Genomic DNA, 57,671 nt, shown 5'->3' with positions numbered 1-57,671 from the left:
GTCATGCCAATCATCCCATGCATAGGAGTGCGTATTTCGTGACTCATTGTGGCAAGGAAGTCGGATTTGGCTCTGTTGGCGGATTCAGCGGCTGAGCGTGCCTCTTGGAGGTCTGCGGTTCTTTCTTGTACCTTTCTTTCTAATTCACGTTGCCTCTCAGTGGAGGCAAGTTTCTGGAGCTGTTGTCTTCGCACAAGCAGGCCAAACGCTGAAACTAGGATTCCCGCATAAGAAATGTACGCAGGGGCACTGAGCCACGGTGGTGGGTGAACGATTATCGGAAGCGCGATAGCATCCCAGTTCCACTCACCTCCGGGGTTTGCTGCCGCAAACCTAAGCGTATACTTACCTGGTGGTAATGTTGTGAAAGATGCTATGTGAGAGTCCTCTGAAATTATCCAATCTTTATGGAGTCCTTCTAGCTTGTATGCGTACTGTACTAGTTCTGGATTGCTGTAGTCTGAGGCATAAGTTTCTATCGTTAAAATTCGGTCCTGATAGGTAAGATCCAGTTCGTCTAACCTGTAGTAAGGATTTTCAAAGGTGACTAGTTCGTTCATGATTTTTATTGATGAAATAGCCACTTTGGGTTTTACGCTTTCCCGCTTTGAGAAATTGGCGTCAATAACATTGAACCCTTGTGGTCCTCCAAAATATATCGATCCGTCGTTCGCTTTGTATGAAGCACCCATATTAAATTCAGCACTCTGCAATCCATCTCTTACGCCATATTGGTGTGCCTGCATTAGATTGGGGTTAAGTCTCGTGATGCCTCGGTTGTGTGATAGCCATAGGTGACCCGTGCCGTCTGACTGAATGCCGTAGATGTCCGAGCTTGGAATATTGATATCTGAAATGTGGACTTCAAATATCGGATTCAGATTGTATCGATTCTCTCCACTCCAAGAGACCAGTCCACCACCAGATGACCCTAGCCAGAGTCTACTATCCGCATCTTCATAGAATGCCCACACCATGTCGCTAGTCAGGCTTCTAGGATTGTTCTGTTGTTTCTGGAACCGCTGGAAGGTTCTTGTTGCAAGGTCAAATTTGTTTAGGCCATCTTCAGTTCCAACCCATATATATCCGAATGAGTCTTCAAATATAGCGATAACCATGTCGTTACTTATTGATTCCGAGTCCTCGGAAGAGTGGCGAAAGCTTACAAATTTTTGCTCATCTTCTAAGTAGACAGACAAGCCTCCTCCGTAAGTGCCTATCAAATAGACTCCATTTGATGTTTTTAGAATGGATGTAATTCCGTTAGCGCCAATAGAAGTTTCGTCAAATTTACTGTGACGGAAAACTTGTACTGAATTATCTGAGAGGTCGAGAATATTTAGCCCGCCATCATAGGTGCCAACCCAGAGCTTATTATTGTCTCCGAGAAGGCTCATTACTATTGGGCTTGAAATGCTTGGTGCTGAGTACTCATTTATCCAAACAAAAGAATCTGCACCGGGTGGAAGTCTATTGAGGCCATTGTCCGTTCCCACCCACAAGCTACCATCCGCTGTTTCGGCAAATGCATTCACCCCGTTACTAGATAAGTGGCCTTTGGATTGATCATACTTTGGAAAATGGCTTTCAGTTCCCGTCGCTAATCCATAAAGTGTGCCAACCCAGAATTGCCCCTCACGAGTTTGATAGATGCTGGATATCACACTCTCAGGAAGGTTGGAGTTGCTATTGGTAAACCTTTCAAAAGATCTAGATTTTGGTAGATAGAGATTCAGGCCCTCGTAGGTGGCAACCCATATCCGTTCTGAGCGGTCTTCAAAAATATCGAAGACCTTGTTGGAGGCAATGGAATCTACTGACTGTTTTTCGTGAGTATATTCATGGAGCATCCCAGTCTCAGGACTGTACACACTGACCCCTTGATTTGGATGGGCTAGCCATAGGGAGCCTTTCTGAGTGGCTATTACTCTAGTAACGGGCAGTGAAAGTTTTTTATTTTTTTTGTGAGGGTAGAAGCTTATACCCGAGTTAATGTCTCCGGCTAAGCTGGCCTGCAGTAAACCCGCTCGCTCGGTACCTATCCAAACTTTCCCATCGCTCGTTTGAGCGAAATCAAAAATCGCCCCCAGATCGGGTAGAGAGCTTGATTCCGGAGTAAAGTGGCGGAACGATCCAGTTTTTGGATCGAAAATACTGATTGCATCTGAGTACCCTATCCAGAGTACCGACGCATGCCGGTCCCAAAATATTGTTCTGATGCTATTTGAATAGGGAGAGTCTCTATCATTTGGGTCGGAGAAGTAGCGGTCAAAGGCCTTTTTGGTTGGGCTAAACTTGTTGAGTCCTCCTCCAAATGTAGCAATCCAGAGATCACCATTAGAATCTTCCGCAATTCGGGTGACGTTGTTCGACGAAAGAGAAGAGGAGTCCCCTTGGGTGTGCCTGAAATTCTCGATTCTTAACCCTGTATATCGATTTAATCCTTCTTGTGTGACTAGCCAAAGAGCGCCCCTGGAGTCTTGAAAGGCCTGATCAACTGTTTGCTGGGTCAAGTTGCGAGAGAAGGGGGCTTCGTAAAACTCAATCGCAGGAGCTGTCGCGCCGCTCACAATTGCCGATATTAGCGGGAGGGCAACTAGTGCGAAAATTATGCCGTAACCTTTAAACCTCATTGGGCTAACCGAAGGTTAAATGTTAGTGGGTTTAGACTATCAGGAATGTAGGATGCGATTCATCTAGTTTCATGGGCATAAAAAAGCCTCACATTGGTGAGGCTTCTTGTTACAACCTTGTACTCGATTAAGGCGAGCTATAGCCTTGGGCTCTGGCTGAGAGGGGGTTAGTGCAGACTTATCTGAGCCCCCACTTGTAAGCAGCTTGGTCAGAGTTTGAACGCAGGCCCCATTTGTAGGCAGCTTGGTCAGAAAACGAGCGAAGACCCCACTTGTAGGCCGCTTGGTCGGAAAACGAGCGAAGGCCCCACTTGTAGGCCGCCTGATCGGAAAACGAGCGAAGGCCCCACTTGTAGGCCGCTTGATCGGAAAACGAGCGAAGGCCCCACTTGTAAGCCGTTTGGTCAGAGAACGAACGAAGGCCCCATTTGTAAGCTGCTTGGTCGGAGAACGAGCGGAGTCCCCACTTGTACGCCGACTGCTCAGAAAAACTCATACTCCCCCACTGATAACCCGAAGCACTGGCGTATCCCTGTGCAACAGACTTCTCGGCCCCTGCAGTTGCGCCCCACTTGTAGCCGCTTTGGGTGGGCGCGTTGTCTGCCCAGGCCTCATTGGCGTGGGCGGAGCGGGAGGCTTTGCCCCACTTGTAGCCGGCAGCGGAAGAGTGAGCGTAGTCGCGGGAGCTGGCCAGCGAGTGGCTGACACGGTGCGAGAGATTTGCGGTGTCCTCGGTCGCTGCGCTCTTCACGCCGACCTCTGCGTTCGCCACAAATGGGGTCATGAGCGCCAGTGCCAGGCCGCTGATGGATACGATTTTGGTAGCTGATTGCAGTTTAAACATGGTGCTGTCCCCTTCCCGCTGCTGCGTTGGTGTCAACTGTGACACGCTTCAATAATCGCCGGAAAAATCTGAGACCTGTGTCACATCTTTTTCGGCCAAGTCTTGACTTTGTTATACGAGTAGTTGTTAACGTTCAAAACTGCCCAATGTAACCATTTTGGGTTATCCAAACGTGTGTCTTGCTAGCTTTCGAGCGGTGTGTGCTCGCTTAAGATGTTGAGATATAAGCAAAAAAATGCTTATTCGGGAGGGTTTTCAAAAACCTCCACTTCGGGGGTAGGTGAGTTGGGTGTCGATCACTGGATCAGGGCTGTTCCGTCAGGGCCCGCACACGGCGACCCTCTTCCTGGTACTGCCCGATCCAGTCGAAGGGCGCGTCCGGTGCCGATGTGAAGTCCGGGGGTAGCCGTTCAACGTGATTCTTGACTCCCCAGGCGCGGGTATCGCTCGACCCCTTGGCCGGCGTGACCGGAGACAGTATGTGCTCCAGGCCGGGGAGGGTAATGCGGCCTTTGCCGTCCACGATTGCGGGTCCTTCGAAGTGCTCTTGCATGGCGATGTCTGCCGCGAGGTCGAGATCCGTGTTGCCGCAGCCAACATTGCCTATCAGGATCGAGCGTACGATGTTGACATAGCCGTGCCCCTGGTCGAAGGGGCTGTAGGCGAGCAGGCCGTCGGCATTGATGGCCAGGTCAGCCCCGCTCAGCAGTTTGCACTTGATGTCATCGGCGGAAAGCTGCGGCTCTATTTGCAGCAGCAGGGCGACGAGGCCGGACACCACCGCAGCGGCCTGTGAGGACCCGGTCAACACGAAGGTGTCGGCGTCCAGCGCGTATTCGGGGTGCTCCAGGGTGAGGCTTGATTGCGGGCGGATCCTGCCGGTGATATGTCCGCCAGGCGCCACCAGGTCTGGCTTGATGTGCGCTTCCGGAGTGGGGCCGCGAGAGCTGAAGTCCGGAATGTAATCATCGCTGCGGTCGAGGGGCGTCCAGGAGTCAGTGATTGCGCCTACGGTAATAATGTAAGGCGTGTTCCCCGGCGAGCCGACGCTCATGGGTTCTGGTCCCTCGTTGCCCGCAGCTGCGATGACGACGATACCGCTGGCCCATGCCTGCATGACGGCCTGGTTGATGGGGTCGAGGAAGTAGGGCCAGCGCGGGCGGGCGGAGAACGACAGGTTCAGGATGCGGATGTCATAGCGCTCCCGGTTGTCCACGGCCCACTGGATGCCTCGGACGATATCCAGCATGGAGCCCTGTCCAGCTTCGTTGAACGCCTTTATAGGGATGATCCGGGCATCCGGGGCGATGCCTCGGTAGCCACCCACCTTTGCTCCCTGGCGCACGGTGGGGGAGCTGTTGGCGATGGCGCTGGCCAGGTGGGTGCCGTGGCCACTTTCGTCGAACGCCTCGTCCACCTCCTTGCCTGCAATCGCGTCATACCTCACGGGGACGCGCGTTTTACCCGCAGTATCGAGAGCCAGGTCTGCGTGCTCCCACAGCCCGGAGTCGAGCACGGCGACGGTGACGCCGCTGCCGCGCACGCCCTCGAGGTGCAACTGGTCTGCGCCGGTGACCTCGGCAAAATAGTAGTCCGTGAGGTTGTCGTCGTACCCGGGTATCAACCGTGTTTCGCAGCCACCCCGAAAGTGCGCTGTCAGTCCGATATCCCGTTGTGCCAGGGTGGTGGGCATCGGGTGTTCAAAACCCAGTGCCAGTTCGGCCACGTCACCGGACGCGACGATGGCGTCTCTCCCGGCGGAGATTGTGAGCGGTGAGTTGCCCGGGGTATCGCCGACGCCCAGCGGCTTGCCACCCAGGCTTAGCGAAGTGAGCCTGCCCAGTGCCTGCGGCCAGTCCAGTTCCACGCGCTCCAACTGTGCTGGCTTGTTCAGTTTGTTGAACACCGGCCAAGCCAGGCCGCCCGCTATGCGTTTGATCTCCACCGCGCCTGCCACGTCACACTCCGGTAGTGGCGCCTCCGCGGGAGTTTCCTGGCCGGGTTGGTCTTCCAGCGCGAGGTCATCGATATAGCGCTGCACCTGGTCGCTTGCGAGTATCTGCTCGAGCTGGTCGCGGGTGAGCCGCGCCCCGACCGCGCGGATAACCGGCAGTTGGTGGGTGAGGGTGCCGCCTGTGCTTTCAACCAGTCGGGCCATGGCTGTCGCGGAGTCGCCCTGCAGCATGACATGCAGGCGGTGTCGCTCCGGCTCACCCGCGGCCTGAGTCGTGGCCAGGCACAGGAGCAGTGCGAGTAGTCGTCTAACGGTAAACATGCGCTGCAGCGGGCGTTGGTGGGTCAGCTCGCCTGCAACTCGGTGAGGAAGTTCTGGCACAGCATGTCGGGTACATCCTCAGGATAGATGGGATGCGCAAAGTAATAGCCCTGGAGCAGGTCGCAACCGCGGCGCACCAGGTAGTCGAGTTGTCCGAAGCGCTCGATACCTTCGGCGATTACCGAGAGCTTGAGCGTCTTGGACAGGGCGATGATGGCGTCGACGATGGCGGCGCCGTCGGGGCTTTCCATGTCGGCGACAAAGCTCTGGTCAATCTTCAGCGTATCGATGGGGAAACGCTTCAGGTAGCTGAGTGAGGAGTAGCCGGTACCGAAATCGTCCACCGCCAGCTTGAGGCCTATGGACTTCAGTTTGCGGAGTTTTTCGATATTGGTTTCCGCATCGGTCATGATCGCGCTTTCAGTCAGTTCCAGTTCCAGGCGCTCAGGCGCGAGACCCGAGACGTCGAGAAATTCCCCGATCCAAACAGGCAACTCGGTCTGGTTGAACTGCAGCGGCGAGATGTTCACGCACACGGTAAACGGGCGCAGACCCAGCGAGTCCCAGTACTGGCAATGCCGGGCCACTTCGGCGAGTACCCACTCGCCGAGTTCGATGATCTGCCCGGTGCGTTCGGCCACAGGGATGAACTCGCCCGGCGAGACCATTCCGCGGTCGGGGTGCTTCCAGCGCACCAGGGCCTCCATGCTCACCACCTCGCCGGTACGTGTATCGACCTGCGGCTGGTAGCGCAGCTCAAGTTCGTGATTGCGCATGGCGTCGCGCAATTCCTCTTCCAGCTTGAGCTGCTCGACGGCCTGGGCGTTCATTTCCTCGTTGTAGAAACGGAAACACGCGCGGCCCTCGGCCTTGGCCACGTACATGGCGGTATCCGCATTGCGCAGCAGCGTGTCCGGGTCCTCGCCATCCTGGGGGAACAGCGCGATGCCGATACTCGGTGTGACTACCGGGTTGTGGGATTGCAGCGCGATCGGTTGCGACAGCGCGTGCAGGATGCGCTTTGCGACCCGCTCGATCTGGCTGGCGTGGGTAATGTCCGAGAGCACCACGGTGAACTCGTCACCGCCGAGCCTGGCAATCTCGGTGCCGCTTTCCAGCGGATCCACGGCGCTGTTTTCGGTGTAGTAGTTGATCGCGTCGTCTTCGCGCAATTCCATGGTCAGGCGCTTGGCGATCTCCACCAGCAGACGGTCGCCGCGGCCGTGACCGATGGAGTCGTTGATGCGTTTGAAATGGTCGAGGTCGATAAACATCAGCGCGGCGCCGGTCTCGTGGCGGCGGCAGCGCTTGAGAATGCGGTTGAGCTGTTCGTTGAAACTGCGCCGGTTCGGGAGGCTGGTCAGCGGATCGTAGTAGGCGAGGTAGCGCAGCCTGTCTTCCTGGCGCTTGAGGGCGTTGAACGCGTCACTCGCGCGCAGCATGTACTGCACGTCGCGCCCGAGCAAAGACCAGTTGACCGGTTTGGTCTTGTACTGGGTTGCGCCCGCGTCGAAACCCTGGTCGATGGATTCGCGGTCATCGGAGCCGGTGACGATCATGATGGGAATGGACTCGCCCTGCGGCATCTGGCGCAGCCGCGTGCACACTTCGAGGCCGGACATGCCGGGCATCTCGACATCGAGAAATACCAGGTCGGGACGTTCGCGCACGAAGACGTCTATGGCCTCGAGACCGTCAGAAGCTTCGACGACGGTCATACCCTCGGATTCAAGGCACTGGCGCGTGAGCAGACGCACGTTGAAATCGTCGTCACAGACAAGAATTTTGGCCCTGTTGCGCAGGCCATCTTCACTTGACATGGGGCACCAGGGTAGTGTCGATAACAGCATAATAGGCTATCATCACTCGCTGCACCCGCCTAGTTTTAAAGCCACAAACAACGAGTTCACAACGGGGCGGGCAGGGACGAGGAAACGGCGCGATTTGTCGCCCGGTAATCACGATGAGGGGCTTTTCTCCAGCGCTTTTGCGTCTGCTGATTCCTGGCATGCTGCTCGGGTCTGCCCTGTGGGCGCGGCCCCAGGTCGGCAGTCTCCCGCACGATTGGCGCCAGCTCCTCGAGTTGCTTCCCTACCTGCTTGCGGGGATCAACGTGGTGGTCGCTCACCAGTTCGGTCGCGTGCGCCTGCTGCTCGCTGCGCTGGGTCTTGCCGCGCTTTACTGGCTGGTGCGCACGTACCTGCAAGTGAGCCTGGACGATGCGACCACGGCGCGTATCTACCTCGGCGCCAGTTTCGCAGTACCGGTCACCGCGGGCTTTCTTCTCCTGGTCCCGGAGGCGGGCGTGTTCAGTCGCGCCGGCTCATTGCAGGCGATAGCAGCCGCCATCCTCGTCGCGATGTGCTTCGCGCTATCGACGCTGCTGTTGTCGAGGTACGGCAACGCCAACGTCTACATCTCGGCCTACCCGGTGGAGAACTACGTGGCGTCGCCAGTCGCTACCGCCCTGGTGCTTGCCGTTTGCCTGCTCGGCCTCGGGCTGCTGTTGCGCCATGCGCGCGACGCCGACGCGGCGCTCACGCTGGCAGCCCTGTGTGCGCACGCGGGGCTGGCCTGGCTGGCACTGGACAATGTCTCGGTGGTAACGGCGGTGGCGGGGCAGCTGTGCCTGGGCTGGGGGCTGTTGCGCAGTTCCCATGCCATGGCCTACCGCGACGAACTCACCGGCCTGCTCGGTCGTCGTGCGCTCAATGAGCGACTGCGCAGCCTCGGCCGGCACTACAGCATCGCCATGCTGGATATCGATCACTTCAAGCGTTTCAACGATACCCACGGCCACGAGGTGGGCGACGACGTGTTGCGCTTTGTCGCTTCACGCCTGCAGCGGGTTGGGCACGGTGGCACAGCCTACCGCTACGGGGGCGAGGAATTCTGCATCGTGTTCCCGCGTCGCGGCGTAGAGGAGTGCGCCGCGGTACTGGATGACCTGCGCGAGCAGATTGCGGAGTATAGGTTGTCCCTTCGCGATCGCCGGCGTCGCCCCCCGAAGCCTCGCGAGGGCACCCGTCGTCGCGGTGCGACACGCCTGCGTCCGGACCAGGTGTCGGTCACCATTTCTGTGGGAGTCGCGGCGCGCAGCGAGGAGTATGGCGATGCCCCGGCGGTGCTTGAGGCGGCCGACGCGCAGCTCTACCGGGCCAAGCGTGGCGGGCGCAACCGGGTGGCGTGTTAGCGCCGCAGTTGCTCAGGAAAGCAGGGGCTGCTGGCGTTTGAAGCGCTGCTCCTGCACGAAGCGCGGCAACTGCTGCAGCGGGAACGCCGAGCTGTAGTAGAAACCCTGTACCTGCTGGCAGTGGTTATCACGCAGGTATTCCATCTGCTCGTAAGTCTCCGCGCCCTCGGCAATGACCAGCATGCCCAGGCGCCGTCCCATCTCGATGATCATGTTGCAGATCGCCGACTGGTGGGCGTTGTAGGGCAGGTCGCGCACAAAGCGCGCGTCGATCTTAAGTGCCGAGATGGGCAGTTCAGCGAGGTGGGACAGCTGGGAAAACCCGGTGCCGAAATCGTCCAGGGAGAAGGAAATGCCCAGCAGGCGCATTTCGTCCATGCGCTGCTTCACGGCCTCCGGGCTCTTCAGGATAGTTGATTCGGTAAGTTCGAATTCCAGTCGCGAGGGATCCGTGCCGGTGCGCTTGATAATCTCCTTGACGATCTCGACGAAGGGTTCGTCCTGGAACTGGTTGAAGGAGATATTCACCGCCACGTCCACATCGTGGATGCCCTGTTCCTCCATCCACACCTGCGCCGAGCAGGCGTGCTGGATCACCTGGTAGCCAATAGTCTTCAACAGGCCCATGTCTTCGCAGGCGTTGATGAACTCCTTGGGCAGCAGCATGCCGCGTTCCGGGTGGTTCCAGCGCAGCAGTGCCTCGAGCCCCACGAGCTTGCCGGTGGCGAGGTCCATGCGCGGCTGGTAGTGCAGTTCGAACTGGTTCTTGCGCACCGCCGTGCGCAGTTCCGCCGCCAGCGAGTTGCTGCCGCCGTGGTCGAATGTCAGCTGGTCGGTGTAGCGAATGAACTTGCTGCCGCTCACGCTCTTGGCCTGCTGCATGGCGGAGCGGGCGCTCTCGACGAGATCGGGGAAATCGCGGCCGTCGTCGGGGTAGATGGCCGCGCCGATGCTGGCATCCACGGATACCTGCTGCTCGCTGAGTTCGACCGGTGCGGAAATCGATTTGAGCATCTTCTCGGCGATCTGCTGCACATCGTCCGCGCTGGCCACGTCCTCGAGGACGATGGCGAACTCGTCGCCGCCCAGGCGCGCGATGCTGTCGGTACTGCGCATCTTGTTGATCAGGCGCCGCGAGATTGCCTTGATCAACTCGTCGCCCTCGTTCTCGCCGTAGTGGTCGTTGATATTGGCGAACTGGTCCATGTTGATATGCAACAGCGCCGTGTTGAAGCCATAGCGACGCGAGCGCTCCATGGCGCGCTCGAGGTGGGCGCGGAAGCCGGCCCGGTTCAGCGCGCCGGTCAGCGCGTCGCGGTGCGACAGCTGCTGGATGCGCAGCTCGGCCTCGTGCAGGCGGATGGTGTAGTCGAGTACCCGGTGCACCAGCGCGTCCTGCAGGTCGCTGCGCACCAGGTAATCGCGGGCGCCGAGGTCGCGCATCTGCTCGAATTCCACGTCGTCGATGTCGTCGAGCAACAGGATGATCGGCACCGCGTTGGCGTTCTTCTGCGCCAGGCGCAGCAGGTATTCGGTCTCGCGGCCCACCGCCATGATGACCACGTCGAGATTGGGATCGAGCAGGGCGTCCAGTGGACGGGTGATGCTGTCGGCGGTGAGTGGGTGAAACCTCTGCGGTACCGCGCGCTGGAGGCAATTCGAGAGGACGCGGTGGTCCGTCCCGTGCTCGGAAATAATGAGTACCGTATGTTGTCCCACGTCGTGTGTCCCCGGTGCTTCACGCTGAACTTTATCGTCGTCGCTCGGGACCCCGTGGCCCGGCGTCGATCTGATTTTTGTCTTATTCTTTATATAACATGAAGTTATACGGAAGAATTAAGTAAAATTCTAGTGGTTGTTCACAAAAATTCATTGGCCCACCTGAACCAACCCCCGGAGGGCGCCCCGGGCGCTGTGGAAATCCGCCATCTGGCCCTCGCCGTATCAATGTGTGATAGACTCTGCGCCCCTTTGAGATCGCCCCCTGCGCCGGTATGAGCATCGCCTCCGACAAACTCGAGACCATTCGCCAGCAGGTCCAGTTTCACCTGGATCACGCGGAGCGCCAACGCCTGTCCCCCGCGCAGGAAGCGGAGCTGAAGACGCGTATCAAAGCGCGCCTGGCGGCGGAGAATGCGGTCATCGTCGCTCACTACTACACCTCCCCGGCGATCCAGGCGCTGGCCGAGGAGACCGGCGGCTGCGTGTCCGACTCGCTGGAGATGGCGCGCTTCGGCCACGACCACCCGGCGCAGACCCTGATCGTCGCTGGCGTGCGCTTCATGGGCGAGACCGCCAAGATCCTGACCCCGGAAAAGCGCGTGCTGATGCCCACACTGGAGGCGACCTGCTCCCTGGATGTCGGCTGCCCGGTGGACGAGTTCTCCGCGTTCTGCGACCAGCACCCGGACCGCACAGTAGTCGTCTATGCCAACACCTCGGCCGCGGTTAAGGCGCGCGCGGACTGGGTGGTGACTTCGAGCATTGCCCTGGACGTGGCCGAGCACCTGGCGGAGCAGGGTAAAAAGATCATCTGGGCCCCGGACCAGCACCTGGGCAACTACGTGCGCCGCGAAACCGGTGCCGACATCCTCATGTGGGACGGCGCCTGTATCGTGCACGAGGAGTTCAAGGCGCGCGGTATCGCCGATCTCAAAGCCGTCTATCCCGACGCCGCGGTGCTGGTGCACCCCGAGTCGCCGGAAGCGGTGCTGGAACTGGCGGATCGCGTCGGTTCCACCACGCAGATCATCCGCGCCGCCCAGGAGATGGACAACCCGCGCTTCATCGTCGCCACCGACCAGGGCATCTTCTACAAGATGCAGCAGGCCTGCCCGGACAAGGAACTGATCATCGCGCCCACCGCGGGCGAGGGTGCCACCTGCCGCAGCTGCGCCAACTGTCCGTGGATGGCCATGAACGACCTCGAGCGCCTGGCTGGCGTTTTCGATCGCGACGACAACGAGATCTTTGTCGATAGCGCCCTCGGCGAGCGCGCCATGCTGCCGCTGCGGCGTATGCTAGATTTTGCCGCCGACCTGCAGGTGAGTGTAAAGGGCAACGCCTGAGCGCGCTGCCGGATCGATCGTGACCGGCGTCCCCGCGCCTGAATTCGAAGCTTAGAAACTTTCCATCTGTTCGCGCATGGCGACGATGTCCGCCAGGCGCTGGTCGATGCGCGCGGTGGTGGGGAAGTCGTTTTTCACCAGCCTTCGCGCGTAACTCAGCTGCTTCTGCGCCTCGTCCAGGTAGCCATTGAGAATGAAATACTCGGCGCGCGACTGGTGCAGTCCGATGATATTCCCCGACAGCCCCTGCACTTCGGCCAGCTCGTACCACAGCCCCGGGTCGTTGGGGCGGCGCTTGCTCTGCTCGGTCAGTACTTCCTCGGCGATATGCGCCTGCTGGTTGCGGGTGAGCGCCCGTGCGTATTCCATGGTCAGCGGGTGGTTGCCGGGGGTCAGCTTCAGTTGCCTGGCCAGCTTTTCCGCGGCGCGCTCCGGGCGGTCGCGCAGGATGTCGATCTCCGCGTCGGCGATCACGTACTCGATGCGGTCCCGGTCGCCGGACCAGATGCTGTCCAGTTCCAGCGCGGCCTCGTCGGCGCGCCCGGCGTTGGTGAGCGCCAGCACCAGGCCGTAGCGCGCTGCCTCGGTGGAACGCGATGTACCGGCCAGCTCGCCGCGAAAGCGTTGCACCGCCTGCTCCGGCGTCGCCGCCAGCTGGTTGATGACGCGGGCGCGCATCAGCTGGTATTCGAGGTTGTCCGGGTGGATCGCCTTGGGGTAGGTGCGGGCGCGGTTGCGGGTGTCCGCGATGCGGTTCTCCGACAGGGGGTGGGTGCGCAGGAACTCCGGGATGCGCTCGGCGCTGGTGAAGCGCTGTGACTGCAACATGCGCTCGAACATGGCCGGCGCCGCGTAGGGGTCCATGCCTGCATCGACCAGGGTCTGCATGCCGATGCGGTCGGCCTCCGCCTCGTTGCTGCGGCTGTAACGCAGTGCGTTGTTCTGTGCCAGCGCCTGGGAGGCGCTGATGGCGGCCATGCCGGCATCGCCACCCGCGGTGGCCATGATGACCATGCCGGCCAGCAGCGCGGCGAGGTTGATCGGTGTCTGCGACTTCTGGTACTCGACCCCGCGCGAGAAATGGCGCTGGCTGAGGTGGGCTATCTCGTGGGCCAGTACCGTGGCCAGCTCGTCCTCGCTCTGGGCGTACATCAACAGCCCGTTGTGCACGCCGATCACACCGCCGGGCACGGCGAAGGCGTTGATGGTGGGGTTGTCGACCACCACCAGTTCAATGCGCCGGTCGCTCAGCTGGCTGTGGCTGACGAGGCGGTAGGTCAGGTTTTCGAGGTAGTCGAACAGCAGCGGATCATCGACGGTGCGTACCTGGCTGCGGAAGCTGCGCAGCCAGGCGCGACCGAGCTGGTGCTCGAACTCGGCCGAGAACATGCTGGTGCTGGCGTCGCCCAGGTTGGGCAGCTTGAGCTCCTCGGTGGCGGTCTGCGCCGTGGCGAGTGGCCCCAGGGAAGCGGTCAGCAGGGCGAGGGCGGCCAGTTGGCCGAGCCTGGCCAGCGGCGTCTTCAGGGTAGCTTGCACAGATTCAGGTAATCACGTCACGGGTATAAAGAATGCGATTGTAGCCCAGCGGGGGCGCCCCGGAACACCGGGGTGGGTACGCCGAGTTGGAGTTTTCGGTGTTCACAAAGTTCATTCGCCGCTGGTGAATGCGTATACTCGGGCGACGTTTTTCCAGCGCGAGTGTGAGCATGTCCCAAGCAGCGGTTACCGAGGTGGACGCCCGCGGCCTGCAGTGCCCGATGCCACTGCTCAAGGCCAAGCGTGCCCTGAACAGCCTCGCCAGCGGCGACCGGCTGCAGGTGCTGGCCACCGACAGCGGGTCGCAGCGGGACTTCCAGGTGTTCGCCGAACAGTCCGGCCACAACCTGCTCAGCGCCGAGGTGGACGCCGAGGGCGTGTACCGCTACCTGCTGCAAAAACGCTGAGCGCGAGTACAGGCATGCTCGAAGTCTTCAAGAAGTGGTACCACCGCTACCTCGCCGAGGAGGAAGCGGTATTGCTGCTGGTTCTGCTCGTCGGCTCGGTTCTGCTGCTGATCACTATCGGCGATATCCTGGCGCCGCTGCTCGCCTCCGTGGTGCTCGCCTATCTCATGCAGGGCCTGTCCGGCCAGCTCGAGCGCCACGGTGTGCCCTCCTGGCTGGGGGTGAGCCTGGCCTACCTGGTATTTGTCGGCGTGTTCTTTGGCGTCACCCTCGGCCTGCTGCCACTGGTCTGGCGCCAGCTGGTGGCCCTGGCCAGCGACCTGCCGCGCTATATCGACCAGGGCAAGCAGCTGCTGGTGGTATTGCCGGACCGCTACCCGGGTATCGTCAGCCGCGAGCAGATCGGCACCCTGGTGGCAGCGGCCCAGGCCGAAGCGGCCAGTGTTGGCCAGGTGCTGGTAACCCGCTCCATCGCCTCCCTGCCCGGGCTGTTGTCGGTGATGGTGTACATGATCCTGATTCCCATCCTGGTGTTCTTCTTCCTGCGCGACCGCGAGCTGATCCTCAACTGGCTGTCTTCCTTCCTGCCCGAGGAGCGGCCCCTGCTGCGGCGCATCTGGGGCGAGATGAACCAGCAGTTCGCCAACTACTCGCGCGGTAAGGTGCTGGAGATCATCATCGTGGGTGGTGTCAGCTACTTTTGTTTCGTCTGGCTGGAACTGCGCTATGCGGCGCTGCTCGCGCTACTGGTCGGGCTCTCGGTGATCATTCCCTACATCGGCGCCGCCCTGGTCACCATCCCCGTGGTTATGGTGAGTTTCTTCCAGTGGGGCTTCACCAATGAATTTTATGTGCTCTGCATAGTCTATCTGGTCGTCCAGGCGCTGGACGGCAACGTGCTCGTGCCGCTGCTGTTCTCCGAGGCGGTGAATCTTCACCCTGTCGCGATCATTCTCGCGATCCTGTTTTTCGGTGGTATCTGGGGGCTATGGGGCGTGTTTTTCGCCATCCCCCTCGCCACCCTGATCAAAGCCATTATCTACGCCTGGCCCTCGCGCGTCGGTGAATCACCGACCGGGACCAGTGCGCAGGATACCGTGGAGTAAGCAATGCCCCTGAACCACCCGCGCTGGCCGGCCAAGACCCTGCCCATCGCCCTGTTGTCCCTGTTACTTGTCGCCTGTGCGACCCTCGCGCCGGACTATCTCGCGCCCGCCAAGAGTCCCAACGACGCCCGCGACTACCGCCTGCTCACCCTCGACAACCAGCTGCAGGTCCTGCTGATTTCCGACCCCAACTCGCCCACCGCGGCGGCGGCGCTGGATATCGACGCCGGCAGTGGCGACAACCCGCCCGGTCGCGACGGCCTGGCGCATTTTCTCGAGCACATGTTGTTCCTGGGCACCGATAAGTACCCGGACCCGGCCGCCTACGAGCAGTTCGTCACCGAGCACGGCGGCGATCGCAACGCCTATACCAGCTTCGAACACACGAATTATTTCTTCGACGTCGACGCTCCCTATCTCGACCCGGCACTGGACCGCTTCGCCCAGTTTTTTGTCGCGCCGCGCTTTGACGCCGAGTATGTGGAGCGCGAGAAGAACGCCGTCGAGGCCGAGTACCAGATGGGCCTGAAGAGTGACCCCCGGCGCGCGCTGGACGTGCTGCAGGACCTGATCAACCCCGAGCACCCGTTCAGCCGCTTCACCGTGGGTTCGCTGGAGACCCTGGCCGACCGCCCCGGTGCGCCGGTGCGCGACGACCTGCTGGCGTTTTACGACAGCCACTACTCCGCCAACCGCATGCGCCTGGTGGTGCTCGGCTCGGAGTCGCTGGACGAGTTGCAGTCCATGGTTGAGCCCAAGTTCGCGCCGGTGCGCAACCAGTCGCTGCAGGCCGAGGACATCAGCGCGCCGCTGTTCACGCCCGCGGAGTTGCCCCTGTACGTGCAGATCCGGCCGCAGGCGGCGCTGCGCGAACTGCAGGTGATGTTCCCGATTCCCGACTATCGCGATGCCTACCGCAGCCAGCCGCTGGCCTACCTGGGCAACCTCGTCGGCCACGAGGGGGAGGGCAGTCTGTTGTCGCGCCTCAAGGCCGAGGGCCTCGCCGAGTCGCTCGCCGCAGGCACCGGACTGGCCTGGCGCGGCGGCGGCCTGTTCAGCGTGACAGTGACGCTGACGGAGAAAGGCGTGACCGAACACGAGCGGGTGTTGCAGCTGCTGTTCGCCTACCTGGACATGCTGCGTGAGGCGGGGCCCAAACAGTGGCTGTACGACGAACAATCGCGGCTCGCGGCGCTGGCGTTTCGCTTCAAGGAAAAGGGCAGCGCGATCGGCTACGTCAGCCAACTGGCCGACAGCATGCACGAGTACGCCCCCGCGGATGTGCTGCGCGGTCTTTACATGATGGAGGACTACGACCCCGAGATGCTCGCCGGCCTGTTGGACGCGGTGCGCCCGCAAAACGCGGTCGTCGTCCTCGAGGATGCCTCGGTGGAGACCGACCTTGAGTCGCGCTATTACCAGACGCCCTATGCGGTAGAGAAGTTCGCCGGCACCGTCCCCGAGGCCTGGCGGCGCCCGGTGCAGGCGGACCTGTTCCACCTGCCGGCGCCCAACGAATTCATCCCCGAGGACGTGTCCCTGGTCGCGCTGGATCCGAATAACCCGCCGGTACCGGCGAAGGTCTTCGATGCCCCGCGCCGCGAGATCTGGTTTGCGCAGGATGCACAATTCCGCCTGCCGCGGGGTGCGACCTATGTCAATTTCCGCTCACCGCTGGTGGGGCAGACGGCGCGCGAAGCCGCCAGTGCGGCGCTTTACGTGTCGCTGCTCAACGACCGGGTCAATGAACTCGTCTACCCGGCCTCGCTGGCCGGGCTCAACTTCAATTTGTACAAGCACGCCCAGGGCATCTCGGTGCGCGTGAGCGGGTACACCGACAAGCAGTCCCTGCTGCTGGACGAGTTGCTCGGCGTGTTCCGTGCGCCGGGTTTCGACCCCGCACGTTTCGAGAACATCCGCCAGGACCGCATCCGCGCCCTGCGCAACGCGGTCGCCGCGCCCCCCAGCCAGCAGGTAATGAACGACCTGCGCGAATCGCTGCTGCACGGCAGCTGGGGTGAGGTGGCAATGATTGCGGCGCTGGAAGAGCTGTCGCTGGCCGACATCCAGGCCTACGCAGCGGACTTCTGGCGCAGCGCCAGCGCCCAGGCGCTGGTTTACGGCAACTATTCGCGTGACGCGGTGACGGTGCTGGCCGGGCAACTGGAAACCCTGCTGCCGGCAGCGGCGCCGGCGGCGCTACCGCCGCTTAAGGTGGTGGAGCTGGGCGCCGGGGAGTCGGTGCTGTACCCGGTTGAGGTCTCGCACGACGACGCGCTGCTGGCCTGGTACCTGCAGGGTGCCGGCAACAGCTGGTTCGACCGGGCCGCCACGGCGATGACCGGCCAGTTGGTCAAGTCGGGCTTCTTCCAGCAGTTGCGGACCGAACAACAGCTGGGCTACATCGTCTCCGCCTTCTCCTGGCCGCAACTCGACGTGCCCGGCCTGGTCATGCTGATCCAGTCGCCGGTGGCCGACACCGCAGCGCTGGCCACCGCCATGGATACGTTCATGCGCGGTGTGCCCGGGACCCTGGACGAGGCCCAGTTCGAGCGCAACAAGCGCGCGCTGGTGAACGAGATCCTGCGTCCCCACCAGAACCTGTGGCAGCGCGCTGAGTTCTACTGGCAGTCCATCGCCAAGCAGCAGTACCGTTTCGATAGCCGCGACGCACTGGCCGCGGCGGTAGAGGCACTGACCCTGGCGCAGTGGCAGGACTACTACCGCCAGACCTTCCTCGAGGAACGTCACTCCCTGCAGGTGGCCGCGCCGGGCGCCGCCGGTGTACTGCCCGAGGGCGCCGCCCGTACGGTGGAATCTGCCGAGGCCCTGAAGCGCGGGCATCCCGCCTACGAACTACCCTGACTGTGCTCGGCGGGGCCGCCTGGCCCCGCTGCAGCCCCTGTTCTGTCGCTATCCCTGGCCGGAAAACCGCTGCCCCTGCCCGAGAAAAACCGCTACTCCTGCCCGGAAAGATCCGCTACTGCTGCCAGGCGTATACCCGGTAGCCCTGTCCGGAAAAACTCACTCTATAAGTTCTAAAATAGAACTATTATTCCCTCCGTGCGCTTAATGTAGTAGGGTGGTCAACCAAAGTTCAGCGCGTCCCCGGCCGATACACAGGCTTGGCCGCTGTGATCCAACGCCATGCCTGCAATATGGTTTCAAAATAGAACTATAAGACAGGCGGTGCAAACGACCTACACCACACCGAGGTGAGCATGGAAGAGGATAAGGATTCGCTGGAAACCCAGGAGTGGCTCGACTCGCTGGATGCCGTGATCCGGCACGGCGGGCTGGACCGCGCCCGCTACCTGTTGATGGCGCTGGGCCGCCACGGCCTGCGGCAGCGGGTCGCCCTGCCATCGTCCATCGTCACGCCCTTCGTCAACACCATCCCGCCGGAAGATGAGAAGCGTATGCCGGGGGACCTGTTCATGGAGCGCAAGATCCGCTCCCTGATCCGCTGGAACGCCCTGGCCATGGTGATGCGGGCCAACCGCAACGACGAGGGACTGGGCGGGCACATCTCCAGTTTCTCCTCCAGCGCGACGCTCTACGATATCGGTTTCAACTATTTCTTCCGCGGCACCGACGACGGCCATCCCGGCGACCTGGTGTTCTACCAGGGGCACTCCGCCCCGGGCATGTACGCGCGCTCCTACCTCGAGGGGCGCCTGAGCGAACAGCAACTGGACAATTTCCGCCGCGAGGTGGACGGCAACGGCCTGTCCTCCTACCCGCACCCCTGGCTGATGCCGGATTACTGGCAGTTCCCCACGGTGTCCATGGGCCTGGGCCCGATCCAGGCGATCTACCAGGCGCACGTCATGAAATACCAGCACAGCCGCGGCCTGCTCGAGCACGGCGACCGCAATGTCTGGTGTTTCCTCGGCGACGGCGAGTGCGACGAACCCGAATCCCTGGGCGCCATCGCCCTGGCCGGGCGCGAAAAACTCGGCAACCTGATCTTCGTCGTCAACTGCAACCTGCAGCGCCTGGACGGACCGGTGCGCGGCAACGGCAAGATCATCCAGGAACTGGAAGGTGTGTTCCGCGGTGCCGGCTGGAACGTGATCAAGGTGATCTGGGGCCGGCGCTGGGACCCGCTGCTGCAGAAGGACGATTCCGGCCTGTTGCGCCAGCGCATGGACGAGGTGTGTGACGGCGAACTGCAGAACTACAAGTACAACGGCGGTGCCTACACCCGCGAGCACTTCTTCGGTAAATACCCGGAGACCCTGCAACTGGTTGAGGACCTGTCCGACGAAGACATCATGTACCTCAACCGCGGCGGCCACGACCCCTACAAGGTCTACGCGGCCTACGCCGAGGCGGTGGAGGAGACCGAGCGCCCCACGGTGATCCTGGCCATGACCGTGAAAGGCTACGGTATGGGCGAGGCGGGGGAGGCCAACAACGAGGCGCACTCGCTGAAGAAGCTGGACATGGACAGCCTGAAGGCCTTCCGCGACCGCTTCGGCATTCCGCTGAAGGACTCCGAGCTGGCCGAGGTGCCCTATTACCGGCCCGACGCAGACAGTCCAGAGATGCGCTACATGCGCGACGTGCGGCGGGAACTGGGCGGCGCCATCCCGGCGCGCCGCGCCCAGATCGAGCGCCTGACCACGCCGCCGCTGTCCGCGTTCTCCAAGCAACTGGAGAGCAGCGGCAAGCGCGAGATCTCCACCACCATGGCCTTCGTGCGGCTGCTCTCCAACCTGGTCAAGGACAAGGCCATCGGCGAGCGTATCGTGCCCATCGTGCCCGACGAGGCGCGCACCTTCGGCATGGAGGGCATGTTCCGCCAGCTCGGCATCTACTCGTCGGTGGGCCAGCGCTACACCCCGCACGACGCCGGCCAGATCATGTTCTACAAGGAGGACATCAAGGGCCAGATCCTGGAGGAGGGCATCAACGAGGCCGGCGCATTCTCCGCCTGGCTGGCCGCGGCCACCTCCTACAGCACCTCGAACTACGCGATGGTGCCGTTCTACATCTTCTACTCGATGTTTGGTTTCCAGCGCATCGGCGACCTGGCCTGGGCGGCGGGCGACTGCCAGGCGCGGGGCTTCCTGATCGGCGCCACCTCCGGGCGCACCACGCTCAACGGCGAGGGCCTGCAGCACCAGGACGGCCACAGCCACCTGCTGGCCAGCACCATCCCCAACTGCGTGAGCTACGACCCGACCTACGGCTACGAGCTGGCGGTGATCATCCAGGACGGGTTGCGCCGCATGTATGCGGAGGGGGAGAACAAGTTCTATTACATCACTACGATGAACGAGAACTACTACCACCCGGAGATGCCCGAGGGTGCGGAAGAGGGCATCGTTCGCGGTATCTACCGGCTGCGCCAGAGCGACGCAAAACACCCGCTGAAAGTGCAGTTGATGGGCTCCGGTTCGATCCTGCGCGAGGTGGAAGCCGCGGCCGAAATGCTGGAGTCGAAGTTCCACGTGGCCGCGGACGTCTGGAGCCTGACTTCCGCCAACGAGCTGCAACGCGAGGCCAAGGGTGTGTTGCGCTGGAACATGCTACACCCGGAGGAGGAGCCGCGGGTTCCCTACCTCACCGAGCAGCTGCAGGACGAGCGCGGGCCGTTCATCGCGGCGACGGATTACATCAAGTCCTACACCGACCAGCTGCGCGAGTTCATCCCCGGCCGCTACACGGTGCTGGGCACAGACGGCTACGGCCGTTCGGATACGCGCGCCAAGTTGCGGGAGTTTTTCGAGGTGAGCCGCGAGTTCATCGTGCTGGCCGCCCTGAAGTCCCTGGCCGACGACGGCCAGATCGAGGCCGAGCGGGTCGCAGCGGCGCTGCGCGAACTCGGCATCCCGGCTGACAAGGCCGATCCTTTGACCGCGTGACGACGGGGGACTGACAGTGGCTAGAGAACAGGTGACAGTCCCGGACATCGGCGGCGGTGAGGCTGAGGTCATCGAGGTGCTGGTGCAGGTGGGCGACCAGGTTACGGTTGACCAGGGACTCATCGTCATGGAGTCGGACAAGGCCTCCATGGAGATTCCCTCGACGGTGGCCGGCGAAGTCGTGGAACTGCTGGTCAGCGAAGGCCAGCAGCTCGCCGAAGGTGCGACCGTGGCGGTGATCAGCAGCTCGGCGGAGGCGGCATCCAGCGCTGAACCCGAACCTGCGCAGGACGCCGCGGCGTCGAAGCCGGCGGAACCGCAACAGCAAAAAGCCGAACCGGAAAAAGCGGCGGAGGCGCCAGCCCCGAAGAGAGCGGCCAGTGGCGGCGCGAGCACCGAGCGCGTGGTGCCGGTGCCGGATATCGGCACGGACGACGCGGTGGACCTGGTTGAGGTGTGCGTTGCCGTGGGCGACAGCGTCGCCGAGGGTGACTCGCTGGTGGTGCTGGAGTCCGACAAGGCTTCCATGGAAGTGCCTGCGCCGTTTGCCGGCGAGGTGCTGGAAATACGCGTGAGCGAAGGGCGCAGTGTGCGCCAGGGCGACGAACTGATGGTGCTGCGTTCGGAAGGCGATGCCCCAGCGGCCGCCGAAGCGCCGGCCAGTGAGAACCCCGCCGAGCCGAAGGCGCCGAAGTCTGAAACGCCCGCACCCGCGCAGGAAAAGGCGCAAGCACAGGCACAGGTGCCTACAGCGTCGCCTGCAGCGGAGCATTCTCCCGGGTCGGCGGTGTACGCCGGTCCCGCGGTGCGCAAGCTGGCGCGCGAGTTTGGTATCGACCTGGGTGAGGTCAGCGGCAGCGGGCCGCGCGGGCGCATCGTCAAGGAAGACCTGCAAAATTTCACCCGCGAGCGCCTGCGCAGCGCAGCCCCGGCTGCGCCCGCGTCGGGAGCTGGCATCCCGGCAATCCCGGAAGTGGATTTCTCCGCCTTCGGCGAGGTGGAAGTCACCCAGCGCTCCAAGCTCGACAAGCTGACCGCCGCCAACATGCAGCGCAGCTGGCTCAACGTGCCCCACGTCACCCAGTACGACGATGCGGATATCACCGACCTTGAGGCGTTTCGCGCTGGCCTCAAAGCCGAGGCGGAAAAACGCGGCACACGACTCACGCCACTGCCGTTCATGCTCAAGGCCTGCGCCGTGGCGCTGCGCGACAACCCGAAATTCCGCAGTTCGCTGGCCGATGGCGGCGACTCGCTGGTGTACAAGCAGTACATCCACATCGGCATGGCGGTCGATACCCCCGCCGGCCTGTTGGTGCCGGTGATTCTCGATGTCGACAAGAAGGGCATCTGGGAACTGGCGGAGGAGGTACTGGAACTGGCGGGCAAGGCGCGCGAGCGCAAGCTGACCGCGGCGCAGATGCAGGGCGGCTGTTTCACGATCTCCAGTCTGGGCGCCATCGGCGGCACTGGGTTCTCGCCGATCATCAACACCCCGGAGGTCGGCATTCTCGGCGTGTCGCGTGCGCGCATGGCGCCGGTGTGGGACGGCGAGGCCTTCGTGCCGCGGCAGCTGCTGCCGCTGGCCCTGTCCTATGACCACCGCGTGGTCAACGGCGGCGATGCCGGGCGTTTCATGACCCAGTTGGTGGCACTGCTGGGGGACATTCGCAGCATCATCCTCTAGCTCGTCACCATTTTGGTGCCTTCGGCGTGGAACCTGCTGCCTTTGGCATGGAATCTGCTAATGTCTGTCCAGGATGATAACGAGAGTGCGGGCAAGGCATGGCAGAGCAACTGCCTGATTGGCGCTCGGGGTTCCTTGAGGCGCATCACCTGGTGCCGGCCTACCTCGAAAGCGCACAAAAATGGTTCGATCCGGTCGCGGCCGTGGTCGCTGAGCACCAGAATGAGGCGGGGCGTCCGTGGCTGCTCGCGGTCAACGGCAGCCAGGGTTCGGGCAAATCCACCCTGTGCGACTACCTGCAGGCCCTGTTTCGCAACCAGTACGGCAAACGCTGTATTGCGGTCTCCCTCGATGACTTCTACCTGACCCTGGCCGAACGCCAGCACCTGGCCCAGGACGTTCACCCGCTGTTGCGCACGCGCGGCGTGCCAGGCACCCACAACATGTCCCTGATGCAATCCACCCTGGGCAACTTGCTGGCGGGCGAGCCCACGCGTATTCCCCGCTTCGACAAGGCCGAGGACGACCGTTGCCCCGAGTCCGCCTGGGATGCCCAGGCGGAGCCGGTAGATATCGTGCTGTTCGAGGGCTGGTGTGTCGGTGCGGTGGCCCAGGATGAAGCCGCGATGCGCGAGCCAGTGAACGAACTGGAGGCGGACGAGGACCCCGACGGTCGCTGGCGCGGCTACGTCAACCGCGTCCTGGCCGAACGCTTTCCCGCGGTCTATGCGCTGGTGGATGAGTGGCTGATGCTGCGCGCGCCATCCTTCGATTGTGTGTACCGCTGGCGCCTGGAGCAGGAGCAGAAGCTCGCTGCACGCCGTGCCGGTGCGGGGGTGATGACGCCCGCCGAAGTGGCGCGTTTCATCCAGTTCTACCAGCGTCTCACCGAGCACTGCCTTGCGGAACTGCCCGCGAAGGTTAACCACCTGTTCACGCTCGACGAGCAGCGCCGCATACGAAATTATCTCGCGTCAACGGAGGCAGCTTTACAATGATTTCCGGCAGTCCGCTCGTTTTTACCGACATGGACGGTTCACTCCTCGATCACCACGATTATTCCTGGTCAGCCGCGGCGCCACTGCTGGCGCAACTGGAGCAGGCGGGCATCCCGGTGATCCCGGCCACCAGCAAGACCCGAGCGGAACTCGAGGTACTGCGCAGCGAACTCGATAACTGCCACCCGTTCATCGTCGAGAACGGCGCCGCCGTATTCATTCCGCAGGGCTATTTCCCGCGTGCGCCGGAGGGCGTGATCGAGCGCGACGGTTACTGGGTGCGCGAGTTCAGCGTGCCGCGCTCACACTGGCTGGGCCTGCTCGGGACTCTGCGCCACGATTTTGCTGGCGAGTTCACCTGTTTTGCCCACGCCAGCGACGAGGAGATCGTCGCGATGACCGGCCTGACGCCGGAGGCCGCGCACCTCGCCAACCAGCGCGAGTACAGCGAACCGACGCAATGGCTGGGCGAGCCCGTGCGCAAGGTGCGTTTCCTGGAGGAGTTGCGCGAGCACGGCGCCAACCCGCTGCAGGGCGGGCGCTTCCTGACACTTGCCGGCGACTGTGACAAGGGCAGGGCACTGGCCTGGTTGCGCGAGGCCTACGCCAGTGCAGGCGCGCCGCACCCCATCCGCGACCTTGGCATCGGCGACAGCGGCAACGACGTCGCCATGCTGGAGGCCACCGAGACCGCGCTGGTGATCCGCTCGCCGGTCCACGAATTTCCCCAGCTGTCGCGCCAGCATGACATAATCTACAGCACTGGCTTTGGCCCCGCGGGGTGGAGCGAGGGCGTGGCCAAGTGGCTCGCCTCGATCAGCGGTGCCGGCATAACAGTTTGAGGACGACACCATGGGCGATTTCTACCAGAACGGCATAATCACAACCCTGCACAACCTGGCCAATCGATCCCTGCAGGACCTCGAGCGGGAACTGATGGAGTTTTCGCAGGAGCGCCCCATGGGGCTTATCCTGCCGTCGCTGTATTCCGAACTCGAGGGCGACGCCCTGCCTGCCATTCTCGATGAACTGGCGCCCGCGCAATACCTTTCCGAGATTGTCATCGGCCTGGACCGCGCCGACGAACAGCAATACCGCAGCGCCCTGTCTTTTTTCTCGCGCCTGCCCCAGCGCCACCGCGTGCTGTGGAACGACGGCCCGCGGCTGCGCGCCCTCGACCAGCAACTGCGCGACCAGGACCTGGCGCCGCGCGAGATGGGCAAGGGGCGCAACGTCTGGTACTGCATGGGCTACGTGCTCGCCTCCGGACGCACGGAATCAGTTGCCCTGCACGATTGCGACATCGTCACCTACAAGCGCTCCATGCTCGCGCGTCTGATCTACCCGGTCGCCCACCCGCGTTTCAACTACGAGTTCTGCAAGGGCTACTACGCCCGCGTCGCCGACGGCAAGATCAACGGCCGCGTCAGCCGCCTGCTGGTCACGCCGCTGCTGCGCGCATTGAAGAAGGTCCTCGGTGAGATGGAATACATCGAGTACATGGACAGCTTCCGCTACCCGCTGGCGGGCGAGTTCTCCTTTCGCCGCGACGTGCTCAACGATATCCGCATTCCCAGCGACTGGGGCCTGGAGATCGGTGTGCTCTCCGAGATGTATCGCAATTTCGCCAACAACCGCCTGTGCCAGGCCGACATCGCCGATGTCTACGACCACAAGCACCAGGATCTCTCGGCGGAGAACGACCAGGGCGGTCTGTCGAAAATGTCCATCGACATCGCCAAGGCGCTGTTCCGCAAACTCGCTACCCGTGGCATCACCTTCAACTCCGAGACCTTCCGCTCGCTCAAGGCCACCTACTACCGGATTGCCCTGGATTTCGTCGAGACCTATCACAACGATGCGGTCATGAACGGCCTGACACTGGATATCCACAATGAAGAGCAGGCGGTGGAATTGTTTGCCGAAAATATCATGAAGGCGGGCGAGGCGTTTCTCGCCCGGCCCATGGAACGCCCGTTCATTCCCAGTTGGAGCCGCGTGATCAGTGCGAAACCTGACGTACTGACGCAATTGCGCGACGCGGTGGAGGAAGACCACGAAGAATTCAGTCGATCCGGAGGGAGCTATGCTGCGGCGAACTGAGAGCACCGTCCAGTTGCTGGACCGGGTGCGCATGCACCTGGAGACGATTTATCGTGATACGCCCCTGCAGGTAACGCCCGAGGACCTCGCCCGCGAGTTGATCCAGGTGATGCGTCTTGATGAGGCGGACTGTACGCCCGAATCCCACGTCAACTACTGGACGCAGCGCGACTCCATCGTCATCACCTACGGCGATACGCTGCTGCGCGAGGACGAAAAGCCGCTGGTCACGCTCAAGACCTTCTTCGACTCGCATACAGAGGGAATGATTTCCGGCATTCACATCCTGCCGTTCTATCCCTGGAGTTCGGACGACGGATTCGCCGTGCTCGACTATTCCAGCGTCAACGAATTCCTCGGCGACTGGGGCGATATCCAGGCCATCGCCAGCAGCTATGACCTGATGGCGGACCTGGTCATCAACCACTGCTCCAGCCGCAGCCTGTGGTTCGAGAACTTCCTGCGCGGACAGGACCCCGGCAAGGATTACTTTTTTACCGCGTCGCCCGACGATGACCTGCGTGCGGTGGTGCGCCCACGCACCTCGCCGCTGCTGCGCGAGGTGGAAACCAGCGAAGGCACCAAGCACGTCTGGTGTACTTTCAGCCACGACCAGGTGGACCTCGATTTCCGCAACCCGGACGTGCTGCGCCAGTTTGTCTCCATCGTGCGCCAGTACCTGGACAACGGCGTGCGTATCTTCCGCCTGGATGCCGTCGCCTTCCTGTGGAAGATTCCCGGCACCAACTGCCTGAACCTCGACGAGACCCACGAGGTCGTGCGCCTGATGCGCACCCTGGTCGAGCACGCCAACCCCGGCTCTTTGCTGATTACCGAGACCAACATTCCCAACCGGGAAAACCTGTCCTATTTCGGCAACGCCAACGAGGCGCACGCGATCTACAATTTCTCGCTGCCGCCGTTGCTGGTGAATACGCTGATTACCGGGAACGTGCGGCATTTCAAGACCTGGCTGATGAGCATGCCGCCGGCGCAGAACGGCACGACCTATTTCAACTTTATCGCCTCCCACGATGGCATCGGCCTGCGTCCTGCTGAGGGATTGCTTTCCGATGAGGAACTCGACCTCATGGTCGAGACCATGCTGCACTTTGGCGGGCACGTCTCCTACCGCGCGCTGGAGGACGGCCAGAACAAACCTTACGAGATCAATATTTCCCTGTTCGATGCCCTGCAGGGGACCACCGCGGGGCCGGATACCTGGGGTATCGAGCGCTTCGTGTGCGCCCACGCCATCATGCTCGGCCTGGAGGGTATTCCCGGCATTTACATCCACAGCCTGGTGGGAACGCGCAACGACTACCAGCGGGTGCAGAACACCGGCGCCTATCGCAGTATCAACCGGCACCAGTGGCAGTACGACGAACTGGAGGCCCTGCTCAACCGCGAGGACACCACCCACGCCCAGGTGTTCTCGCGCATCAAGGAACTGCTCTCCATTCGCGGTCGCCAGGCGGCATTCCACCCCAACGCCACGCAGTTTACTCTGCACCTTGGCGACAATATCTGCGGTTTCTGGCGCCAGAGCATCGACCGCCGGCAGAGCATCTTCTGTATCACCAACGTGAGCGCGGAGATGCTGCCCCTGTCGCTGTGCGACATCAACCTGATCGGCACCGACGAGTGGGTCGACCTGGTCAGCGGCACCCAGTTCCAGAGCCGGGAAGAGGTGCTGGAACTGCAGCCTTACCAGACACTCTGGATCACCAACAAGGCCGATTACGCCGGTACCTGAGCAGCGTTATCCGCGGCCCGGGCCTGTGCTAAACTGCAGCCCGCGCGGTCGCCACGCGCCTTCATAAAGCCAACAAGCACCGGTCAATACAGCAGGAAGCAGCGTCTATGATCATCAAGCCCCGCGTTCGCGGTTTTCTTTGCACCACAACCCACCCCGTGGGTTGCGAGGCCAACGTCAAGCGCCAGATCGACTACGTGAAGGCGCAGGGCCCGATTGCCGACGGCCCCAGGCGCGTGCTGGTCATCGGCGCATCAACCGGCTACGGGCTGGCCTCGCGCATCAGCGCCGCTTTCGGCGCCGGCGCGGCCACGCTGGGCATTTTCTTCGAGAAAGAGGGTACTGAGAAAAAGCCGGGTACCGCGGGCTGGTACAACTCCGCCGCGTTCCACAAGTTCGCCGAGGGCGAGGGTCTGTACGCGAAGAGCATCAACGGCGACGCGTTTTCAGCCGAGATCAAGGAAAAGACCATCGAGACTATCAAGGCCGACCTCGGCCAGGTCGACCTCGTCGTGTACAGCCTGGCGGCGCCGCGTCGCCAGCACCCGGTGACCGGTGTCGTGCACAACTCCACGCTCAAGCCCATCGGCAACGATACCGTGCAGAAAGGCGTGAACACGGACAAAGAGGAAGTCCAGGATTTCCACATCGAGGCCGCGACCCAGGAAGAGATCGACAACACCGTCGCCGTGATGGGCGGCGAGGACTGGCAGATGTGGATCGAGGCATTGGATGAGGCCGGCGTACTGGCGCCCGGTGCCAAGACCACGGCATACACCTATATCGGCGAGAAGCTCACCTGGGACATCTACTGGCACGGCACTATCGGCGCCGCGAAGAAGGACCTGGATCGTCGCGTCGTCGATATCCGCGCGCGCCTGGCACCCAATGGCGGCGACGCCCGGGTATCGGTGCTCAAGGCCGTGGTCACCCAGGCCAGCGCCGCCATCCCGGCCATGCCCATTTACCTGGCGTTGCTGTTCAAGGTGATGAAGGAGCGCGGTGTTCACGAAGGCTGCATCGAACAGGTCGACGGCCTGTTCCGCGATTCCCTGTACAGCGCGCAACCGTTCCTCGACGAGGAGGGCCGACTGCGCGCCGACCGCAAGGAACTCGACCCCGAAGTCCAGGCCGCGGTGGCCGACCTGTGGCAGGACATCAACACCGAGACGCTGCGTGAACTATCCGACTTTGAAGGTTACCGGCACGAATTCCTGCAGTTGTTCGGCTTCGAGGTCGATGGCGTGGACTACGACGCGGACGTCGACCCGGTAGTGCCCATCGCCAACCTGGTCTAGCCGTGCTGGAACCCGGTGCCGTCGCCGCGCTCTCGCCACGCGTACGGCGCATCGTCGCCCCCAATCCGGGGGTGATGACCGGCGCCGGGACTAACACCTACCTGCTCGGCAGAGAGGCGGTCGCCGTACTCGACCCGGGACCGGCCATCGATTCACACATCGAGGCCATCCTCGAAGCCGCTGCCGGGCGCATTCGCTGGATTGTCTGCACGCACACCCACCGCGACCACTCGCCCGCCTGGCAGGCGCTCGCCGAGGCTTCCGGCGCCGAGGTGTGGGGCGCGCTGCCCGAGGACAACATCGCCCAGGACGAGAGTTTCCGCCCGGACATCGCCCTGCAGCATGACCTGGCGCTGGAAACCCACGAATTCACCCTGCGCGCGCTGCACACGCCGGGGCACGTCGCCAACCACTACTGTTTCCTGCTGGAAGAGGAGCGCCTGCTGTTTGCCGGCGACCACATCATGAATGGCTCGACCGTGGTGATCATTCCTCCCAGCGGCGACATGCAGGCCTATATCCACTCGCTGCAGCGCTTGCTCGACTACCCCATCGATTGCATCGCTCCCGGCCACGGCGACACCATGGATGACGCCGGCGCCATCGTCGCGGGCCTGGTCCGGCACCGCCTGATGCGCGAGGAAAAGGTCGTCTCGGGCCTGCTGAGCACTGGCCGCTGCACGGTACGGGAACTGGTGACAGTCGTTTACGACGATGTGCACAGCGGCCTGCACAAGATCGCCAGCCTGTCGCTGACAGCGCACCTGATCAAGCTGCACCGGGAGCGGCGCGCCGTTCTTTACAAAGAAGACGATACCTGGGAACTGCGCGGGGAATAGCCGGTCTCAGGCGGCATCATCCGCGGGGCGCTGTGCTACAATGGCGCCGTTTTCGGCACCGGTCCTCACCTGTGCAAACAACCATCGGGGCAGGCGGGCACGGCCAGCGAAGGGCAAGTGGCCCGGGTAGAACATGAAAAAAATCGGCGAGCTGCTGGTAGAGCAGGGCAAAATTTCCGAGCGCGACGTGGAGCGTACCCTGCTCGCCCAGAGCGAGATGGGCGACATGTTCGGCCAGGTCCTGGTCAAGCTCGGACTCGTTTCCGAACTGGATTTCGCCCAGGTGCTCTCCGCCCAGCTCGACATGCCCCTGTGCGCCGCCAGCGACTACCCGGAAGAACCGGTCCAACTCGATGGCCTCGCCCGCGACTTTCTCTTCAGCAATACCGTCGTTCCGCTGTCCAGCGATGAACAGGGCGTGCGCTTCGCCGCCGCAGTCCCCCAGGACCCGTTCCTGGGTAAGGCGCTGCGTATGGCCCTGGACCGGCCGGTCAGCATCCACCTCGGCCTGGAGTCCGACATCAGCCGGGCGCTGCAGGGCCACAACCTCGATGAAGCAGAAGAGGGGGAGGACGAACTCCACGACCAGTTCGCTGGGCAGACCGACGACGAGTTCATCGAACACCTGCGCGATCTGGCGAGCGAGGCGCCGGTCATTCGGCTGGTCAACCAGATCATCCACCGCGCCCTCGACATGGGCGCCTCGGATATTCATATAGAACCCTTCGAGGACGGCCTGCAGCTGCGCTACCGGGTAGACGGCGTTCTGCAGGAATACCCCGACGCACCACCGCCGGGTCTGCGCGCCGCGATCGCCTCGCGTATCAAGCTGCTTTCCAACATGAATATCGCGGAACAGCGCCTGCCACAGGACGGTCGTATCATGACCCGGGTCAAGGGGCATGAGCTGGACCTGCGTGTATCGACCATCCCCACGGTGCACGGCGAGAGCATCGTGATGCGTGTGCTCGATCGCGAGAGCATTCGCCTCAGCCTCACCGACATGGGTTTCAGCGAGGATACCCTGTCGCGCTACCGCGAACTGCTGGCGCGCCCCCACGGCGTATTGCTGCTGACCGGGCCCACCGGCTCCGGCAAAACCACCACCCTGTATGCCTCGCTGGCCTCGCTGGATTCCGATCACCTGAAGATCATCACCGTCGAGGATCCGGTGGAATACCAGTTACAGGGGGTGAACCAGATCCAGGTGCAGGCGCAGATCGACCTGACCTTCGCCCGCGCCCTGCGCGCCATCCTGCGCCAGGACCCGGATATCATCATGATCGGCGAGATGCGCGATACCGAGACCGCGCAGATCGGCGTGCAGTCCGCGCTCACCGGCCACCTGGTGCTCTCCACCCTGCACACCAACACCGCGGCGGGTGCGATTACCCGCCTCGAGGACATGGGGGTCGAGCGCTACCTGATTACGTCCTCCGTTAACGGCGTGCTCGCCCAGCGCCTGGTGCGCAACCTGTGTAACGAGTGCCGCGAGCCCGTGCAACTGAGCGACGAGGCCATTCGCCACGCCGGCCTGGCGCCCTTCATGCCCACCGGTCACAACACCATCTACCAGGCCGCCGGCTGCGAGCACTGCATGCATACCGGTTACCGGGGGCGCAGCGCCATTCACGAACTGTTCGCCCTGGATGACGCCATACACCGCGAGATCATGTCCGGGGCGGACGCCACCGACCTGCACTCGGCGGCCCGCCGCGCCGGCATGATTACCCTGTACGAGGACGGCCTGCGCAAGGTCGCCGCCGGCCGCACCTCGCTCGAAGAAGTGCTGCGCGTGACCCAGGACCAGAACGAGGCGGACGCCGCATCCCCACCCGCGGGCGTGGAAGTGGATCTCGAACAACCGGTGTCCGCCTGATCCATGGCCAGTTTTTCCTATCGCGCTGTCCGCCGTGACGGCAAGTCCGTAGAGGGCGTGATCGAGGCCGAGGGCCAGGAACTCGCCTCGCGCCAGTTGCGCGCCCAGGGCCTGACCCTGCTCAAGCTCGAGCCCGGCGCCAGCGCCGCGCCACGCAAGACCTCCGGCAAGCCGCCGGACCGCAAGGACGTACTGGCGGTGACCTCTGAACTGGCAGTACTGTTGCGCGCAGGGCTGCCGCTGGACCGCGCGCTCAAAGTACTGATTGAAATGGCGGCGCAACCGGCGCTGCACGCCGTGTTGAGCGACCTGCTCGCGGCGGTCAAGGGCGGCAAGCCGCTGTCCGAGGCCATGGCGCAACACGAGCGTGTGTTCGGCAGTTTTTACGTGAGCATGGTGCGCTCCGGCGAGGCCAGCGGCAATCTCTCCGCGGTGCTGGATCGCCTGGTCGAACACCTGGAGAGCGCGCGGGCCAACCGCGAGAGTGTCGTCTCGGCGATGATTTACCCGGCGATACTCGCGGTGGTTGCCACCGGTGCGATCGTCATGATGCTGCTGTTCGTGGTGCCGCAATTCCAGGAACTGTTCGACGATATGGGCGACGCGCTGCCGCTGCTCACCCGCGGGATTCTCAACCTGGCGGAGTTCGTCAAATCCTGGGGGCTGTTGATGTTGGTCCTGCTGGTCGCCGCCGGCTGGTTCGGGCGCAACTGGCTGGCCACGGAGCAGGGGCGGGCGGCGCGCGATCGCTGGTTGCTGGGGCTGCCCTTCTTCGGCGCTATCGTCTTCGAGTTCGAAGTGGCAAAATTCGCGCGCACTTCGGGAACTCTGCTGCAAAGCGGTGTGTCACTGTTGAAAGCGATTTCCATCGCCATCGAAACTGTGGACAACCGCATCCTGCGCGACTCGCTGCAAGCCCTGCCGGCGGCGGTAAAGTCGGGCAAACGCATGTCGTTTGCGCTCGAAGAGACCGGCATGTTCACGCCCATGGTGGTGCAGATGGTGCGCGTGGGCGAGGAATCGGGGAGCCTGGACGGCATGCTGCTGGAACTGGCCCAGGTCTTCGACCAGCATGTCAGCTCCGGCATCAAGCGCGGACTGACGTTGTTGGAACCGGCCATGATCCTCACCCTCGGTGTAGTCATCGCCGTCATAATTATCGGTATTATCGCGGGCATATTTTCCGTCAATACACTGGTGGTCTGATCGCGAGACCCGGTGTCGCCGACTGCGACACGGGTTGGCAAACAACACGGGTGACCAAGGCCCGGACAGGAATACAAGCATGGCAAACGAACGCATGAATCGACTCAATCATCGACACAGCTCCCGCAATATCCCAGGACGCAGCGCCGGATTTACCCTGATCGAACTGATGGTCGTGGTGGTCATTCTCGGCCTGCTCGCGGGGCTGGTCGGGCCGGCGGTGTTCAAGCAACTCGGCGGCGCCAAGAGCAAGACCGCGGGCATCCAGATCAGCGACCTCGAGGCTGCGCTGGAGATGTACAAACTCGATGTGGGTCATTACCCACCGACCCAGGCCGGCCTGGATGCACTGCAGGCAAAGCCGGCGGATGCGGCCGGCTGGAATGGTCCCTACCTGAAGAAATCCGTGCCCAAGGATCCCTGGGGTAACGAGTACCACTACAAGTACCCCGGCGAGCGCGGCGAGGTGGATATCTTCACCTATGGCGGCGACAACTCCCCGGGCGGCGACGGCGAAGATGCCGACGTCGGCAACTGGGACGAGTAACGCTCGCCAGCCGCGCGGCTGCCGATCATGATCCGCCCGGTTCGACAACTGCCTGGCTCCCCCGCACGCGGTTTCACCCTGGTTGAACTGGTGATCGCCATGGCGATTGCCGGGCTGCTGATCGCGGTGACCGTGCCGGGTTCGCGCAAACTCTACCAGTCGATGCAGTACAACCAGTCGGTGCGCGGTGTGCTCGGCCTGTTGCACGAGGCGCGGCGCAAGGCCCTGGATTCGGGTAAGCCGCAGGATGTCGAACTGGATACCGAGGCCTTGCAGATCACGCTCAACGACAAGACCCGGCAATTGCCCGAGGGATTCCAACTGTCTGTTTCCACCGCCAGCGAGATGAATCGCCAGAACCTCGGCGTGATTCGCTTCTATCCGGAGGGCAGTTCCACCGGCGGTGATCTTGAGATCGTATCGCCCACCGGCCGCGGTGTGCACATCACCGTCGACTGGCTGATGGGCGGGGTCAAGCAGGAAGCCGTGGATGCGCGCTGAAAGTTCCCGGCGCCGCGGGCAGCGTGGCTTCTCGTTGCTCGAGATGCTGGTGGCTATCGCCATTCTCGGTCTCGCCCTGGGTGCGTTGTACCAGGCGGCCAGCAGCGCCACGCGCAACGTGCGTACTTCCGAGCGCTACGCCTACGGTGTGGAACTGGCGCGTTCGCTGCTCGCCGAGAACAGCCGGGTACCGCGTAGCGGGGTCAATGCCAGTGGTGAAACCAGCAGCGGCTACCAATGGCGGGTCGAATCCCGGGCGCTGGGCAAAGCGGGCGATAGCGAACTGCCGCTGCAGGACATCGAGGTGGGCGTCGCCTGGTTCGACGGCGACAAGCGCCGCGAGATCGTGCTCAACTCCGTGGTTGAGGCGTATCACGATGCGCAGCGCTAGCAGCAGTTCCGGCTTCACGCTCATCGAGGTGGTGGTCTCGCTGGCCGTCCTGTCGCTGGTCATGGTTGCGGTGGTCGCGGGTATGCGCACCCTCGGCAATACCCAGGTGGCACTGGAGCGGGTGACCGGCCGGGTCGACGAGGTACGCACGGTCAGCAGTTTCCTGCGCGACCTGATGGAGTCCGCGGTCATCGGCAGCGATACCGGCGGCCTGTCGCTGGGCGGCGCCAGTTCCGAGACTACTTTTTTCAATCTCGACGACGGCGCGCTGGAGTGGAAAACCCACCTGCTGTTCGGCGAGAGCTACGGCGGCAGCTATGTCGTGCGCGTCGGCCGCGAGGGTGATGAACTCATGCTGCGCTGGTTGCCCCCGGACCGGGTGGAGGAAAACCCCGACAAGTGGAAGGACGCGCCGTCCCGGCCCCTGGTCGACAACCTGGAAGAATTCGCCGTCGCGCTGCGTCCTGATTACCGGGAGGACTGGACCGACAAGTGGCCGGATTCCAGCATTGCCCCGGCCCTGGTCATGGTGCGCCTGAAGGCCGACGGCCGGTACTGGCCGGACCTCGTCATGCAGGTGCAGCGATGAAGGCGCGGCAGCGGGGTGTCGCCATGGTCGTGGTGGTCTGGTTTATCGCCGCCATGAGCCTTGTGGTCGGCGGCATCGTCGCCCTGGCGCGGGTGGAGAGCGGTACCACAGGCCTACATGTCGCCCGGGCCAAGGTCGTCGCCGCGGGGGATGGCGCGATCAACCTGACCATGGCTGCGCGGCAGTCGCGCGCTACCCGGGCGGGCGATACGCCGCCCGCGATGGATTCGCTGCAGCGCATCGGGGAACTCGAGGTCCTGGTCAGGGTTATTCCCGCGGACGGCTTTGTCGACCTCAACCAGGCGCCCGCGGAACTGCTCGCGGCACTGTTCCGACACGCCGGTGGGATGGACTCCTCACAGGCGCAAACCGTGGCAAACAATGTGGTAAAGTGGCGCAGCGCGACGCGCAGCGACCAGGGGCGCGACGCCGGTGAACCGGCTCGATTTTACTCGTTGGAGGATCTCCTGCGGGTGGAGGGTGTGAACCGCAGCGTGCTCGATGGGGTGCGCAATTTTGTGGTCGCCGGCGACTGGGCCAGTGGCGGCATGAACTGGGACAGTGCCCCCTCGGCGATGCTGCCGGTACTGGACGCCGTGGACCCCTCCCGGGGCAATACCGCCCGTGAACGTCGCAGTGCCAGGTCGCAACGCGCAACGCCGGCCGCGAGCGGCAGTGGTGTGTACCGGGTCGATGCGCTGGTGGAATACGGCGGCCGTCTCTGGCTGCGCCGTCGCTGGGTGCAGACCGGCGGCGCGGTGGGCTCTTCACTACCCTGGCACGTCCTGCGTACCGAGGCGCCGCGCGTGGTGAAGGAATAACGATATTTTGGGAACGTGGCATGGTTGAGTCCGGGCACAACTGGGAGTTGTTCGGCTACGATACGCGCAAGCTGGGGCGGCAATTCACCGCAGCCTGGCGCGATCTGCTGTGGGCCGAGGAATCTCCCATACGCAAGCGTCTCGACGAGGCGGTAGTCCTGCGCACACCGGAGGGCGAACAGACCTGGCAGGCCGGCGTGCCATCACCGGGTGTGACGGCCAAGTCGCGTGCGGTGCTGCTGCCCGACGACCTGGCGTTGACGCGTACCCTGCGCTTTCCCGTTGCCGTCGAAGCCGACCTCGCCGATGCACTGGCCCTGGAAGCGGCGGCCAGCAGCCCCTTTGCCGCGGACGACACCGCCACCGGCTGGCTGGTCACGCACCGCGACGAGCAGTCGTTGCAGGTGCAACTGGTGATTGTGTCGAAAAGCGCCGCGATGACCTACATCGCGCGCGAGTACGACAGCCACGACGCTGCCGCCCAGGAAGTCTGGGTTGCCGCGGAAGGCGGCATGGTCGTCGTGGCTGGCTTCGGCGAGTCCGACCGGCACGGCCGCTATCGGCGCCGGCTGCTGCGCGTCGGGGCCATGGCCGGTGCGGCCGCGCTGTTGTTGCTGGTGACCGTGCTGGTCGGTGCCGGCTTCAAGAAATGGGAGCTGGAGCGACTCTCCGCGGTAGAGGAATCCACTCGCCAGGAAGCGGCCCAGGCCCTGCGCTTGCGCACCACGCTGGGAGGCGCAAATGCTGTCATCGAAGCAGTGAACGCGATCTCCGCCGAGTACCCGAACCCGCATTCGGAACTGGCCCGCCTGACTCACCTGCTGGACGACGATGTCTACGTCGAGCGCCTGTCCATCGAGGGCAGCGCGATGGACGTCCGCGGCAGGGCACTGGACGCGGCCAGCGTTATGGAATTACTGGCGAAGCAGCCGGCCTACGCCGGAGTGACCGCGGGCAGCCCGATACGCAGCCTGCCCGGAACCCGGCAGGAGCAGTTCCACCTGAAAATCACCCGGGCCGGTGACGCGCAATGATCGCCTGGGCCAAAATTCACCAGCGCAGCGCGATTATTTGCGGCCTGACGCTTCTGCTCCCCTTTCTTGTGTACTGCAAATTGCTGGGCGCGGCCTGGGGCCTGCGCGCCGAAGCTGCAGGTGCGATAGATAACCTGGGGCCGAGGATTGCACGCATGCAGGGTGTGCTGCAGGTACAGGACCAACTCACCACGCTGGCGCGGGACGCCCAGCAGTTGCGCGGCCAGCTGGTGTATCCCGCCACCGCGGATCGCAATACCGCCGCGGCCTCGCTACAGTCCAGCCTGCGCCAGCTGATGAGCGAGGCGGGTCTGTCGATCTCCGATAGCCAGGTCCTGCCGGTGCGGGAAGAGGAGAAATTCGATTACATCGGCATCCGGCTGACAGTGTCCGGCGACATGGCCAGTCTCGACCGTGCGCTGGTCGCGCTCGCCGACTTCAAGCCACTGGTGATGGTCGAGGCGCTGACAGCCTGGCCCACCCGGCAGCGCCGGCAGCGCGGCGATGCGGAAACGCAGGAAGTCACTGTCTCCCTGCGCCTGCTATCCCTGAGGTCTGTATTGTGAGCGCACTGTTGCAGCGTTACCGCTCGGTGGCGGACCCTTTGCGCAGTGAGCGTCGGGTGGAACTGGTACTGGTGGTCCTGGCATTGCTGCTACTGGTACAGCTGGCCTGGGGTGTTTTCCGGCTGGTAGTCCCATCCCTCTCCTCGCCGCTCCCCCCCGCAGCCGACGCGCTGGTGGTCGGCGCGGTGCATGCGGGCTCGGTGCTGGACGAGGAACAACGGGCAGAATTTCGCAATCGTCCACTTTTCTGGGAATCCCGGGCGCCGGTCGCGGTCGCAGAACCGGTGAAGGTCTCGCGCAAGCCGAAGGCGGATGAAAAGCTGGGCAAGCTCAACGGCGTCAAGCTGACCGGTGTGTTCGGCAGCGGTGATTCAGCTGGTATCATCTTTTCCAGCAAGGGGAAGGAGCACCGCGTGATGGTTGGCGAGGCCGTCAATGGCTGGCGCCTGGAAACCGTGGAGCCCCAGCGCGCGGTGTTCAGCGGCAACGACAAGCAGGCGGAATTGCTGCTCGAACAGGTTGCCATACCGGTCTCTGTCCAACAGCAGGGCGCGAGCGCCGCACCGGCATCGAGTCACTACGATGCCGCAGAGGATCAGGCAGCGGGACACAAAACCCAGCAGAAAAAGGCCGGCAAGAACGGCAAGAACAACAAGGCGGCGACCAGTGATTCCCTCTCGCTCGGGGGTGGGTCCGGCGGTGCGCACTAGCCCTACGGAAAATATGAACAGGCCATCAGGAATGAAATTTTCGCAAATCGTGTTCGGAGTGCTGCTGGTAACGATGCTCTCCAGTTGCGCCACCACGCCCGCCGATCAGAGCGGTGATGGCAGCTCCGCGGCAGATGATGGCCCCGTGCTCGCTACCTCGGCAGCGGAACTGGCAGCCGCGAAGGAGGAGGAGAGCAAGCAGCGAGAGTCCGTGGTCTATCGCGGGAATGACCGTCTGGTGAATATGCCGGCGAAAGAGGAGCCCGTGCGCTTCGTCGGCGACGACGTCAGCCTCAACTTCGAGCAGGCACCCCTGGACGAGGTGACCCACGCGATTCTCGGCGACATCCTGAACCTGGATTACCTGGTCGACAGCCCGATCAAGGGGCAGGTCACCCTGCGCACGCGCACGCCCATCCCGCGCGAGCAGCTTCTGGAAGTGCTCGAGTCGCTGCTCAAGGCCAATAATACGATCCTGCTGCGGCGCCCGGATGGACGCTACCTGGTCACCGGGGAGAACAACGGTGTGCGCCTGGCCCCGCGGGTCTCCAACCCCAATGACAGCGGCGCCGGATTCTCTACCATTATCGTGCCGCTCAACTACATCAGCGCGTCCAACATGGCCGAAATCCTGCGGCCGGTCGCCGAGGAATCCGCCTTCGTGCGCGTCGACAACTCCCGCAACCTGCTGATGCTGGCGGGCACGCGCGAGCAGCTCGACGGCTGGCAGGACATGATCGCCACCTTCGACGTCGACCAGTTGAAGGGCATGTCCGTGGGTCTGTTCCCGCTGGAGAACAGCAGCGTCGAGGAGGTCGCCGCCGCGCTGACCGCAATGATGGGCGGGGCCGATGGCGAGGGCAACATGGCGGACCTGATCCGCGTCGTGCCGGTCGAACGCCTCAACAGTATTCTTATTGTCACACCGCGGGTGCATTATCTGGAGAGTGTGCAGAAGTGGATCGAGCGTCTAGACGACGCCCACCATTCCGACTTCGATTCCCGCCTGTATGTGTATCCGGTACAGAACACCACCGCCGCGCGCCTGGCCGACCTGCTGAACAACATCTACAGCGGTAGCGGCGGGCAGCGCAACCGCAGTTCCGGACTCGGTGATACCGGTGGCGTGGCGCCTGGCCTGACGCCCGAGACCCTGGGTTCCGGCGGTTCCAGCTTCGGCAGCAGCGCAAACGGTGGTGGAAACTCAAGAGGTACTGCCTCGAGCTCCAACCTGCAGCTCGGCGGCATGGTCGGTGAGAGTGAAACCGCGACCGATGTGCGGGTGGTTGCGGACGACGAAAACAACGCCCTCATTATATATGCCTCGCCCATGCAGTACCGCGTGATCGAGGGCGCGCTCAAGCAACTCGATATCGAGGCGACCCAGATTATCATCGAGGCGAGCATCATGGAGGTGACGCTGTCCGACAGCCTGCGCTACGGCCTCGAGTGGACCTTCAACAATTCGATCAATGGCGGTTATTCGGGGGAGGGCATTCTCTCCAGTATCGATGGGGCGACCAGCCCGTCCTCCATCCTGCCCGGGTTTTCCTATTCCGTGGTGAAGTCCGCCGGCGATATCCGCGCGGTGCTCAATGTGCTGGCCCAGGAAAGTCTGTTGAATATCATCTCCTCGCCCTCGGTGATGGTGCTCGACAACCAGACCGCGATGATCCATGTCGGCCAGCAGGTTCCGATCATCTCGTCCAACGTGACCAATGTTGCCAGTGATACCGGGCGGGTCATCCAGTCGATCGAATATCGCGATACGGGGGTGAAACTCGAGGTGACTCCTTCCGTGAATGCCGGCGGCCTGGTGACGATGGATGTGAAACAGTCTGTCACCGATGTGGGCGACAGCTTCGGAACCGGGGCGAGTGCCCAACCCTCATTCCTCGAGCGCAATATCGAGAGCCGGGTGGCGGTTCGCTCCGGCCAGTCCGTGGTCCTCGGTGGCCTGATCCAGGAAAACTCGTCAACCGGGTCTCAGGGCCTGCCCTGGCTGCACAAGATTCCCCTGCTCGGCGGCCTTTTCGGCACAGACAGCGAGAGCAAGCGCCGCACGGAATTGCTCGTGGTTATCACCCCCCGGGCACTGTACAACGCGCAGGAATTGCGCGAGGTCAGCCAGGAGATGCGCTCGCGTATTCGCAACCTGGACCTGATCGAACCGCCAAAGTAGGTGACCACTTCGCCGCAGTCCCAGTGGGGGGCGGAATGTGGGGGTAAACTTTGGTATTTTTCACAGCAGGCATGCCCGCGGGTGCCGTCGCCCACGGGGCGCGATACCCGGGTAGCGAGCGGGCCCTAGAGGCCTCCCTTCGCACCTGATCGCGTTTTGTTTGCGGCCTCGATCCCGGGCCGCGCGGCGTGCGGGGCATACCAATCTGGCGGCCGGTCGCGTATAATCGCGCCCTCTCAATGAAAATGGTCAAGAAAAACAGTATGTTACGTGTTATTTTGATGAGCTTCGTCGTGCTGCTCGCGGCGTGCAGCAAGGCACCCGCGCCGGCCGGAGAGCCGAGTTCCACCTCTCGCGAGGCACTCGAGTTGCGCGCCCAGGAGCGCTGGCGCGCGCGTGTCGCCCGCGACTGGGAGAAGGCCTACGAATACGAGTCACCTGCATTTCGAGAAGTTTTCCCTAAGCACCTGTATGTCAAAAAGTTTTCATATACAGCGAACTGGGAGTTGACAGGTTTGGAAGTCATTAATTATGATCCTGATGCGGCTGTAGCTAGTGTGGCGGTTAGGGTCATGTCCAAACCTGCCAAACAAACAACTGCAGCGGCTAGAGCGTTAGGTGCGATGCCACGCGAGCTTCGCGAGAAGTGGATTCTCGTCGACGGTGAGTGGTGGTATAGCATTACTAATTAGACGTTGCTTTAGTTGACAGCAAGCTGCAGCTAGCAATAATAGCGCTAGCAATCTGTGTTTTACGGTTGTAACAAGACTAGACATTAGGAGTCTCCTTATGAACGCAAACTTTAAGCCTCTTGGTCTGGCTGCTGCAGTAGCAACTGCAACTGCCGGCTACGCAGGTGTAGTGAACGCGCAAGCGACCCTGGCGGGTAACACCCAGCTGGGCGACCTGGCGATCGTTCCCTACTACACTGTGATGGAAGGCTACGCCACTGGCGTAAACGTCATCAACACCTCCGGTCGCACCCAAGCGGTTAAGATCCGCTTCCGTCGCGCCGCAGACTCAATGGATGCCCTGGACTTTAACGTTGTACTGTCTCCCTACGACATGTACACCGGCTTCATCCAGGAATCTGGTGGTGACATCTTCTTCATCTCCAACGACAACAGCTGTACCGCTCCGGCGTACCCCGCTGGCGGCTTCAAGATGCCCAACATCTTCCGTGAAGGCGCTGAGACCGGTTACATCGAGATCCTGAGCATGGGTGCTCCGATCGCCGAGACCGAAGCTGTTGCAGTATCTGCCAAGCACGACGCTACTGGCGTTCCGGCTGACTGTGCAGGCGTGCGTGACAACTTCTTCGCTGACGGCGTTTCTGCTACCGTCCGCGGTGTTGTTGACTCCACCACCACTGTTCAGAACGTCGCTGGCGTTCCGACCGACAACACCTGGGAAGAGGCTCCTGAGTCTCTGAAAGTCTCCTACTTCATCAAGGACGACGACTCCGGTATTGAATTCGGCAACAACGCTGTACACATCGCTGAATTCCTGGACGGTCCGGCTATGACCAACCAGCAGCGCGGTGTTCGCGACGGCGACCTGCTCGGCTTCGACCACCCGAACCTGGACGGCGGCTCACCCATCGGTGGCGGCGCCAGCATCGGCCTGTACGAGCCCCTGCGTGTGACTCTGGGCGCAGCTGCCCTGATCAACGACTGGTCCCAGAACTCCACCGGTACCTTCAGCGTTGACACCGACTGGGTTGTTACCATCCCCGGTCAGTACCTGATGATGGACCTGCCCCAGTACATCGCACTGTACGAAGCTGGCACTCCTGAGCTGTGTACCTACGCCGCTGGTTGTGACTTCCGTGACATCCCGATGGAAGCTGGCTTCACCGTCTACGACCGTGAAGAGCGTGGCATCACCGTCGATCCGGGTGACCTGGTTGTTTCTCCGCAGCCTCCGGAAGAGATCGAGATCGTCGCCCTGGATAAAGAAGTTAACGTTATCCAGTGGGGTACCTCTCCGGTACTGGACGCACCGTCACAGATCATCGTTGACAAGCCTGCCGGCGCCGCATTCGGCTGGTCTAGCCTGGTTGCAACTTCTTCTGCATCCAAGGTTCAGTCCATCTGCGAATACGACCTGGTCAACCCGCTGAACCCGATGACCTGTACGCCGACCTCTACTCCGGCTCCGCTGATTGGCTTCGCCGCATGGCAGCGTAACTTCGCTGAACTTGCTGAAGCTAACTACGGCCGTATTGTCGAGCACAGCCGCGTACAATCCTCCAGCTAATTCGTTAGCTAGGGTAAAATCAAAGCCGACACCTCCGGGTGTCGGCTTTTTTATTCCTGAAAAATGAGATTCCCGAGAGTACCGATGCTTAAAGCCCCTATTTTTCCGATCCTGTTCGCTCTTGTCCTGCCTGCCTTCGCCAGCGCCCAGCAAGTCGTTGTCGAGGATGAAGGCGTTTCCCTGAGCGCCGATGAACTGGCCTACCACGTGAGCAAGTGGTCGCCGCAGATGCGTGAAGCCGCCCTCGATGACGATGGTGATCGTCTCGAACTTGTGAACATGGTGATGATGAACAAAAAGCTGGCGGCGACGGCAGACCCCATCGTGGCCGAGAATCCTGAACTCGCCATGGAGTACCAGGAGGGTCTCGAGGCCTACAAGCGCAATTTCATCCTGCGCCACTATCGCGACACCCTCGAGCTCCCCGATTTCTCCAAGCTCGCCAAAGAACGCTACGAGACCGAGAAAGACAAGTATGCACTGGTGCCCGAGCACCGTGTTTCATCGCAGATCCTGATCAAGTCGCCGCCCGGCATTCCCCGGGATGACGCCCTGGCCGAAGCCGCCGACGTGCTCGAGCAATTGCGTGCCGGTGCAGATTTCCTCGAGATGGTGAAAGAGCACTCGGACGAACCTGGCGCGGTAGAAAAAGAAGGCAAGTTCAACCGCTGGATCAAGTACGGTGAAATCGGCGTTGCTCCGCGCTACAGCGAAGGCCTGTTCACCATCGGCAAGGTCGGTGAATTCGCCGAGCCCGTGCAAACCCAGTTTGGCGTACATATCATCCGGCTGGATGGCATCCGCGAGGCCTACTACAAGACCTTTGAAGAAGTGGAACCGGCTATCGTCCAGGACCTGGCGGATGAGTACGTGAAGCTGTCACTGAAAGACTATGTCACCAAGTACAACCTGACCGATCAGGCGGTTGTCGATGACGCTGCAGTGCTGGAGATCCTCGCTCCCTATGCCCAGCCGCCCGCGGGCGGTAATGATGCTGCCGAAGCCGCAGAGCAAAGTGAAGATGCGGCGGCCGATCAGGAGCAGGCTGAGGAGTGAGCCCTGCGGCGCCGGACGTCGCAGTTCTCCTGTGCACGTTTAACGGCGGCCGTTACCTGCAAGAGCAGCTGGAGTCGCTGTCTCGCCAGACTCACCCGCGCTGGACATTGTATCCAGCCGACGACGGTTCCAGCGACGCGACCCTGTCGATTCTCGAGCAGTGGTCGCCCGCTGGCCCGGCGGTGGTAAAACCGGTTCGTACCGGTCCCGGCAGGGGCCACGCCGCGAACTTCCTCTCGTTGCTGTGTGCGCAGGATGTTTGCGGCGATTATTTCGCCTATGCCGACCAGGATGATGTGTGGGATGCCGACAAGCTCGCGCGCGCTCTGCAGCGGCTCACCGCGGTCCCTGCGTCGCTGCCGGCACTGTATTGTGCTCGCACGCGTTCCATCGATTCACACGGCGAGGTATGTGGTGAATCCCCGCTGTTTTCTCGTCCCCCCGCATTTGCCAATGCGCTGCTACAGAACATCGGCGGTGGCAACACCATGCTGATGAATGCCGCGGCGCGCGAACTCCTGCTGGCGGCGGGTCCGGTGGATGTCGTCAGTCATGACTGGTGGACCTACCTTCTGGTCACCGGTGCCGGGGGTGAGGTGATTTACGACCCGCAGCCCTGCCTCAGTTACCGGCAGCATGGCGACAACGCCGTCGGTGACGCGCGAGGCCTGGGAGCCCGCCTGCGCCGCTACCGTGGTTTCCTGCGCGGACGCAATGCCGGCTGGTACGAACGCAACCTTTCTGCGTTGCGCGCGAACATCGAATTGCTCACTCCGCGCAACCGCGAGTTGTTGCAGCAATTCGAAAAACTTCGCTGCAGTCACTTGCCCGGACGCATCGGAGCCTTGCGCGCGAGCGGTGTTTACGCCCAGACCACGAGTGGTCAGTTGGGCCTCTATGCAGCCACTTTATTAAAGAAAATCTAGGCAGTTTGCGTATAATGCGGGCTTCTCGCGAGTCTTCACCGCCGGCCCGATTCCGATAACTATGTCCGACACCAAAAAGTTGATTGTCGTCCTCGGCGCGCACCGTTCGGGCACTTCGCTGTGCGCGGCCGCAGTGGTCGGACTCGGTGCCGATGCGTGCCTCGGAGAGCATTACGCTAACGACGAGAACAGCAAGGGCTTCTTCGAACATCCGGATATCGTCGACTTCAATGACCGCCTGCTGGACCACCTCGGCGGCAGCTGGGACAACCCCCTGTTCGACGGGGCTGAGGCCATGGCGGGTGCCGACCTCCAGGCCCGGAGCGACGAGGCGCTTGAGTTGTTCCAGGAAATTTACGGCGGGGCGCCGATAGCGGTCATCAAGGACCCGCGTATCTGCCAGTTGCTGCCGTTCTGGCTGCCCCTGTTTTCCAGGGCGGGATACCTTCCTGAAGACGTTCTCTGTATCCATACCCTGCGCGACCCGGTGGAGGTGGCGCTGTCGCAGCGCAGCCGGGCGTTGGCGAACCCGACCTTCTACGAATTCGGCCGCACCCTCGCCGAGGGCGCCGTGCTGTGGTTATCGCTGACCGCCCAGGCACTTGAGCATGGCGGCGAGCAGCGTACCTATTACCTCACCTACGCGGATCTGGTGCAGCAGGGCGAGACGACCCTGCGCGCGCTGGCGGACTTTCTCGAGCTGCCTGCCCGGGACGATGCGGTTGCGCGCTTTTGTAATGAATTTGTCGATGCTTCACTGTACCGCAGTGCGGCGGATGCCGATGCCCGCGCTGAACTGGCGCAGGACTTGCCCCAGGCTGGAGAATTCTTCGAGGCCGCGCAGTCGCTGCGCGGCACTGCCGAGGCACAAGCGCTGGAGCGCTGCCTGGCTATATGGCGCCGGGCAGACACCCGCACTGCGCTGCACACAGTGTCAGTGCCGGCGCTGTCCCGCCTGAGCACCCGCTGCCGCAGCGCCGGGCTCGCGTTGCAACGCAGTGAGGAAAGCGTCGCGGACCTGCACGGCCAGGTGAGCGAACTCCAGGACAATACGCAGCGTATCCAGCGCGAGCACCAGGACGTCGTTGTGCCTTTGCGCCAGCAACTGCGCGATCTCGAATCGGGTAATACCGCCCTGCAGTCGCAGCTGGTTGAGCAGGCCGCGGAACTGGAAAAAGTCATCGAGGAAAACCGGCGCACGGTGCATGAACTCCTGGAGCGCGCGGGTAGCCTCGAGCAGGACAAGTTGCAGCTGACCGGCGAGGTGCAGGATCTGGGCAACCGTATCGGCGAGATGGAGATGTCCACCTCCTGGCGTGTCACCCGGCCCCTGCGCAGCCTCAGTCTGCGCCTGCAGCAGTTACGCGCGTGGCAGGCGTCGCAGTGGGTTCGTTTCCGCCTGCGCGCGATCCTCATCTATCACCGTATGAGCCTGCGGCAGCCAGCACTGGCCTATGGCATTCGCCGGCTGGTGCGGCCGTTCTTTCGCCTGATGAACCGGGTTGCGCACAGTGCGCCGAATCCGGCGCTCGCCGCCTCATCGGCCGGATTGCTCACCCCGATGCGCTACCAGCAGGTCGAATCGAGCGAAGAGTTTGCACCGTTGATCAGCGTCATCGTGCCCAACTACAACCACGCACCCTACCTGGAACTGCGCCTGGATTCGATTTTTTCCCAGACCTACCAGAATTTCGAAGTCATTTTGCTCGACGATGCATCCAGCGACGACAGTGCCGACATACTGCGGGACTACCACGCGCGCTTCGCCGACAAATCGACCCTGGTGGTTAATGAACAGAATTCCGGCGGCGTGTTCCACCAGTGGGAGCGCGGCCTGAACCTGGCGCGCGGCGATATCGTCTGGATCGCCGAGAGCGATGACTGGTGTACGGAAAACTTCCTTGAGACCCTGGTCCCTTACTTCGAGAACGAGGCGGTGCAGATCGCCTATGCACGCACGGTCTTCATGGACGGGGAGGGCGACCGCCAGATCTGGTCGATCAACGAGTACCTGCACGACATCGACCCGCAGCGCTGGAATCACAGCATCGTCGCGACCGCGCCGGCGATCGTGCGCGAGGCTTTTGCGGTCAAGAATATTATCCCCAACGTCAGCTCCGCGCTGATGCGCAATCCGCGACGCCTGGAGATCCTGCACGAACCGGACTGGCGGCGTATGCGCACCTGCGGCGACTGGGTGCTCTACCTCCACCTGCTGCGCGGCGGCATGCTGGCCTACTCGCCGGCGGCCTGTAATTACTACCGTATGCACGGCAGCAATACCTCGGTCAGTTCCTATTCGCAGGACGAGTTCTATTGCGAGCACGAGGTCGTCGCCCGTCACCTGCTCAAGTACTACGACGTTCCCCTCGCCGCGATAGCCCGCCTGCGCGAGAACCTCGCCGTTCACTGGCGCGAAACCCGGGGCGAGTTCAGCGATGCAGCGCTGGAGCGTTGTTTCAGCCTGGCCCGCATCGAAGAAGCCGCCGGTCCGCGCGAGCCCAATCTGCTGATGGCGTCCTATGCATTCTGCTCCGGCGGCGGCGAGACCTTCCCGATCACTCTGGCCAACATCATGAAGGCCAGCGGTTATAACGTGACCTACCTGGATTGCGCCCGCGAGCCGCGGGTGGAGGGTGTACGTCGCCGCCTGCGGCCGGATATCGGGGTGGTCTCGGATTTCACCCAGTTGGAGCGAATCGTCGCGGATTTCGAGATCGACGTCATACATTCCCATCACGCCTGGATGGACAGCACGATCTTCGAGGTGTTGCCGGAGGACAGCGACTGCAAGGTGGTTGTGACCTCGCACGGAATGTACGAGACGATCAACGAATACGACCTGCGGCCTATCCTGCCGCGGCTGGTACAGCGCAGTTCGGCGATCATCTACGTCGCCGAGAAAAACCTCGAGGCACTTGGTCGCCATGGGCTGCTCGGACGGGCGCGTTTGGAGCGTATCGATAACGCCCTCGAGCCCGAATCTTTCGAGCCTGTAGAGCGTGCCAGCCTGGGTATCGATGCGTCGGCCTTCGTGCTCACCCTGGTCAGTCGCGGCCTGCCTGACAAGGGCTGGCAGGAGGCCATTGATGCAGTCAATGCAGTACGAGATGCCGCCGGCTGCGATGTCCACCTGGTGCTGGTTGGTGATGGCCTCGAGTACGACCGCCTTTCGGCCACTGAACTGCCGCCGCATATCCACTTGGAAGGTTTCCAGGAAAACGTACGCGGCTATTTTGCCCTGGCCGACATGGGCTTCCTGCCCTCGCGCTTTCGCGGCGAGAGCTTCCCGCTGGTCATTATCGAATGCCTGCTCAGTGGCCGGCCGTTCCTGGCCAGCGACCTCGGGGAAATTCGCCGCATGCTGGACAGCGAGGCGGGTATGGCCGGCGCCGTTGTGCCGCTGCGCGGAGATGACGTCGATATCGAGGGTATGGTGGAACAAATCACCACCGTCGCACGTCAACCCGATGTCTACAGCGCGATGCTGGAGGCCGTGCCCGCAGCGGCCGGCAAGTTCGACCCCGCGCTACTGGCGCGACGCCACGACGAGGTATATCGCTCGGTGCTGCGGGGAGAAGAGGGGTATGGCGAGGTGCCGTTGCAGCGTGTCGCCGGAAGTGAGGGACGATGAAGAAAAAGCTGTACCTGCATATCGGCATGGGGAAAACCGGGACCACGGCCCTGCAGAATTTTTTCTGGGACAACCGCAAGCTGTTGGCCCAGAGGGACATTTGCTACCCGGAACTCGGCTCGCAGTCCCATGCCCACCATTTGCTGTCGCCGCATATTCCCCGCTTCCTGGAGGGCGAATGGCAGTTCAAGCGAGTGGACGACTGGGCGCCAAAGCTGGCTGAGAGCGAGCAGTCTCGCATTCTGCTGTCCTCTGAGTTGATGGCCTGGGCCGAGGACGCCAAGGCGCGCAAGTTCTGCGCCCAGCTCTCCGTCTGGTTTGACGTGCACATGGTGATCTACCTGCGCCGGCAGGACAACATCATCATGGCCAGCTACAACCAGCAGATCAAGGCGGGTCCGCAGCGGCGGCGCATCGACCTGATCTACCGCCAGAAGGTGGAGCGCTTCGACTACCCGCGCATCCTGGCACCCTGGACGGACTCGCTGAGTCCCGGCAAAGTAATCGTTGGCCCCTACGAACGGGAGCAGTTTTACCGCGGGGATATCCGCCGCGATTTCATGCACCGGGTTTTCGCCCTGGATCTCGATGATGCCTTCGAGCTGAGCACCGGCAACTCGAACCCGCGGCTGTCGCTGGCGGCGGGTGAGTACAAGCGCATGGTCAACAACCTGGACAAGGACGGCGCCAAGAACGCGCGTTTCAACGAATTGCTGATGCGCTACTCGGCCGAACAGGATACGGATTCGACATCCTACTACTCCAGTCAGTCGGTGCTGTCTCCGCAGCAGCGGTTGGAGATCATCGAGACGACCCGCGAAGCGAGCGCCAAGATCGCCCGCCAGTACCTCGGCCGTGCCGATGGGAAGCTTTTCCTTGAGCCGGAACCGCAGCCGGATGATCTCTGGAACGGTATCGACCTGACCCGCGAGGATGCCGATGCGATCACCGCTTACATCCGCCAGCACGACAGTCACCTGTTGCATTGGTTGAGCCGGCAGGTCGAGGAGAAAAAGGATCACCTCGCCTACCAGATTCGTCACTCGGCACGTTTTCTTGCTGGTAGCGTGTTGTCGAGTAGCGAGGTGCCACAGGTCTACAAGGTGTCACGCGAGGACGCCTCACCGCTGGTCATCGGCGGTCTGGGCGGCAGCGGCACGCGCCTGGTGGTCTCCCTGCTGCGACGCATGGGCGTGGTGTTTGGCGGCGAACTCAACGAATCGCTGGACAACCTGTGGTTCAGCTTGCTTTTCGTACGCCGCGCTATCCTCCTCAAGTCCGACGACGAGATGGACAAACTGGCCTGGCTTTTCGCCAACGCTATGCGTCACGGTGTCGAGGTCTCTTCCGAGTTGCGACAAATGTTGATCGAGGCGTGTGAAAGCGAGCGCAGCCCGGTATTGCCGCGGGAATTGCGCGAGCAGTCGGCGGCCTCGCTGCTCGCCTCGCCAACGATAGACCGTCGTCATCAACACTGGGGCTGGAAGGAGCCCAACTCGCACATTCTGCTGCCGGCACTGGATCGCTGCTTTCCGCAAATGAAGTACGTGTACGTGGTGCGCAACGGGCTGGATATGGCCTTTAGCGAGAACCTGAACCAGCTCAAGTATTTCTGGGGCGATCTCCTGCTCGAGGGTGATTGTGAGCCCACACCGGTCAACGCGCTGCGCTATTGGGTGGCAGCACACAAGCGGGTACAGGGCTTTCGCCAGCGCCTTGGGGACCGCCTGCATTTTCTCAGTTTCGACCGCCTGTGTACCGATCCGGAAGGTGAACTCGAGGCGTTGCGCGAGTTTGCCGGGATACAGATCAGCAAGGCTGACCTGCAGGACATCGCCCAGACCGTCAAGCCGCCATCGACCTCAGGGCGTTTCCGCGAGCACGACCTGAGTATCTTCGACCCCGCCGACGTCGCCTTCGTGCACGAGATGGGGTTCGAGGTTGAGTGAGAACCCGGCACCGACCGGGCAGTTGACGGCGCGAGGCGACTGGCGCGAGCAGATCTTCAATCGGCGCATGCTGATCTGTGTATTCACCGGCTTCACATCGGGCCTGCCGCTATACGTGTTGCTGCAGTTGCTGCCCGCCTATCTGGAAGACAGCGGCGTCTCGCTCAAGGAAATCGGGCTGTTTGCCCTGGTCGGCATTCCCTACACCTGGAAATTTGCCTGGGCGCCCTTCATGGATCGCTGGGTTCCCCCGCTGGGTCGCCGTCGCGGCTGGCTGCTGCCATTACAGGTCCTGCTGCTGCTCTCGATCGGTATGCTGGGTATGTTCGATGCACAGCGCGATATCGGCGTGATTGCCTGGGTCGCATTTGCGGCTGCGCTGTTCAGTGCCAGCCAGGATGTGGCCATCGACGCCTACCGGCGGGAGATTCTGCCAGACGCGGAACTCGGCCTGGGTAACTCAGTACACATCACGGCCTACCGTGTTGCAGGCTTTGTGCCGGGAGCACTCTCCCTGATCCTTGCGGATCATCTACCGTGGGATGCGGTGTTCTGGATCACTGGCGGATTTATGCTGGCCGGCATCGGTATGACGCTGGCTGTTGAAGAGCCGGAATCAGGCGTTCCCGTCGCGGGTGGCCTCCGTCAGACTGTCGTCGCCCCGTTCCGAGAGTACCTCGAACGCAAGGGTTGGCGCGCACTGCTTCTCGTGCTGTGTTTCATGTTCCTATACAAACTCGGGGATAACATGGCCACTGCTCTGTCCACACCGTTCTACCTGCAGCTTGGCTTCACCAAGAGCGAGATCGGACTGGTAGCCAAGAACGCGGCATTCTGGCCGATGATTATCGGTGGTCTTGCCGGTGGCATGCTGATGATTCGCCTGGGTATCAACCGGGCGTTGTGGCTGTTCGGTGTCGTGCAGTTGACCAGTATTCTCGGCTTCGCGCTTCTTGCCGCCGCCGGGCCCCTGCTCTGGCTGCTCGCCGTGGTGATCGGCTTCGAATATCTCGGGGTCGGCCTGGGCACAGCTGCGTTCACCGCGTTTATCGCGCGCGAGACCAGCCGCGCCTACGCAGCCACCCAGCTTGCACTGTTTACGGCACTGGCCGCCGTGCCGCGGACCTTTGCGAATGCCAGTACTGGATTTATTGTGGAGTCCGTGGGCTGGTTCAACTTCTTCCTGTTGTGCGCGGTGCTGGCGCTGCCGGGTATGTTGTTGCTGTTCTGGGTCGCCCCCTGGCGGGAGTCGCGATGAACTGCGCCCTCGAGGTTTAGTTTTATGGCCTGTTCCAGTAAGCGTTACTGGTTCGAATTTGGTCCGCACAACAGTCGCCGGACAGGTTTCAGTCGATAGTTTCAAGGCAGCTGATCATCCATGCTGACCGAAAACCTGGTGACAGGGTGGCTGACAATTCGACGCAGTCGCTCTTCAAGAGATTGGCGGGAAAGTGAGCTGAAAGTTTTCGCCGCGTTTCGGGAGTGTCTTCAGTGGTGGTCCGCGCCGCTGGGGCGGTGGCGGAAACGCTTGAGATTGATACGCCCGCTGTCGTGAAATTCCACACCCTCTGCTTCAAGCCGTTCGCGCTGCCGACCTGCGCCGCCCGGCAGCGAGATTCGTCCCGCCGCGTTGACCACCCGGTGCCAGGGTATCCTGGTGTCGGTGGGCAGTCCCTTCAGCGCCCGCCCGACCCGGCGCGCTGCGCCCGGCAGGCCGGCCTGGGCCGCCACGTCACCGTAGGTGGCGACTTTGCCCCGTGGAATCAGGGCAACCACCTGCCAGATGCGCTGATCGATCTCGTTGGGCTGGGAGGGCATGCTGGCTGGTTCGGCTCGGGAGTGGCGGGGTTGTAATAGTGTCACATGCCCGCATACTGTGTGGCGAGCGGAGGCTTTCAATGCGAATTTTTTTCATGCTCCTGCCCTGGCTGGAGCTGTTCACCCTGATTCAACTGGGTATCAAGACCAGCGCACTCACTGCGCTGTTGTACGTGCTGGCCACTGTCGTGCTTGGTGTTTTCATCCTGCGCCGCCAGGGCGCGCAGATGCTCGAACGCGTGCGCGACATTCAAATGGGACGGGCCGCCGGGGCACAGCTGCTGGTCGATGACCTCTCCATGGGGCTGGCCGGGCTGCTGTTCATCATCCCCGGCATGATCACTGACGTGGTAGCCCTGATCGTCCTCATCGGTCCCCTGCGCCGCAGCCTGGCGCGCCTGCTCGGGGTCAAGGCCAGTGTCAGCGAAACCGGGGGCAGCATGGGTGCGAGCACGGTCTACGAGGAGCGCGGCCATGTCACCATCGAGGGACAGTACTCTCGGGTGGATGAAGGCGAAAAGCCTTAACCTGTTGAAATATTTAAATTAATCATTGAATTTCTGACGAGCGCCGCGCGCCTGCCGGCGCTTGACTGAGCGCGATTCCTCACTAGAATTAGCACTCTCGCAAAAAGAGTGCTAACCAGCCCTTGAAATGCCCCGCAACGTCCCCATCAACCGAGCATCCCCGTCGGGGGGACTGATAAAACTGTAACCAGGAGATAGACACACATGAGTATCCGTCCGCTGTACGACCGCGTGGTCGTTCGTCGCAATGCTGAGGAAGAAACCACTGCTGGCGGTATCGTCCTTCCGGGCTCTGCCAAGGAAAAGCCCAACCAGGGTGAGATCGTGGCCGTGGGTCAGGGCAAGGCCCTGGACAACGGTGAAACGCGTCCCATGGCGGTAAAGGTCGGTGACAAGGTCGTGTTCGGCCAGTACGCCGGCAGCAACACCATCGAGATCGACGGTGAAGAGCTGATCATCATGGGTGAGAGCGAAATTTTCGCGGTCGTCGAGTAAGACCGTAGCAACCAACGAATAGCAAGCGATTGAGGAATTCTGACAATGGCATCTAAAGACGTATTTTTCGGCGACGACGCCCGTTCCCGCATGCTGGCCGGTGTAAACATCCTGGCCGATGCAGTTAAAGCAACCCTGGGCCCCAAGGGCCGCAACGTAATCCTGGACAAGTCCTTCGGCGCCCCGACCGTGACCAAGGACGGCGTTTCCGTGGCCAAGGAAATCGAGCTGAAAGACAAGTTCGAGAACATGGGCGCGCAAATGGTCAAGGAAGTGGCTTCCCAGGCTTCCGACCAGGCCGGTGACGGCACCACCACCGCGACCGTACTGGCCCAGTCCATCCTCAACGAAGGCCTGAAGTCTGTCGCCGCGGGCATGAACCCGATGGACCTGAAACGCGGCATCGACAAGGCCGTACAGGCCGCTGTGGCAGAGATCGAGAAGATGGCCACTCCCTGTGAGGACAGCAAGGCGATCGCCCAGGTCGGCACCATCTCCGCCAACTCCGACGCCTCTGTCGGCGACATCATCGCCGAGGCCATGGAGAAAGTGGGCAAGGAAGGCGTCATCACCGTTGAAGAAGGTTCCGGCCTGGAAAACGAGCTGGACGTGGTAGAAGGCATGCAGTTCGACCGCGGCTACCTGTCTCCCTACTTCATCAACAACCAGGACAGCATGAGCGTCGAGCAGGACGACCCCTACATCCTGCTGGTCGACAAGAAGATCTCCAACATCCGTGAACTGCTGCCCCTGCTGGAGCAGGTGGCCAAGGCTTCACGCCCGCTGGTGATCATCGCCGAGGACGTCGAAGGCGAAGCGCTGGCCACCCTGGTGGTCAACAACATGCGCGGCATCGTCAAGGTAGCGGCCTGTAAGGCACCGGGCTTCGGCGACCGCCGCAAGGCCATGCTGCAGGACATCGCCATCCTCACCGGCGGTACCGTCATCTCCGAAGAAGTGGGCATGGACCTCGAGTCCGCCACCCTGGAGCACCTGGGTGTCGCCAAGCGCGTGACCATGGACAAGGACAACTCCACCATCATCGACGGTGCAGGTGACCACGACGCCATCAAGTCCCGCGTCAACGAGATTCGCGTACAGATCGAGAACACCTCTTCCGACTACGATCGCGAGAAGCTGCAGGAGCGCGTGGCCAAGCTGGCTGGCGGTGTTGCGGTCATCAAGGTTGGCGCTGCCACCGAGATCGAGATGAAAGAGAAGAAAGCCCGCGTTGAAGACGCGCTGCACGCGACCCGCGCTGCGGTGGAAGAGGGCGTGGTCCCCGGCGGCGGTGTCGCCCTGGTTCGCGCTGTCGCCACCATCGGCGGCCTGAAGGGCGACAACGAAGACCAGAACCACGGTATCGCAGCTGCACTGCGCGCCATGGAAGGTCCGCTGCGCCAGATCGTGGACAACGCTGGTGACGAAGCTTCCGTGGTGCTCGACAAGGTCCGCCAGGGCGAAGGCAACTTCGGCTACAACGCGGCCACCGGCGAGTACGGCGATATGATCGAGCTGGGTATCCTGGACCCGGCCAAGGTCACCCGCACCGCGCTGCAGGCTGCTGGCTCCGTTGCCGGCCTGATGATTACCACCGAGGTGATGGTCGCCGACGCACCGGAAGACAAGGCCGCCGGTGGCGGCATGCCCGACATGGGCGGCATGGGCGGCATGGGCGGCATGATGTAAGCCTCCCGGCTCCCTGACTCGAAAAGCCCGGCAACCGCCGGGCTTTTTTTTGGGCCTCGCTTTTCTTGCCTCGGTGTCAGGTGGCTCGAGGTGGGTTCTGCTGGCCGGCAATCGCGAGTGGCTTGACGCGGTTTTCGCTGGTCGGCAGCCGCGAGCGAGGTAGGCCCCCGTGGCTCCAAAAGCACAGTCGCCTCGGGGCCTACCTCGCTCGCGACTGCCTCTCTCGGAGACTACTCCACTGGTGATCGCCTGCGCGGCCCGGGGGGCTTCGACGGTTGCCGGGAGACCCGCGGGCGGAGCGCTCTGAAGATCGCGCCCCTCCGGGGTGCCCTCAGTCGGTCGGGAGCCTTAAAGCGCTTCGCTGTCTCCCTCCACTCCTTCGGCGCGTCTTTTGCGAGCGCTCCGCCCGCCCGTCTCCCGGCACTTGCGGCTCGAAACTCAGGGGTTGTGGTCCGCAGTTCTCATAGCCAGGAAGCCGTCAGCGCGAACTGCCCGTGCGCGCGGTACGCGCAGTACGATGCGCGGCAACTCGAACCTCCCAATATTTTTCCTCGTGAAATACGAGGCCAACACCCCCGCTGCCAGGCCGACAATGGCGAACTGAGTCCGTAGCAATCTCACAGCAAGCACTCTTTTGCAGGGCAGGAAGCGTCAGTCCTTCCAGGGTGAGTGTGCTTTTCGAACCCTGGAAGGGCTAACGCTTCCGGCCAGTGCCTCGACCCGCGGGCACGATAGAGCGCGTAATTTGATCCCAAAACGGACTGACGCTTCCGGCCAGTGCCTAGACCCGCAGGCACAAAAAAGCCGGCGTAAAAGCCGGCTTCTTCGCACTGCAGGGCAGATCAGCCAAGATTCGCGTTGACGAAGTCCCAGTTGACCAGTTCCCAGAAGGCCGCCAGGTAGTTGGGGCGGGAGTTGCGGTAGTCGATGTAGTAGGCGTGCTCCCACAGGTCGACAGTGAGCAGCGGAGTGACGCTGCTGTCGGTCAGCGGGGTGGCGGCGTTGGAGGTGTTGGCAATGCCTACCGAGCCGTCGGCCTTTTTCACCAGCCAGGTCCAGGAGGAGCCGAAGTTGTTGGCGGCGCTGGTGTTGAACTCTTCCTTGAACGCGTCAAAGGAACCGAAGGCCGCGTCAATGGCGCTGGCGATCGCGCCGGTGGGTGCGCCGCCGCCGTTCGGGCTCAGGCAGTTCCAGTAGAAGGTGTGGTTCCAGATTTGCGCGGCGTTATTGAACACGCCGCCCTCTGAGGACTTGATGATTTCCTCGAGGGATTTCTGCTCCAGGTCGGTACCGGCCGCCAGCCCGTTCAGCTTGTCCACATAGGTTTTGTGGTGTTTGCCGTAGTGGTACTCCAGCGTCTCAGCGGAGATGTGCGGCTCCAGGGCGTCCTGGGCGTAGGGAAGGGCGGGCAATTCAAAGGCCATGAGAGACTCCTTGCTGTAGGTGGGTCGACACATTGTGACAACGCGTCGGGATGATCGCGTCATTCGGGGCAGCGCAGGGCGCCGCGGAATCTCCCCAGTGTATATTATTCCCCCGGTCGCGACCAAATGCCGTGGCAGTAGCCCGCCGCAGTGGGGCTGTTCCTACCTCGGTTTTTTCGATGCGCACCGCGGGATGAACCGGCCGCGGCAGACGCGGACTCGCGGCCGCGTGTTTTGCTCAATTTGCCCCTGTGGCGGGGCTGCGTTGTCCTGTAAGATACGGCCCCAGTCGAGGAGAGCCCGGTATGGTAAAAACGTCAGCAGACAAGAAGTACAAGCGCATCCTGCTCAAGCTGAGTGGCGAGGCGCTGACCGGGAGCGAGAATTTCGGTATCGACCCGCGCGTGCTGGACCAGATGGCGCTGGAAATCGGCCAGCTGGTCGGCATTGGCGTGCAGGTCGGCCTGGTAGTGGGCGGCGGCAACCTGTTCCGTGGGGCTGCGCTGCAGGCGGCGGGCCTGGATCGGGTCACTGGCGACCACATGGGTATGCTGGCCACGGTGATGAACGGCCTGGCCCTGCGCGATGCGCTGGAGCGCTCCAATATCGCGACCCAGGTGATGTCCTCCATCCCCATGAGCGGGGTGGTGGACCACTACGACCGACGCAAGGCGATCCGCGCCCTGTCCAACGGCGACGTGGTGATTTTTTGTGCCGGTACCGGCAACCCGTTCTTCACCACGGATTCAGCCGCCTGCCTGCGCGGTATCGAGGTCGAGGCGGAACTGGTGCTCAAGGCCACCAAGGTGGACGGTGTATACTCCGCCGACCCGATGAAAGTGGCGGACGCGATCCGCTACGAGCGCCTCAGTTACGACGAGGTGCTGGACAAGAAGCTGGAGGTGATGGACCTCACCGCCATCTGCCTGTGCCGGGATCACAGCATGCCGGTGCGGGTTTTCGAAATGGAAAAACAGGGCGCTTTGCTCAATATCGTCCGCGGCGGCGATGTGGGCACCCTGATCGAGTAGCGCCCGGGTCCCCGGAGGAAGCAGTCAGTGATCAACGATATCAAGGCAGAAGCCAGCGAGCGCATGGAGAAAACCCTCGAAGCGCTGGGACACAATTTCAACAAGATCCGCACCGGGCGCGCTCACCCCAGCCTGCTGGACGGGTTGCGCCTCGACTACTACGGCGCGGACACGCCGCTCAACCAGGTCGCCAACATTAACGTGGAAGACGCGCGCACCCTGACCGTCTCCGCCTGGGACAAATCCATGGTGCCGGCCATCGAGAAGGCGATTCTCAAGTCCGACCTCGGTCTCAACCCGGCCACTGCCGGCGAGGTCATCCGCATCCCCATGCCCATGCTCACCGAGGAAACCCGCAAGGGTTACATCCGGCAGGCGCGGCAGGAGGCCGAGGCCGCGCGCGTTTCCGTGCGCAATGCCCGTCGCGACGCCATGGCCATGCTCAAGGACCTGCAGAAGGAAAAGGAAATCGGCGAGGATGACGAGCGCCGTGGCCAGGACGACGTGCAGAAAGTCACCGACGGTTTCATCGCCCGCATCGAGAAGATGCTGGAGGAGAAAGAAGCCGACCTGATGGAGATCTAGGGTCCGCCAGACCCTGCATCCCTGTATATGCCCGGCAGCAAAACCAGCCAAGGCGAGCTCGACGCCAGTACCAGCGTGGTGCCTCGCCACGTCGCCATCATCATGGACGGCAACAACCGCTGGGCGAAACAGCGCAACCTTCCCGGTCACGCCGGCCACCGCGCCGGTGTCGAGGCGGTGCGCAATGTGTTGCGCGCCTGCCGTCACCACGGCGTCGAGGTGCTCACCCTGTTCGC

General features: G+C 62.4%; 45 protein-coding genes (2 of these 45 cut by a window edge). 37 read left to right on the top strand and 8 right to left on the bottom strand.

Annotation, left to right across the window (positions count from 1 at the left end; translation table 11 throughout):
- From E4634_RS08315 to E4634_RS08300, 4 genes are all read right to left on the bottom strand, one after another.
- A protein-coding gene (locus E4634_RS08315; protein ID WP_135442715.1) for a two-component regulator propeller domain-containing protein crosses the window boundary here: on the bottom strand, positions 1 to 2,633 show its 5' portion. It extends 1,846 nt beyond the left edge of the window; 2,633 of the gene's 4,479 nt are visible here — the first part of the coding sequence; it begins with the start codon at positions 2,631 to 2,633; the stop codon falls past the left edge of the window.
- A 178-nt stretch (positions 2,634 to 2,811) separates the two neighbouring features.
- Positions 2,812 to 3,477, bottom strand: a complete 666-nt coding sequence (locus tag E4634_RS08310; protein WP_135442713.1) for a hypothetical protein — start codon at positions 3,475 to 3,477, stop codon at positions 2,812 to 2,814.
- Between the two features lie 304 nt (positions 3,478 to 3,781).
- The gene (locus E4634_RS08305) at positions 3,782 to 5,752 is read right to left on the bottom strand and encodes a S8 family peptidase (protein WP_135442711.1); all 1,971 of its coding nucleotides are present in this window, start codon (positions 5,750 to 5,752) and stop codon (positions 3,782 to 3,784) included.
- A gap of 23 nt (positions 5,753 to 5,775) precedes the next feature.
- Entirely contained in the window at positions 5,776 to 7,572 is a 1,797-nt protein-coding gene (locus tag E4634_RS08300; RefSeq protein WP_135442708.1) for a two-component system response regulator, read from the bottom strand.
- Between the two features lie 188 nt (positions 7,573 to 7,760).
- On the opposite strand from E4634_RS08300, the gene E4634_RS08295 reads away from it, so the two are divergent.
- Positions 7,761 to 8,945 carry a GGDEF domain-containing protein gene (locus E4634_RS08295; protein ID WP_135442705.1) on the top strand — a complete coding sequence of 395 codons (1,185 nt, stop codon included), beginning with the start codon at positions 7,761 to 7,763 and terminating at the stop codon, positions 8,943 to 8,945.
- A gap of 12 nt (positions 8,946 to 8,957) precedes the next feature.
- Here the strand turns inward: E4634_RS08295 and E4634_RS08290 are convergent, their stop codons facing one another.
- The gene (locus E4634_RS08290) at positions 8,958 to 10,664 is read right to left on the bottom strand and encodes a putative bifunctional diguanylate cyclase/phosphodiesterase (RefSeq protein WP_135442702.1); all 1,707 of its coding nucleotides are present in this window, start codon (positions 10,662 to 10,664) and stop codon (positions 8,958 to 8,960) included.
- A 275-nt stretch (positions 10,665 to 10,939) separates the two neighbouring features.
- On the opposite strand from E4634_RS08290, the gene nadA reads away from it, so the two are divergent.
- Positions 10,940 to 12,013 (top strand): quinolinate synthase NadA, encoded by a 1,074-nt coding sequence (gene nadA, locus E4634_RS08285; RefSeq protein ID WP_135442699.1) that lies wholly within the window; start codon positions 10,940 to 10,942, stop codon positions 12,011 to 12,013.
- A gap of 51 nt (positions 12,014 to 12,064) precedes the next feature.
- On the opposite strand, the gene E4634_RS08280 is transcribed toward nadA, so the two are convergent.
- A complete protein-coding gene (locus tag E4634_RS08280) occupies positions 12,065 to 13,507 on the bottom strand; it encodes a M48 family metalloprotease (protein ID WP_434783501.1) in 1,443 nt (480 codons plus the stop codon).
- A gap of 212 nt (positions 13,508 to 13,719) precedes the next feature.
- Here E4634_RS08280 and E4634_RS08275 point away from each other — a divergent pair, with 212 nt between their 5' ends.
- The 29 genes from E4634_RS08275 to E4634_RS08135 all read left to right on the top strand — a co-directional run bounded on the left by E4634_RS08275 (position 13,720) and on the right by E4634_RS08135 (position 51,124).
- The gene (locus E4634_RS08275; RefSeq protein ID WP_135442696.1) at positions 13,720 to 13,956 is read left to right on the top strand and encodes a sulfurtransferase TusA family protein; all 237 of its coding nucleotides are present in this window, start codon (positions 13,720 to 13,722) and stop codon (positions 13,954 to 13,956) included.
- 14 nt (positions 13,957 to 13,970) lie between these two features.
- Positions 13,971 to 15,062: an AI-2E family transporter gene (locus E4634_RS08270; protein ID WP_135442693.1), complete on the top strand. Its 1,092-nt coding sequence runs from the start codon at positions 13,971 to 13,973 to the stop codon at positions 15,060 to 15,062.
- Between the two features lie 3 nt (positions 15,063 to 15,065).
- Positions 15,066 to 17,927 (top strand): insulinase family protein, encoded by a 2,862-nt coding sequence (locus tag E4634_RS08265; RefSeq protein ID WP_135442691.1) that lies wholly within the window; start codon positions 15,066 to 15,068, stop codon positions 17,925 to 17,927.
- A 356-nt stretch (positions 17,928 to 18,283) separates the two neighbouring features.
- On the top strand, positions 18,284 to 20,935 hold the full coding sequence (aceE, locus tag E4634_RS08260) for a pyruvate dehydrogenase (acetyl-transferring), homodimeric type (RefSeq protein ID WP_135442688.1): 2,652 nt from the start codon (positions 18,284 to 18,286) through the stop codon (positions 20,933 to 20,935).
- 16 nt (positions 20,936 to 20,951) lie between these two features.
- Positions 20,952 to 22,622 (top strand): dihydrolipoyllysine-residue acetyltransferase, encoded by a 1,671-nt coding sequence (gene aceF / locus E4634_RS08255; RefSeq protein WP_135442685.1) that lies wholly within the window; start codon positions 20,952 to 20,954, stop codon positions 22,620 to 22,622.
- A gap of 98 nt (positions 22,623 to 22,720) precedes the next feature.
- A complete protein-coding gene (locus tag E4634_RS08250) occupies positions 22,721 to 23,620 on the top strand; it encodes a hypothetical protein (protein ID WP_135442682.1) in 900 nt (299 codons plus the stop codon).
- Entirely contained in the window at positions 23,617 to 24,462 is an 846-nt protein-coding gene (locus E4634_RS08245; protein WP_135442679.1) for an HAD-IIB family hydrolase, read from the top strand. The genes E4634_RS08250 and E4634_RS08245 overlap by 4 nt, the downstream gene beginning before the upstream one ends.
- Positions 24,463 to 24,472: 10 nt before the next feature.
- Positions 24,473 to 25,723 (top strand): glycosyltransferase family protein, encoded by a 1,251-nt coding sequence (locus E4634_RS08240; protein WP_135442677.1) that lies wholly within the window; start codon positions 24,473 to 24,475, stop codon positions 25,721 to 25,723.
- Positions 25,707 to 27,479 (top strand): sugar phosphorylase, encoded by a 1,773-nt coding sequence (locus E4634_RS08235; RefSeq protein WP_135442674.1) that lies wholly within the window; start codon positions 25,707 to 25,709, stop codon positions 27,477 to 27,479. Before E4634_RS08240 ends, E4634_RS08235 begins: the two co-directional genes overlap by 17 nt.
- A 107-nt stretch (positions 27,480 to 27,586) precedes the next feature.
- Positions 27,587 to 28,777, top strand: coding sequence for an enoyl-ACP reductase FabV (gene fabV, locus E4634_RS08230; protein WP_135442671.1), 1,191 nt, complete (start codon positions 27,587 to 27,589; stop codon positions 28,775 to 28,777).
- 2 nt (positions 28,778 to 28,779) lie between these two features.
- Positions 28,780 to 29,616 (top strand): MBL fold metallo-hydrolase, encoded by an 837-nt coding sequence (locus tag E4634_RS08225; protein WP_240725125.1) that lies wholly within the window; start codon positions 28,780 to 28,782, stop codon positions 29,614 to 29,616.
- Positions 29,617 to 29,749: 133 nt separating this feature from the next.
- Positions 29,750 to 31,495, top strand: coding sequence for a GspE/PulE family protein (locus E4634_RS08220; RefSeq protein WP_135442668.1), 1,746 nt, complete (start codon positions 29,750 to 29,752; stop codon positions 31,493 to 31,495).
- 3 nt (positions 31,496 to 31,498) lie between these two features.
- Entirely contained in the window at positions 31,499 to 32,701 is a 1,203-nt protein-coding gene (locus tag E4634_RS08215) for a type II secretion system F family protein (RefSeq protein WP_135442665.1), read from the top strand.
- Between the two features lie 79 nt (positions 32,702 to 32,780).
- On the top strand, positions 32,781 to 33,248 hold the full coding sequence (gene gspG, locus E4634_RS08210; protein ID WP_276606620.1) for a type II secretion system major pseudopilin GspG: 468 nt from the start codon (positions 32,781 to 32,783) through the stop codon (positions 33,246 to 33,248).
- Positions 33,249 to 33,275: 27 nt separating this feature from the next.
- A complete protein-coding gene (locus E4634_RS08205; protein WP_135442662.1) occupies positions 33,276 to 33,749 on the top strand; it encodes a type II secretion system protein in 474 nt (157 codons plus the stop codon).
- Positions 33,739 to 34,140: a type II secretion system protein gene (locus E4634_RS08200; protein WP_135442660.1), complete on the top strand. Its 402-nt coding sequence runs from the start codon at positions 33,739 to 33,741 to the stop codon at positions 34,138 to 34,140. Before E4634_RS08205 ends, E4634_RS08200 begins: the two co-directional genes overlap by 11 nt.
- Complete coding sequence (locus E4634_RS08195; protein WP_135442657.1) at positions 34,127 to 34,729, top strand: prepilin-type N-terminal cleavage/methylation domain-containing protein; 603 nt, start codon at positions 34,127 to 34,129, stop codon at positions 34,727 to 34,729. The genes E4634_RS08200 and E4634_RS08195 overlap by 14 nt, the downstream gene beginning before the upstream one ends.
- Positions 34,726 to 35,550 (top strand): helix-hairpin-helix domain-containing protein, encoded by an 825-nt coding sequence (locus E4634_RS08190; protein WP_135442654.1) that lies wholly within the window; start codon positions 34,726 to 34,728, stop codon positions 35,548 to 35,550. The genes E4634_RS08195 and E4634_RS08190 overlap by 4 nt, the downstream gene beginning before the upstream one ends.
- 20 nt (positions 35,551 to 35,570) lie before the next feature.
- Positions 35,571 to 36,584 carry a PilN domain-containing protein gene (locus tag E4634_RS08185; protein WP_135442651.1) on the top strand — a complete coding sequence of 338 codons (1,014 nt, stop codon included), beginning with the start codon at positions 35,571 to 35,573 and terminating at the stop codon, positions 36,582 to 36,584.
- Positions 36,581 to 37,150 (top strand): type II secretion system protein GspM, encoded by a 570-nt coding sequence (gene gspM, locus E4634_RS08180; RefSeq protein WP_135442648.1) that lies wholly within the window; start codon positions 36,581 to 36,583, stop codon positions 37,148 to 37,150. Before E4634_RS08185 ends, gspM begins: the two co-directional genes overlap by 4 nt.
- A 56-nt stretch (positions 37,151 to 37,206) precedes the next feature.
- Positions 37,207 to 37,860 (top strand): hypothetical protein, encoded by a 654-nt coding sequence (locus tag E4634_RS08175; RefSeq protein ID WP_135442646.1) that lies wholly within the window; start codon positions 37,207 to 37,209, stop codon positions 37,858 to 37,860.
- A 31-nt stretch (positions 37,861 to 37,891) separates the two neighbouring features.
- The gene (gspD, locus tag E4634_RS08170; protein WP_135442643.1) at positions 37,892 to 40,042 is read left to right on the top strand and encodes a type II secretion system secretin GspD; all 2,151 of its coding nucleotides are present in this window, start codon (positions 37,892 to 37,894) and stop codon (positions 40,040 to 40,042) included.
- 239 nt (positions 40,043 to 40,281) lie between these two features.
- Positions 40,282 to 40,734, top strand: coding sequence for a hypothetical protein (locus E4634_RS08165; protein WP_135442640.1), 453 nt, complete (start codon positions 40,282 to 40,284; stop codon positions 40,732 to 40,734).
- Between the two features lie 97 nt (positions 40,735 to 40,831).
- Positions 40,832 to 42,301: a hypothetical protein gene (locus tag E4634_RS08160; protein WP_135442637.1), complete on the top strand. Its 1,470-nt coding sequence runs from the start codon at positions 40,832 to 40,834 to the stop codon at positions 42,299 to 42,301.
- An 84-nt stretch (positions 42,302 to 42,385) separates the two neighbouring features.
- Positions 42,386 to 43,357: a peptidylprolyl isomerase gene (locus tag E4634_RS08155; protein WP_167854821.1), complete on the top strand. Its 972-nt coding sequence runs from the start codon at positions 42,386 to 42,388 to the stop codon at positions 43,355 to 43,357.
- Positions 43,354 to 44,283, top strand: coding sequence for a glycosyltransferase family 2 protein (locus tag E4634_RS08150; RefSeq protein ID WP_135442633.1), 930 nt, complete (start codon positions 43,354 to 43,356; stop codon positions 44,281 to 44,283). The genes E4634_RS08155 and E4634_RS08150 overlap by 4 nt, the downstream gene beginning before the upstream one ends.
- Before the next feature lie 61 nt (positions 44,284 to 44,344).
- The gene (locus E4634_RS08145) at positions 44,345 to 47,917 is read left to right on the top strand and encodes a glycosyltransferase (protein ID WP_135442631.1); all 3,573 of its coding nucleotides are present in this window, start codon (positions 44,345 to 44,347) and stop codon (positions 47,915 to 47,917) included.
- Positions 47,914 to 49,866 (top strand): sulfotransferase family protein, encoded by a 1,953-nt coding sequence (locus E4634_RS08140; RefSeq protein WP_135442628.1) that lies wholly within the window; start codon positions 47,914 to 47,916, stop codon positions 49,864 to 49,866. Before E4634_RS08145 ends, E4634_RS08140 begins: the two co-directional genes overlap by 4 nt.
- Positions 49,859 to 51,124: an AmpG family muropeptide MFS transporter gene (locus tag E4634_RS08135; RefSeq protein ID WP_346763334.1), complete on the top strand. Its 1,266-nt coding sequence runs from the start codon at positions 49,859 to 49,861 to the stop codon at positions 51,122 to 51,124. Before E4634_RS08140 ends, E4634_RS08135 begins: the two co-directional genes overlap by 8 nt.
- A gap of 230 nt (positions 51,125 to 51,354) precedes the next feature.
- Here E4634_RS08135 and E4634_RS08130 read toward each other — a convergent pair whose 3' ends face one another.
- Positions 51,355 to 51,684 carry an MGMT family protein gene (locus E4634_RS08130; RefSeq protein WP_135442626.1) on the bottom strand — a complete coding sequence of 110 codons (330 nt, stop codon included), beginning with the start codon at positions 51,682 to 51,684 and terminating at the stop codon, positions 51,355 to 51,357.
- 80 nt (positions 51,685 to 51,764) lie between these two features.
- On the opposite strand from E4634_RS08130, the gene E4634_RS08125 reads away from it, so the two are divergent.
- From E4634_RS08125 to groL, 3 genes are all read left to right on the top strand, one after another.
- Positions 51,765 to 52,211 (top strand): FxsA family protein, encoded by a 447-nt coding sequence (locus E4634_RS08125; RefSeq protein ID WP_240725124.1) that lies wholly within the window; start codon positions 51,765 to 51,767, stop codon positions 52,209 to 52,211.
- 204 nt (positions 52,212 to 52,415) lie between these two features.
- Complete coding sequence (locus E4634_RS08120; protein WP_135442624.1) at positions 52,416 to 52,706, top strand: co-chaperone GroES; 291 nt, start codon at positions 52,416 to 52,418, stop codon at positions 52,704 to 52,706.
- Between the two features lie 45 nt (positions 52,707 to 52,751).
- Positions 52,752 to 54,395 (top strand): chaperonin GroEL, encoded by a 1,644-nt coding sequence (gene groL, locus E4634_RS08115; protein ID WP_135442621.1) that lies wholly within the window; start codon positions 52,752 to 52,754, stop codon positions 54,393 to 54,395.
- Between the two features lie 842 nt (positions 54,396 to 55,237).
- Here the strand turns inward: groL and E4634_RS08110 are convergent.
- Positions 55,238 to 55,819 carry a superoxide dismutase gene (locus E4634_RS08110; protein ID WP_135442619.1) on the bottom strand — a complete coding sequence of 194 codons (582 nt, stop codon included), beginning with the start codon at positions 55,817 to 55,819 and terminating at the stop codon, positions 55,238 to 55,240.
- Positions 55,820 to 56,124: 305 nt separating this feature from the next.
- On the opposite strand from E4634_RS08110, the gene pyrH reads away from it, so the two are divergent.
- The 3 genes in view from pyrH to uppS are tightly spaced (at most 27 nt apart) and all read left to right on the top strand, a layout consistent with a single transcriptional unit that may run on beyond the window.
- A complete protein-coding gene (pyrH, locus tag E4634_RS08105) occupies positions 56,125 to 56,850 on the top strand; it encodes a UMP kinase (protein WP_135442617.1) in 726 nt (241 codons plus the stop codon).
- 27 nt (positions 56,851 to 56,877) lie between these two features.
- Positions 56,878 to 57,435, top strand: coding sequence for a ribosome recycling factor (gene frr, locus E4634_RS08100; protein ID WP_135442615.1), 558 nt, complete (start codon positions 56,878 to 56,880; stop codon positions 57,433 to 57,435).
- Between the two features lie 27 nt (positions 57,436 to 57,462).
- Positions 57,463 to 57,671 carry the 5' portion of a polyprenyl diphosphate synthase gene (gene uppS / locus E4634_RS08095; RefSeq protein ID WP_135442613.1) on the top strand. It continues 574 nt past the right edge of the window, so the window shows 209 of its 783 coding nt (coding positions 1-209); its start codon is at positions 57,463 to 57,465; the stop codon falls past the right edge of the window.

The sequence above is a fragment of the Mangrovimicrobium sediminis genome (genome assembly GCF_004745945.1).
In the GTDB taxonomy this organism is placed as follows: Bacteria; Pseudomonadota; Gammaproteobacteria; order Pseudomonadales; family Halieaceae; genus Mangrovimicrobium; species Mangrovimicrobium sediminis.
The sequence above is the reverse complement of the archived record's forward strand: the minus strand, read 5'-3'. Positions and strand labels throughout refer to the sequence as shown.

Bases quoted from the DNA above. Each gene is read 5' to 3' on its own strand.
- E4634_RS08310 (WP_135442713.1), bottom strand. From the start codon at position 3,477: ATGTTTAAACTGCAATCAGCTACCAAAATCGTATCCATCAGCGGCCTG.
- E4634_RS08305 (WP_135442711.1), bottom strand. From the start codon at position 5,752: ATGTTTACCGTTAGACGACTACTCGCACTGCTCCTGTGCCTGGCCACG.
- E4634_RS08300 (WP_135442708.1), bottom strand. From the start codon at position 7,572: ATGTCAAGTGAAGATGGCCTGCGCAACAGGGCCAAAATTCTTGTCTGT.
- E4634_RS08295 (WP_135442705.1), top strand. From the start codon at position 7,761: ATGCTGCTCGGGTCTGCCCTGTGGGCGCGGCCCCAGGTCGGCAGTCTC.
- nadA (WP_135442699.1), top strand. From the start codon at position 10,940: ATGAGCATCGCCTCCGACAAACTCGAGACCATTCGCCAGCAGGTCCAG.
- E4634_RS08275 (WP_135442696.1), top strand. From the start codon at position 13,720: ATGTCCCAAGCAGCGGTTACCGAGGTGGACGCCCGCGGCCTGCAGTGC.
- E4634_RS08270 (WP_135442693.1), top strand. From the start codon at position 13,971: ATGCTCGAAGTCTTCAAGAAGTGGTACCACCGCTACCTCGCCGAGGAG.
- E4634_RS08265 (WP_135442691.1), top strand. From the start codon at position 15,066: ATGCCCCTGAACCACCCGCGCTGGCCGGCCAAGACCCTGCCCATCGCC.
- aceE (WP_135442688.1), top strand. From the start codon at position 18,284: ATGGAAGAGGATAAGGATTCGCTGGAAACCCAGGAGTGGCTCGACTCG.
- E4634_RS08250 (WP_135442682.1), top strand. From the start codon at position 22,721: ATGGCAGAGCAACTGCCTGATTGGCGCTCGGGGTTCCTTGAGGCGCAT.
- E4634_RS08245 (WP_135442679.1), top strand. From the start codon at position 23,617: ATGATTTCCGGCAGTCCGCTCGTTTTTACCGACATGGACGGTTCACTC.
- E4634_RS08240 (WP_135442677.1), top strand. From the start codon at position 24,473: ATGGGCGATTTCTACCAGAACGGCATAATCACAACCCTGCACAACCTG.
- E4634_RS08235 (WP_135442674.1), top strand. From the start codon at position 25,707: ATGCTGCGGCGAACTGAGAGCACCGTCCAGTTGCTGGACCGGGTGCGC.
- fabV (WP_135442671.1), top strand. From the start codon at position 27,587: ATGATCATCAAGCCCCGCGTTCGCGGTTTTCTTTGCACCACAACCCAC.
- E4634_RS08220 (WP_135442668.1), top strand. From the start codon at position 29,750: ATGAAAAAAATCGGCGAGCTGCTGGTAGAGCAGGGCAAAATTTCCGAG.
- E4634_RS08215 (WP_135442665.1), top strand. From the start codon at position 31,499: ATGGCCAGTTTTTCCTATCGCGCTGTCCGCCGTGACGGCAAGTCCGTA.
- gspG (WP_276606620.1), top strand. From the start codon at position 32,781: ATGGCAAACGAACGCATGAATCGACTCAATCATCGACACAGCTCCCGC.
- E4634_RS08205 (WP_135442662.1), top strand. From the start codon at position 33,276: ATGATCCGCCCGGTTCGACAACTGCCTGGCTCCCCCGCACGCGGTTTC.
- E4634_RS08200 (WP_135442660.1), top strand. From the start codon at position 33,739: ATGCGCGCTGAAAGTTCCCGGCGCCGCGGGCAGCGTGGCTTCTCGTTG.
- E4634_RS08195 (WP_135442657.1), top strand. From the start codon at position 34,127: ATGCGCAGCGCTAGCAGCAGTTCCGGCTTCACGCTCATCGAGGTGGTG.
- E4634_RS08190 (WP_135442654.1), top strand. From the start codon at position 34,726: ATGAAGGCGCGGCAGCGGGGTGTCGCCATGGTCGTGGTGGTCTGGTTT.
- E4634_RS08185 (WP_135442651.1), top strand. From the start codon at position 35,571: ATGGTTGAGTCCGGGCACAACTGGGAGTTGTTCGGCTACGATACGCGC.
- gspM (WP_135442648.1), top strand. From the start codon at position 36,581: ATGATCGCCTGGGCCAAAATTCACCAGCGCAGCGCGATTATTTGCGGC.
- gspD (WP_135442643.1), top strand. From the start codon at position 37,892: ATGAAATTTTCGCAAATCGTGTTCGGAGTGCTGCTGGTAACGATGCTC.
- E4634_RS08165 (WP_135442640.1), top strand. From the start codon at position 40,282: ATGAAAATGGTCAAGAAAAACAGTATGTTACGTGTTATTTTGATGAGC.
- E4634_RS08160 (WP_135442637.1), top strand. From the start codon at position 40,832: ATGAACGCAAACTTTAAGCCTCTTGGTCTGGCTGCTGCAGTAGCAACT.
- E4634_RS08155 (WP_167854821.1), top strand. From the start codon at position 42,386: ATGCTTAAAGCCCCTATTTTTCCGATCCTGTTCGCTCTTGTCCTGCCT.
- E4634_RS08145 (WP_135442631.1), top strand. From the start codon at position 44,345: ATGTCCGACACCAAAAAGTTGATTGTCGTCCTCGGCGCGCACCGTTCG.
- E4634_RS08140 (WP_135442628.1), top strand. From the start codon at position 47,914: ATGAAGAAAAAGCTGTACCTGCATATCGGCATGGGGAAAACCGGGACC.
- E4634_RS08130 (WP_135442626.1), bottom strand. From the start codon at position 51,684: ATGCCCTCCCAGCCCAACGAGATCGATCAGCGCATCTGGCAGGTGGTT.
- E4634_RS08125 (WP_240725124.1), top strand. From the start codon at position 51,765: ATGCGAATTTTTTTCATGCTCCTGCCCTGGCTGGAGCTGTTCACCCTG.
- E4634_RS08120 (WP_135442624.1), top strand. From the start codon at position 52,416: ATGAGTATCCGTCCGCTGTACGACCGCGTGGTCGTTCGTCGCAATGCT.
- groL (WP_135442621.1), top strand. From the start codon at position 52,752: ATGGCATCTAAAGACGTATTTTTCGGCGACGACGCCCGTTCCCGCATG.
- E4634_RS08110 (WP_135442619.1), bottom strand. From the start codon at position 55,819: ATGGCCTTTGAATTGCCCGCCCTTCCCTACGCCCAGGACGCCCTGGAG.
- pyrH (WP_135442617.1), top strand. From the start codon at position 56,125: ATGGTAAAAACGTCAGCAGACAAGAAGTACAAGCGCATCCTGCTCAAG.